Origin of the sequence: Tamlana flava, from assembly GCF_041287255.1 — a bacterium.
GTDB classification, from domain to species: domain Bacteria; phylum Bacteroidota; class Bacteroidia; order Flavobacteriales; family Flavobacteriaceae; genus Tamlana; species Tamlana flava.
The window spans coordinates 57,672-115,342 of record NZ_JBGGTX010000002.1 but is presented as its reverse complement, the minus strand read 5'-3'; the positions used below and the strand labels follow the sequence as shown (position 1 = coordinate 115,342).

Here is a 57,671-nt window from a genome sequence, read left to right as displayed (position 1 = left end):
GTTTCAGCATCATCAGAAATTGACCATTTTGGAGCACTTTTGCCATAATAAAAACGACCAAAATCCTTCATTTTTCCTTTTCTCCACTCAGGATAATCACTCCCATCATCATCTTTAAACCTTAACTTTTGGGAAAACAATTGTTGCATCACGCCTTTTTTGTATTGCTCTAAAAGGCTTTTCTTTTTATTTAATTGCTCTATTTTTTTATCAACCGATGAAAGAAACGAGGCTATTTTTTTTTGTTCTTTTAGAGCTTTAGAAAGAACAACCTTTACTCTTCTAAGACCACTTAATGGGATTTCTTTTAATGCTGAGCCATTTACTTTTTCATTAATGCTTTTTATTGATTTTTCGGATTGTAAAACCCAGTTCATGAAAGAAGGTGTAATAATTGATTCTCTTGCGCTTATGCGTGCTACACCTCTGGTCAAATTAGCCCCAACAAGCTCTTTTCCAACCAACTTAACCATGCCTATATCACCCCTGAGAGCTAACATAATTTCGTTTTCTTCTAAAATTGTTTTCTTATAAGAATTACTTACTTCTTCAGAGGTTTTAATCATGCTATAAATATCAAGTTTGGAATTTGTCAAATCCACTACCCTTACACATGGTATTCCTTTTTCGATATTTTCACCAGTTTGTACAATGCCATAAGAAATAGTTTTGTCACATAAATCTTGTAAACTAGCCTTAATCCATTCATCTTTAAACTCAGCAAACCTCAACTCTGGCACTTGTTTTTGTTCCATCATACTAAAACGGTGTTTTAATATTAAGTTGTTGGCAAAAGTCGACAATGGTGGCATCGGTTTCTACCATATTGCTTTCCAAAGCTTGTAAATCATTCGCCACTGTTTCTAAATCAATAGGTTCTTCTTCTTCAAAGGTATCTACATAGCGTGGTATGTTGAGGTTATAATCATTATCCTTAACCTCGTCCAAAGTGGCTACATAACTGTATTTATCAATGGTTTTGCGGTCTCGGTAGGTTTCAACAATGGTATCGATATGTTCATCGGTCAGTTTGTTCTTATTGCCATCCTTTTCAAATCCGTTGGAGGCATCAATAAACAAAATGTTATCGTCGTTTACTCGGCATTTGCTCAATACCATAATACAGGTGGGTATGCCCGTACCATAAAAAATATTGGCAGGCAAGCCTATAATGGCATCCAGATAGTTGAGGTCTTTTATCACATATTTCCTAATGGTTTCTTCGGCAGAACCTCTAAACAATACCCCATGGGGCAATACGCAAGCCATCGTGCCATTATCTGCCAATTGGTAAAGCATGTGCTGTACAAACGCAAAATCGGCTTTACTAGTAGGTGCTAAACGCCCGTATTGGCTAAAACGCTCATCATTTTCATTAAGTGGGTTGTCCTTTCCTTTCCATTTGGCCGAAAATGGCGGATTGGCAACCACTGCCTCAAAACGCATATCCAAGTGCTGTGGATGTTCTAAGGTGTCTTCTTGCTTTATATCAAAATGGCGGTAATGCACATCGTGCAGAATCATGTTCATTCGGGCTAGATTGTAGGTGGTTCGGTTCAATTCCTGCCCAAAAAAATCATCTACCTCTACCTCACGTGCTACACGCAATAACAACGAGCCACTACCACAGGTAGGGTCGTATACATTCTTTAATCGTTTCTTTCCCGTGGTAACTATTTTAGCCAGTATTTTAGAGACTTGTTGCGGTGTATAAAACTCTCCTGCCTTTTTGCCTGCACCACTGGCAAATTGCCCTATAAGGTACTCATAGGCATCGCCCAAAACATCGGCATCGGCATCCTCTAAAGCAAAGTCAATTTTATCCAAATGCGAAAGTACTTTGGCAATCAATGTATTTCTAGCTTCGGTACTTCTGCCCAATTTGGTACTGTTGAGGTCTAAATCTTCAAAAAGCTTGTTAAAGTCATCTTCGCTTTCCGTTCCCATGGTACTTTGCTCAATACTGTTCAGGATGCTATCCAAATCGGCTAAAATAAAATTGCTTTCATTTTCGGTATTGGCATTGCCTTTTTTGGCAACGGAGCTGAACAATTCGTTAGGTTTTAGGAAGTAACCCAACTTTAAAAGAGATTCTTCCCTTATGGCATCTAAATCATCGGTATCCGTAACTTTAAGGTAGTCCTTAATGGTTTCGGTTTCCAACAACTGATTGGCGTATAAATATTGTTTTTCTGAAAGGTATTTGTAGAAGATAAAGCCTAAAATATAATCCCGAAATTCATCGGCATCCATTTTGCCACGTAGTTCGTTGGCAATGTTCCATAATTGGGCTTCCAGTAGTTTTTTTTGTTCTTCGCTCATGGGTTGGTTTTAAGCTTCTAATCTAATAATTCTTTTAATGATTCTGGGTAAACAATCCATTTGTTACCATTGGGGTTTTGCCTAAACATTAAGCCCTTTTCAAAGCCTAAATAGGTTATTTGTTCTTTATCGGCAATATATTGATATTTCGTCATTACCGAAATAACCTCACTATAAGTTTTATCTTTTAATTTGCCCAAAGCCGTTGCCGATAGGTATTCGGTTTTGTTTTCTTTTGGAGCTGAACTTTTGGGTTTCTTAATTTCAGACGTTTTTGTAAGTGCATCAATTTCTTCTCTATAAGCTTCTGGGTCTATGATGGTTTTTAAGGCTTCAATAACGGTTGGGTCTGCACATACCCCTAAATCATCTTGGAGTCTTTCTGTAACAGGATTAATTCCAGCTATTAGCATTTGAACAATATCAATAGCCTCGTTAATATCCATTTTGGCATACGTGCTTTTTATTTGGCTCAGGTTATTTTCAAAGTTTTTTTCATGCCCATTGCTTTTTATGCCATTGGCTTTAGGCATTTTATCTTTAGCATCATGAAAGTACCACTCGCCAAAATTTGGGTTATTCAAGGATGGAATATAATGGCACTGTGGCACTAAAGAACCAAGCATATTTGCCTTATACAGTTTTTTTAAAAAGCTTCTAAATTCCTTTCCGTTATCAACATCGTTTTTAAAATAACCATGTCTTTTTAAATATGGAAAAACATCGGTTGACCTGAGGTTGGTGTTTCCAGTAATTTCAAGGAAATGCTGAATGGTTTTAGATAGTTTTAAAGCAAGTTGAATGTCTTTATTGGTTAACTTCATTATGGTTTACTTACGATTTCTTCTACTTGGATGAAGCTTATAATAATCTTCTCTTGTGTGAAATCCTTCTTCTTTATATTGATAGCTTAACTTAAATAGCTCTGGATTTTCATCCTCCAATCTTTTACGACCCAAATATTTAACCCATGCCTTTTCAAATAGATTACTTGGTGTAAGCCCTTCTTGCACAACCTCAACAAACCTTTTTTGGGCTTCAGTTAAGGGCTTTAAATCTCCATTTACCAAGCCATTAAACCAATGACCATACTTTTGAAGCACATCAATCTCTTCTTTACTGAAAATTTGAAAGGAGCAATCAACCGAAAACGCTCCCTTGGCTTTAATGTAGTCTAAATGAACTGATTTGGAACTCATTACATTTTTGCCGTTAGTGCCAAAACAGAATAGCAATAAAAGCACACAGTAAATATAAGTTAATCACAAATAAAAAAGAAACTATTTCTTACAGAAATATAACGCCCTAACCTTATTTCCCGTTTTTTAGATATTTATAAATCGTACCTTTCACACTTACCGCTCCTTATAGAAAAGCACGATTAAGTACTAGTGGCTATTATTAAGTGTTGCCTGGGTTTTTTAAATCTCCTAAAGTCAATATCTCAGTGTTTGTCTAATTGTAAAACAAAACTACCCTCACCCCGAAACGGCAAGTGCTGTTTCAATGGTATAATAACACGCACTAGTTTTTTTAGAATTTTAGAATAAAGGGGGTGCTATTTTATTCTTTAATTGATCTTAAATAACGGGATATTTTATTCACTTCTGATTTAGTAAATATTGGATCAAAAAAGTTAAAATAGTCTGTTAACTCGTAAAGTGACTTCACGGCAACATATTTAAATCTCTCTTTTGGTTTTTCATTTATCATGGCAATTACATTTCTAATTGGTATTTGTTTTGGTCCCCAATGGTGAGCATTCAAATTAAGTCTATTATACTCGAACTCACTATTAAGGGTTACAAATAGTGCGTAATTGGTTCTTTTAATTTGTTCGATTGGAGATCTGAAATCAAATCGTTCTATAGAATTCCTACTCCAATTTTTAGTTTCAATAATAAAGATACCTGCTTTACTTATTAATAAATGATCTATTTGGATACTAAATATTCTATCATTCTCTTTTCTATTATAGATTGGAGGATTAAAATTCATTGAAAAGTCATTGAATAAAAAATAATCATCTGGAAGGTTCTTTAATTCTTTCACAACTAAGTTTTCACCTATAGCACCAGCTATTAAGGGATTGAGTTTCTCTAAGACTTTTTTAGTATTTAAAATTTCTGTTATTTGTGGCTTGCTACGTTTGGAAACAACAACATCTCTGTTGTTAGTTAACTCGTCAATTAACTTAATTGTTTTATTGATTTTTTTCTTGAAGTAATTAGTTCGATTCTCAACAATTTTATCAAGTTTTTTTACTAAGGTATTTCTTCTAAATCCTATTTTTTTAACCTTTATCCAGTTGATAAATTTTGCAAACATGAAATTTGAGTTCGCCAATTTAAGACCTTCAATTTTTTCATTGAGTAATAATATTTCAGAATCAAGATTGTCAGATAAATAATTTTTTGAAGTTTCTAATTCTTTCTGAAGTGATATCAATTCCTTTTTTAAGTTTTTAATTTCATGGTTTAAGTCTATTTCGTTCTGTCTTATAATCGTCTGAATTTTAGACTCACAATTATTTAAAAAATTCTTTATATCACCTATTGAATTAATTTTGGTAATACCATTTCGATTTAATTCATGTCTGATTTTTTTAAGAGATTCTATTTGTCCAATTATCTGCGCCAAAATAATTTTAATGTCAATTAAGAAATAAACAATATGGTGCTTATTTACATTCTGTTTAGTGAACTAAAATTAAAAAAATCTTATAAATGGATGTGATTATAAATTAAATCAAACTTTGAATCATTTTTAACAATTACATTGATTGACAATATATGGAAGCATATATATGGTGGGATATGGAATCTGTAATTAAAACGGTCCATTTTTAGGGATTTTTTCTCGTTTTAAGTATTATAACACTTAATAATCAAAGTACATTCAATGTAAAAACTTGAGATTCAACTATATATTATTAATTTTATTAGACATTTACCTATGTAAAAACATGGGTAATAATTTTAAAAATGTTGGGGGTAATATACTATTTATTTGATGCTCGTTGTCGAAAGGTTGTCAAGTATGCAAAAAACAAAACCGTAAAACGTTGTTTTTTAACGAATTACGGTTTTATCAAGTACTCAAGGTGGGAATCGAACCCACACTCCCGAAAGAACTGGATTTTGAATCCAGCGCGTCTACCAATTCCGCCACTTGAGCTTATTTCGGACAGCAAAAATATATATTTTTTCGATATTACACATAAAAATACTAGTTAATATACTTTTTAGGTTAAAATAAATACATAAATTTGCACCTCGTTTAAAATAGGGCGTCGTTTTACGCTATAAAACAACAGATTAACTATGCCAATTGTAATAACTGAAGCTAAAATTTTTGCTTGTACTCAAAGTAAAGTGCTTGGTGAAAAAATTGCTAAGGCATTTGGTGCCGAATTGGGGAATGTTATTACCTCAACATATAGTGATGGTGAGTTTCAGCCATCCTATGAGGAGTCCATTCGCGGCACTCGTATTTTCATTATTGGCTCCACCAACCCTGGGCCAGAAAACTTAATGGAAATGTTGTTGATGATTGATGCGGCAAAGCGTGCATCGGCAAGGCATATAACGGCAGTTTTACCTTATTTTGGATGGGCAAGACAAGACAGAAAAGATAAGCCTAGAGTACCTATTGCGGCCAAATTGGTGGCTAAAATGTTGGAGGCGGCAGGAGCTACCCGTATTATTACAATGGATTTGCACGCTGACCAAATACAAGGGTTCTTTGAAAAGCCAGTGGATCATTTGTTTGCATCTACTATTTTTCTGCCTTATTTAAGGAGTTTGAATTTGGATAATTTAACAATTGCATCACCAGATATGGGAGGTTCAAAAAGGGCATATGCCTACTCCAAAGCTTTGGAAAGTGATGTGGTTATTTGTTATAAGCAACGTGAGAAGGCCAATATAATTTCGCACATGGAGCTTATTGGTAATGTTGAAGGAAAAAATGTGGTTCTGGTAGACGATATGGTAGACACTGCCGGAACACTCACAAAAGCTGCAGATTTAATGATGGATCGCGGAGCCTTAAGTGTAAGAGCCATTTGTACGCATCCTATTTTATCTGGTAATGCATATGACAATTTGAATAATTCAAAATTGCAAGAATTAATCGTTACAGATTCAATACCGGTAAAACCTCTTAGCGATAAAATTAAAGTTTTAAGTTGTGCAGATTTATTTGCTGAGGTTATGGAAAAAGTACATAACAACCAGTCCATAGCCTCAAAATTTGTCATGTAAACTTGACTCAACAATTAAAAAGAGTAAATTAAATTAATATAAATAACAATTATGAAATCAATTACAATCAACGGATCTCAAAGAGAAAGCGTGGGCAAAAAAGCAACAAAAGCCTTACGTAATGCTGGTCAGGTTCCTTGCGTACTATACGGAGGAGATAAGCCAGTACATTTCTCTGCACCAGAATTGGCTTTCTCTAAACTTGTATACACACCAAATGCACATACAGTTGTGATTGAGCTTGACAACGGAACAAGGTTTGACGCAGTTCTGCAAGACATTCAGTTTCATGCCGTAACAGACAACATTTTACACGTAGACTTTTATCAATTATTTGAAAACAAAGAAATTGCTTTAGATATTCCTGTTAATTTGGTAGGAAACTCTCGAGGTGTTAAAAACGGTGGTGTTTTAAGAAGAAACAACAGAAAACTACGTATTAAGGCATTACCAGTTAACTTACCAGATTTCATTGAAATCGATATTACTCCTTTAAAAATTGGTGATAAGGTTGCTGTTGGTGATTTACCGAGTGAAAATTACACATTTTTACATTCAGACAATACTGTGGTATGTCAAATTAAAACAGCTAGAACAGCTATCCTTGATGCAGATGATGAAGAAGAGGAAGTTGAAGAAGGAGCAGAAGGGGCAGAGGCAACTGAAGGAGCAGAAACTCCAGCAGCAGAGGCACCAGCAGCACAAGAATAGATACGTTAATTTAGGCTTAAGCTTAAGTTACAGTTCATTAAAAAATCTCTTGGAGTTAATACTTCAAGAGATTTTTCTTTTCATAGATGCTCTAAATCTATGCTTGATTGGGACTAAAACTAACTAAATAAAATAAGCGAAAACATTTATGGATATAATTGCAATAACTAAAATAACTAAACCTATAAAACAATATTTATTGAGAAAATTGTTTCTTCTTTCCATTTGGGGATTCATTTTTGTGGCTTTAAACTTTAAAATACTCTGCGCCTTTACAGCGCAGAGTCTTTAAAAAATCCTCTCTCAAAAGAATTAATTAATAGCTCAGTAAAGGTACGCTGAGGCAACAACAAAAAAAATAAGCACTTCTACGTATTTTTTTTGATGGGAACTTACCATATTAAAAAGCGAAAGCTCTAAATCATTACAATTTAGAGCTTCCAATAATTCTCCCTAAGAACTAATTAATAGCCTTGTAAATGTAATCAATAAAATCGATAGAAAAAATACGCACAAGTACTTATTTTGAGCACATTTATAAATATGCTTTATTTAAGTTGGCCCAAATGGAAAGCGATGTGGGCTTGTTGTCCAGATTTAGTTTGTGAACTATATTACTTCGGTGTTTATCTACGGTCCTTATAGAAATAGAAAGCTCGTTCGCTATTTCTTGACTCGTTTTGTTTACTGAAATTAGCTTCACGATTTTTAGTTCAGATTTTGTAAGCGAGTTTAAAACCTCTGGCTTTTTTTGTTGATTGCTTGAGTCAAGGTAATCGGCAATTTCTTCACTAAAGTAGGGTGTTCCATTAAGAACATGTTTTATGCAGGTTTCAATTTCTTCTATGGCAAATTCCTTTAAAATATAACCGTATACGTTGTTCGCTTTGGCTTGGTCATACAGTTCTTCTTCCTTGTCAAAAGTTATCAGGATAATCTTTGTTGGCAAACCATTTTTTTTGCATGCCTCGGCAATTTCCAATCCAGTTTTATGTGGCATTCTAATGTCAAGAATAGCTATTTCCGGTTTTAGTTTTACAATAAGACTGTATGCTGTGTTGCCATCCTGGGCACTGCCCAAAATGTTAAACCCTTTTGAAGTTAAAAAGTCGGCAAGACCCCGCAGCATAAGTGGGTGGTCGTCTGCTATTACAATAGAGGTATTCATTAAAACTTAGAGAGAGTTTTTGCCAATGGCTTATAATTTTAAATATAAGTATTTCTTTTCATAATCTATTATGGCTTTCCCTTTTTTCAAAATGTCTGCCCCAATAATGCCATCAACAGGTTTGGACTTATGTTCAGTAAGCGCCATATTAACATGTGTTAAATTGAACAAGACCAAAACAACTTTATTGTTCTTCCATTTGCCGATTTTAACCTTGTTTTTTTGCGAGGTTTTAGTTTCCATGTTAACGGCACCTGCCCCAGCAGCTTTTATTAGAGAGTCTTCGGCATTAAGTTGAAAAGTTTCAATGCCTTCAAAACCAACACACGAATTTGATGCGCCAGTATCTAATATAAACAAGCCTTTCTTGCCATTGATGCTAGCCTTAATTTCAAAATGATTTGTTTTAGTGAGGTGCAGCTTTATTTTAGTGTATCCTTTTTCAATTAGAAACTTTTGAAGTGTTTCTGCCATGTGTCATTATTTTAAAGAATAAAAATAGGGCTATTGAAAGAATTACTACCCTAAAAAAGATATAAAATAAAACTTTTGTGATTTTGATTGTAGTTGCGCATCAAAAATTACAGACTTCACTATTTTTACAGCATGATAGTTACAGATACGCACACCCATTTATACAGCGAGGCGTTTAATGAAGACAGAAAGCAAATGATTGAACGGGCTTTGGAAGCAGGAGTGTCTCGGTTTTTCATTCCGGCCATAGATTCAACTTATACCGATTCGATGCTTCAGCTTGAAAAGGATTTTCCGAAAAATGTCTTTTTAATGATGGGCTTGCACCCAACCCATGTAAAAGAGAATTATGAAGAAGAATTAATGCATGTGGAAGAAATGCTTGCAATGCGAAAATTCTATGCTGTTGGCGAAATAGGCATAGACCTGTATTGGGATAAATCTACTTTAGATATCCAGAAAAAAGCATTTAAGCACCAAATACAATTGGCGAAAAAATACGGATTGCCCATTGTAATCCATTGCCGTGAAGCTTTTGATGAAATTTTTGAGGTATTGGAAACAGAAAAAGATGAAGATTTATATGGTATTTTTCACTGTTTCACAGGAACATTGGAGCAAGCCCATCAGGCAATATCATATAATCTTAAATTAGGTATTGGCGGGGTGGCCACTTTCAAGAATGGGAAAATAGACCAGTTTTTAAACCAAATAGACCTGAAACATATCGTTCTGGAAACAGACTCTCCTTACTTGGCTCCAGTTCCCTTTAGGGGAAAAAGAAACGAAAGCGCTTATATAATAAAAGTATTGGAAAAACTAGCATCAATATATAATGTATCTTTAGAAGAGTTAGCAGCAATAACTACTGAAAATTCAAAAGAAGTTTTTAAAATATAGATATGCCCAATACGAAACCTAACATTCTTCTCATATACACTGGTGGAACCATTGGTATGGTAAAAGATTTTAAAACGGGAGCCTTAAAAGCATTCAATTTTAAAAACCTTTTAAATAATATTCCTGAACTGAATTTATTGGACTGTAATATTGAAACGGTTTCATTTGAGCACCCTATAGACTCAAGCAATATGAATCCCAAATATTGGGTGCAGACTGTCGAAATTATAGAATCGCACTACAAGGAATTTGATGGATTTGTGGTGCTTCATGGAAGCGACACTATGAGTTATTCGGCTTCGGCTTTGAGTTTTATGTTGGAAAATTTGGCAAAACCAGTCATCTTCACAGGCTCGCAATTGCCTATAGGAGATTTGCGCACCGATGCTAAAGAAAACTTGATTACATCCATTCAACTTGCCTCGTTACAGGAAAAAGGCAAACCCATAATTAAGGAAGTGTGTTTGTATTTTGAGTATAAACTGTACCGCGGGAACAGAACAACCAAATTAAATGCTGAACATTTTCAGGCATTTGCATCTTTCAACTATCCCGATTTAGCTGAATCAGGGGTGCATCTAAAAATTAACAAAGAGTATTTGTTTGAACCCAATTTAAAAAGGAAACTAAAAGTCCATAAAAATTTAGACACTAATATCGCTCTTATTAAATTGTTTCCAGGGATTTCCAATTCGGTTATAGAAAGTATATTCAATACAAATAGTTTAAAGGCCGTTATTCTTGAAACTTACGGTGCGGGAAATTGTACTACCGAAAAATGGTTTCTAGATGTTTTAAAGAAGAACATTTCAAGAGGCATTCATATTATAAACGTAACGCAATGCTCTGGCGGAAGTGTTATGATGGGGCATTACGAGACAAGCAGTGCACTAAAGTGTATTGGTGTAATTTCAGGGAAAGATATGACCTCCGAAGCAGCATTGACAAAACTTATGTTTTTATTAGGCTTAAATGCTAAAAAGGTTAAAACATTCAAAACCACATATGAAGCACCTCTAAGGGGTGAAATGTCATAAAATTAACTGTTAAAATTTGAGCAATCGAAGATTTTTTCGTTATTTGAGCCTCCAAAATTTAAGTGACTAAAAATTATAGAGAGGTGGCCGAGTGGTCGAAGGCGCACGCCTGGAAAGTGTGTATACTCCAAAAGGGTATCGAGGGTTCGAATCCCTTCCTCTCTGCTGTTATTTTTATTTTTAATTGCTTTTTTTTTATATCTTTAACACTTTAACTAATAAAATTAAGATCTAGAACATGAAAAGATTATTTTCTATCCTTGCCATCACTGGAATGATGGTATTCGGAACTGCTAATGCAACAACAATTGCAAACACAAGTACGGCTGTTACAACAACGGTATCGACGACACAAGATGAAGAAGCAGCACCTGCTGAAGAGTTGAGTTTCCATCAAGAATTAAAGAAGCGTTTTATTGAAGGAGGTCCAGGATTTATGGGCATTGTATTGTTATGTTTAATTCTGGGATTAGCAATTGCCATAGAAAGAATAATCTTTTTAAACCTTTCTACTACCAATACTAAAAAATTAACTCAAGAAGTAGAAGATGCATTATCTTCCGGAGGAGTTGAAGCTGCAAAAGAAGTTTGTAGAAATACAAAAGGGCCTATCGCGTCAATTTTCTACCAAGGATTGGATAGGACGGATGAAGGCTTAGATGCTGCTGAAAAAGCTGTTGTTGCTTATGGTGGTGTTCAAATGGGACAATTAGAAAAGAATGTATCTTGGATTTCATTATTTATCGCTCTTGCACCGATGCTTGGTTTCATGGGTACGGTAATTGGTATGATTCAGGCATTCGATAAAATTGAAGCAGCTGGAGACATGCAACCATCACTTGTAGCGGGTGGTATTAAAGTAGCACTTTTAACCACCGTATTTGGTCTTGTGGTTGCTATTATACTTCAAATTTTCTACAATTATATTATTGCTAAAATCGATAGTATTGTTAACAACATGGAAGACGCTTCTATTACGTTAATGGACCTATTGATAAGAAACAAAAAGTAATAATTTTAAAAAGAGAAAATTATGGGTTTACATAAAATTTTAAAAATAGTAGCCTTTGCTCTTGCAATTATTGGTGCGATTTTTGCGTTAATGATTATGGCAGGAGATGAGGAAAGTGCCCAAAGCATGAGTGGAAACATCTTATATGTTGCGTATGCTGTTTTAGCTATTGTGCTTGCGCTTGTTTTAATATTTGTTTTAAAAGGTCTATTTGCAGGAAATATTAAAAAGACATTAATCACTGTTGGAGCGTTTTTAGCGGTCATATTAATTTCTTACGGAATATCCTCAGGAACAGACTTAAACTTAAAACCTTTTATAGATAAAGGTGCAGATATCACTGAATCAACGTCAAAAACTGTTGGTGCGGGACTTATTGCATTTTACATCTTGGCGTTTTTGGCAATTGCTTCTATGTTATACGGTGGAGCAAAAAAAATATTTAATAAATAAATTATGGCAAAAAGAGCAGCACCAGAAGTTAATGCAGGCTCAATGGCCGACATTGCTTTCTTATTATTAATATTCTTTTTGGTTACAACCACTATTGAAACCGATTCTGGTTTAAATAGAAAGTTGCCGCCTATAGAGGAAACTGAACCGCCTATCATCAAGCAAAAAAATATTTTTACAGTTCTTTTGAATGGTAAAGATCAATTGCTTGTTGAAGACGAATTAATGGAGCTTAAGGATTTGAGAGAGGCGGCTAGAGAGTTTTTAGATAATGGAGGTGACGGGTCATGTGACTACTGTAAGGGAAAAAAGGATTCAGATTCTTCTGATAATCCTGACAAGGCCATCATTTCTTTAAAAAATGAACGTGAAACTAGTTATAAAACTTATATCGCGGTTCAAAACGAACTTGTAGCTGCATATAACGAATTAAGGAATAGAAGAGCCGAAGAACTTTACGGGAAAACGTTTACTGAAATGGAAGCAGATTACAATGATGTAAACTGGCCTGGCAACAAAACAAAGCTTAAGGATCAAATTGAACAAATAAAACTTGATTATCCTCAAAAGCTTTCAGAAGTACAATAATTAAAATTTAACATTAACTATTATGTCTAAATTTAAAAAGAAAAAAGGAGGCGAAATACCAGCGGTTAATACAGCGGCTTTACCAGATATTGTATTTATGTTATTATTCTTTTTTATGGTGGCCACGGTTATGAGGCAAAACACCTTGAAAATACAGAATAACTTACCATATGCCGATCAGGTTGAAAAGTTGGATAAAAAGGATTTGGTAATGTACATTTACGCAGGAAAGCCAAGTGCAAATTACAGACAATATGGTACTGAGGCAAGAATACAGCTTAATGATGATTTTGCCAATGTAAGTGATATTGCCGCCTTTATAGCTGAAGAGAGAGCCTCCAAGCGTGAAGAATTAGTCCCATTTTTAACTACCGCTCTAAAAGTTGATAGCGATGCTAATATGGGGTTAATTGGAGATATTAAACAAGAATTGCGTAAAGTAAATGCGCTTAAAATTAATTATACTACCAAAAAGGGTAGTGTATTAGATAACAAATAATTTTACACTCTTAATTTTATATTAAAGGCGCTTTGAATAAATCAAAGCGCCTTTTAGTTTTTAGTAAATATACTTACTTTTAAAGGCATAAAATATCCTTTTTTTAATGAAGCCATTTCTAATTGCCATATCTATCCTAGCCATCAGTAGTTGTTTTGCACAGGACGAACCAATTCAAGAATTAGATTCTCTCTATAAAGAAGACCAATTTTATGCAGGTGTAACTTATAATTTACTTGATAAACGGCCAATCGGGGTTAAGCAAAGTGGTTTTTCATTAGGGTTTCATTTAGGATTTATAAAGGATATGCCAATTAATGAAAGACGTAATCTGGCTATTGGCATTGGCCTAGGTTATTCTGCAAATTCCCATAACCAGAACTTGTTGGTCAGTAAATCGGTTAGCGGAGATTTTAACTATAGTGTTGTAGAGGGAAACAATACATATAGAAAGAACAACTTCTCTACGCACTTAATTGAACTTCCAATAGAGTTTAGATGGCGAACTTCAACACCCCAAGATTATAACTTTTGGCGTATTTACGCAGGGTTTAAATTGGGATACGCATTCATCAATACCGTCAAGCACAAAGGCGATTTGGGGGACTTTAGATATAGCGACAGAGGCGATTTTAATGACCTTCAATATGGGCCAACATTCAGTGTGGGTTACAATACATGGAACCTGCATATATATTACGTATTAAATCCAATTTTTAATGGGAATGCCCAGCTTGACAATAAACAAATAGATATGAAAGCTATTAAAATTGGATTAATGTTTTATATCCTTTAAACTAAGTCAGGCTTCTATTTTAAAGCCAATAATTTACCAAAATCAATTGGGGGATAGCTCCAATAAAAATGCCAATAATTAGTTCTTTCCCGTTATGGGCTTTTAAATGCAAACGAGAAGTTGCAATGGCTCCAATCATAATAGCCATCATGGCTAAGGCTCCATTGATGTTTATGCTAAAATGGATGCTAAGGGCCACAAAAAACATAAATACTCCACAAACCGCCATCATGTGTAAGCTAATTTTAAAATTCATGATTGCCATAAGTAAACATGTCATATTGGAGATGAGTAAGCCAATTAAAAAGAAATAGATTTCTATAGCTTGTGATGGTGTAATAATACGCTGCAATGCTATTATAATTATGACGCAATAAAGCATTAAAGGATATAAGCGTTCTCTTGGAGTTTCAAGGTGAACGGAATTGACCTTACCTAAAGTCTTTAAAAGAAAATAGGTTAGAATGGGAAGCAGAACCGTTAATATAAATATTGAAATGAGCTTGCCTTGAACAATGTCATCAGGAATAAACCTCGGTGAAATTTCAAAATAAAACCATATTGCAAAAAGGGGCATTACAAGAGGATGAAAAATATACGAGATGCTTTTTAGTAGCTTATCCATCATATTTTTTTTCGTAATCGCGCTACTGGAATGTCAAGTTGCTCTCTGTATTTTGCAACGGTTCGCCTTGCAATAGGATAGCCTTTATCCTTTAAAATTGAAGCTAAATTTTCGTCTGTTAGCGGTTTCCTTTTATTTTCTTCTTCAATAACTGTTTCGAGGATTTTCTTTATTTCTTTAGTGGAAACGTCTTCACCTTGATCATTTTTCATGGATTCTGAAAAGAATTCCTTGATTAGTTTTGTACCATAAGGCGTGTCCACATATTTGCTATTCGCAACTCTTGATACCGTAGAAACATCCATGTTTATCTCATCGGCAATATCCTTAAGAATCATTGGTTTTAAGTTACGCTCATCTCCAGTTAAAAAATACTCCTTTTGATAATGCATTATGGCACTCATGGTGACAAACAAAGTTTGTTGGCGTTGTTTAATGGCTTCAATAAACCATTTGGCTGCATCCAACTTTTGCTTGATGAATATTACGGCATCTTTTTGTGATTTCGATTTGTCTTTTGACTCTTTGTAGCCTTTAAGCATGTTGTTGTATTCTCTGGAAACATGAAGCTCTGGGGCATTTCTCCCATTGAGCGTTAATTCAAGTTCACCATCTACAATTTTTATGGCAAAATCTGGCACAACGTGTTCTACAATTCTGTTATTGCCAGCATAAGAACCACCCGGTTTTGGGTTTAAATGTTCAATTTCAGAAATGGCGTCTTTCAACTGAATTTCGGAAACATCGAACTTTTGAAGCAGTTTTTTATAGTGCTTTTTAGTGAACTGATCGAAGGCATTGTCAATGATTTCAATTGCCAAATCAGTGTCTGGACTTTTTTCTTTTCGGTGCAGTTGGATGCTCAAACACTCTTGTAAGTTTCTTGCGCCAACTCCCGCAGGATCTAATTGATGGACAATTTTTAATACTTTTTCAATTTTTTCCTCAGAGGTATAAACATTTTGGGTAAAAGCCAAATCATCCATTATATCACTTAAATCACGTCGTATGTACCCACTTTCATCAACGCTGCCGACTAAAAATTCGGCAATATCGCGTTCCTCCTCTGTTAGTCTGTACGTATTTAATTGGTTTAATAAATGCTGGGTGAATGAAGTTCCCGCTGCATAGGGCATGGTCTTTTCTTCATCATCACTGCTGTAGTTGTTGGCTTGTGTTCTATAGTCCGGAATTTCGTCATCGCTCAAGTACTCGTCAACATTTATTTCGTCAGTGCCTATGGCTTCATTATCGTCAAAGTCATCTGTAGTATTATCAAAGTCTGAATCCAAATCGTTTTGTGCTTCTTCTTTACCGCCTTCCAAAGCTGGATTTTCTTCTAATTCCTGTTTTAAACGTTGCTCAAAAGCTTGCGTTGGCAATTGTATCAATTTCATCAATTGAATTTGCTGTGGCGACAGTTTTTGCGATAATTTGAACTGTAAATGTTGTTTAAGCATGTTTTGATTTAAGGTTGTTACTCGATAATCGAGATTTAACATTCCGAAGCTAGCTTCTTAATTTTAAGTTCTTTTTAGTTTTAATCTCTCTAGAGCCAATTCTAAGGTCGTTAATCAAAGATAAAAAAAGGGATTTGTATTCCAAAGTCATGCCATGTTTGTCCTTTTATTATAATTTCTTTAGAATTCTGCATTTTGGGGAGTGCGTGGAAATGGAATTACATCCCTAATATTGCTCATTCCTGTAGCGAACATCACCAATCGTTCAAAGCCCAATCCAAACCCAGAATGAACAGCGGTTCCGTACTTTCTTAAGTCTAAATACCACCAAAGTTCTTTTTCTGGAATATTAATGGCTGCCATTTTTTGTTTTAAAACCTCCAAACGTTCTTCGCGTTGTGCACCACCAACAATTTCACCAATGCCTGGGAATAGTATGTCCATAGCTCTAACGGTTTTTCCATCGTCATTCAAGCGCATGTAAAAGGCCTTAATATTTGCAGGATAATCAAACAGAATAACAGGGCATTTAAAGTGTTTTTCCACAAGAAAACGCTCATGCTCACTCTGCAAATCCGTCCCCCATTCTTCTATTAAATATTTAAATTTCTTTTTCTTGTTGGGTTTTGAATTTCTTAAAATATCGATGGCTTCGGTATAGCTAACTCGTTTAAAATGATTGTCTGTAACAAAATTCAGCTTTTCTATTAACGTCATGCTGCTGCGCTCATCTTGCGGTTTGGTTTTGTCTTCGTCCTGCAAACGCTTATCTAAAAACTCTAAATCCTCACGGTTATTGTTCAAAATGTATTTTATAACAGACTTCATAAAGTCTTCGGCCAAATCCATATTTCCTGCAAGATCCATAAAAGCAACTTCGGGTTCTATCATCCAAAATTCTGCCAAATGGCGAGAGGTATTCGAGTTTTCTGCTCTAAACGTTGGACCAAAAGTGTACACTTTTCCCAGGGACATGGCATAGGTTTCTGCTTCCAATTGCCCAGAAACAGTTAAATTGGTTTCCTTTCCGAAGAAATCTTTGGAATAATCAATATTTCCTTCTTCGTTTATAGGCGGATTTTTCAAATCAAGATTGGTAACCTGAAACATTTCACCAGCACCTTCGGCATCGCTACCCGTAATAATTGGCGCGTGCATATAGTAAAATCCATTGTCATTAAAATATTTATGAATGGCAAACGATAACGCTGAACGTAAACGCATTACTGCACTAAACGTATTGGTTCTGGTTCGTAAATGAGCATGTTCCCTTAAGAATTCAAACGAATGTTTTTTTGGTTGAATGGGGTAGGACTCAGGGTCTGAGTCTCCTAAAACAGTGAGTTCTTTAACTTGTATTTCCACTTTTTGACCCTTACCTTGACTCTCAACCAATTCACCTTTTACATGAATGGCTGCACCTGTAGTTACTCTTTTTAAAAGATTTTCATCGTAGTTTTCAAAATCAACAACGCACTGAATATTACTCAAGGTGGAGCCGTCATTCAAAGCTATAAACCGATTGGCCCTGAAGGTTTTTACCCAACCTTTTACTTCAACTTCTGGAATAATGATATCCTGGGTCAGTAACTCTGAAACTGTTCTTGATTGCATGTGCTTAAATTTATATTGTAAATATAAAAAAAGCGTATCGGCTTACAATCTATGAAGGTTCAAAAACGACAAAAAGTTATTCGTCTTCCTCTGGGATAATATTAATTGAAGGTTCTCTGAGAACTTCCTTATTAGCAATACTGCGCTCTAAAGACAACAATAAAGAAGGCAATAGTAATAAGTTTGACAACATGGCAAAAAGTAATGTTGCTGAAACCAAAGCACCTAACGCTACCGTGCCTCCAAAACTAGAAATAGTAAATACAGAAAAACCAAAAAACAGAACAATGGAAGTATAGAACATACTCACACCAGTTTCTCGTAGAGCTCCATAAACCGACACTTTGATTTTCCAATTATTAGCCTGCAATTCTTGACGGTATTTTGCCAAAAAATGAATGGTGTCATCCACAGAAATACCAAAGGCAATACTAAACACCAATATGGTTGAAGGTTTAATAGGTACACCCAAATAGCCCATTAAGCCCGCTGTTACTAATAATGGTAAAAGGTTTGGTATAAGCGAAATAAGAATCATTCGGCCCGAACGGAACATATACGCCATAAAAAGTGAGATTAAAAAAATGGCCAAGGATAATGAAATAGCCAGATTCTTAACCAAGTATTTTGTTCCTTTTTGGAATACCAATGCTTTTCCTGTCATGGTTACATCGTATCTTTCCTCAGGTAAAACCTTGTCGATTTTAGCTTGAAGGTTTTCCTCAATACGTTCCATTTTATCGGTGCCAATATCTTTCATAAACGTTGTGATACGGGCGTACTGGCCAGTGCTGTCCACAAAGTTTTTAAGCAAATCTAAATTAGAGGATGAGTTTTTTGCGTACGATAAAATAAAGTTGTTTTCCTGTGAAGTCGGCAGTTGGTAAAATTTTGTATTTCCGTTGTAGTAGGCCTGTTTGGAATATTTTACCAAACCAACCACCGAAACAGGTTTAGACAGTTCAGGTATTTCATTAATTAAGCCTTCAAGTTCATCCATGCGCTTCAAAGTAGACAGTTTCATTACTCCTTTTTTGCGTTTGGTGTCTACCATAATTTCTAAAGGCATGATACCACTAAATTCTTCCTCAAAAAACCGAATATCATTTACAAAATCTGATTTTTGGGGCATATCCTCAATTAAACTGCCCGAAATCTTTATTTGATAAATACCAATAATGCTTACCGCCAATAGAATTACAGATGTAAAATATATGGCGATGCGCCTGTCTTTTACCATATGTTCCATCCAATTAACAAAACCACCAATCCAACGCTTGTTGAGGTGCTCCAAGTGGCGATCTTTTGGGTAGGGCAGAAACGTGTAGATAATAGGTATAATTAATAGGCAAAGCATAAAAATGGCTAAAATGCTCAAAGACGCTACAATACCAAACTCTTTTAAAAGTTTGCTTTCGGTTAAAATAAATGTTGCAAAACCTGAAGCGGTGGTTACGTTGGTCATTAATGTGGCGTTACCAATTTTCGTGATAACCCGTTGCAACGATTTTACTTTATTACCATGTAATTTAACCTCGTGTTGGTATTTATTGATCAAGAAAATACAGTTGGGAATACCAATAACAATAATTAAAGGTGGAATTAACGCTGTTAAAACGGTTATCTCATAATTCATTAAACCAATAATACCTAAGGTCCACATAACACCTATACAAACTACTATGAGAGAGATAAAAGTGGCGCGAAACGACCTAAAGAATAAGAAGAAAATCAGTGAGGTAACCAACAAAGCAACCGCAACAAACCATCCAATTTCATCCACAATAAGCTGGGCGTTCAATGTACGAATGTAAGGCATGCCAGAAACCCTAACATCCAAATTATTCTTGCTTTCAAATGCTTCAATTTTTGGCTCTAATACATTAATCACAAAATCTTTTCTGGCCGATGTATTAACAATATCCTTTTTTAAATAGATGGCCGTTCTAATGGTTTTTGTTTTCTTATTAAACAAAAAATTATCATAAAAAGGATACTGTTCAAAAAGCTCGTTCTGTAAAGTCTCAATTTGAGATATTGAGATAATGCTATCAATTATAAAGGGCTCTAATTCGAATTTTTCATTTTTAGTATCCTTTACAAGTTTTTGGAGGTCTCTTAATGAAATAACCGTTTCAACCGCCTCATTTTCTTTAAAACTGTGCGAAAGTTTGTTCCAAGCATTTAATTTTTCAACGGTAAAAAGCGTACTGTCCTTTACGCCAAGTATAACTAGATTGCCCTCTTCACCAAAAGTTTTTAAAAAGTTGTTGTAAACCATGTTTACCTCATGGTCGTCGGGCAATAAATTAGCTTCCGTATAGGTAAAACGCATGTTTTCCCACTTTTGGGCCAACATAAATGTAGCTACGATAATACCTACAAGAATGACGATTTTATTTCTTAAAATCAATCTTGCGGTGACGCTCCAAAAGTCTTTTGAAAAAAGTTTTAACATGCCTTATTTAAAGTTGCGCAAAGGTAGGAAAAAGGAGTATAATACCTCATAATGAGACGTTAAATGTAAATTTAAATGCTACATTATCGTCAATTTGGGGTAAGTGGTAAGCGCCGTAACGATAGGTAAAGCTCAAGCCAAAACCGAATAGAAGCTTGTTGAGTTCAAAGCCAGATTCGGTATACCCTTTTTTTAAAGAACCAAAGGTTACGTTTTGGTGTCTTTCGGGGTTTTTCATATCACCAATGGCGTATCGTGTAATTAACACAAGCTGAGGTTTAAACCGTGGTGATATAGTAAAAGGTTTCAAAAAATGTTTTAATTGTAGTGTGGCAAACTTATCTGAAAAGAATTCATTGAAATACATTGTTTCAAAACTGTTCAATCCCGCAACAGAGAAACGTTGTAGTATGGTTTCTTTTGTAATGTTATTGGGGTAAGCATGGTATAAATGCGTTAAAGGGGTATCGCCGTTTACAATTCCTGAAACTAGGGTAATTTCTGAAAACGCATCATCTTCATTTCCAATTTTGTAATTGGTCTTGAAATCGAATTTTGAAAAGTTGAAATTACTTCCAAAAATATCATTAAAACTTTTGGTGTACTGAAGGGTGAATCTAGGATAGCCCTCATTTATTTTTTCATTACTTTCATTGGAAGAGTCAACTTTATTAAACGGACTCCATTGAAATGCTACTTTAGCAATGCTCAAATCAAATGAAGATACTGCCTCATTGTTCAAAATGTAAGCGTAACTGTATGTAGGATCAATATTGCTAATTGAAAATTCTGTTTCAGCTATCATTTTAGGGTTAAATTCATGTTCAAACGATAACGATTTTGTAATGTGCCTATGAAAAAGGTCGATGTTAATCAATCTTGGTTCAAAAAACTGAAAAAATCTGCCGTCAGTTAAAAATTTGGTGCTGCCCGTTTCCTGTAAGTCGTCTGTGTAAGATAGATTTAGCCAGCTGTTTGTTTTTTCCGTTATACGAAAACCACCACCAATGCTATATTTAAAACGATGGTCCCTAAATCCGTAAACTACGTAGGTATTTAGTCTGTATTTTTCTGAAAAAGTCTCATTAGTAACACCGCCCAATCCCATTCTAATACCTTCATATTGATTGTATTTGATTAAATATCTTAAATCTGCGTTAAAATATTTTGTCGGAAAATAGCCGTTACCAATACTTTTTAAAAACACACTTTTTTTAACGGAATCCTGTTCGGGTTCTTTCACTTCCCTCTGAAAAGATTGGGATTGTGCCAAAGAAGCAGAAAAAAGAATAAAAAGGAAAAGAGTAAAACGTTTCAAAGTCTGCCCCAATTAAATGCTGTGTTTTTACAAAAAGAGCGACAAATTAGTCGCCCTTCTTTAAACTGTCATGATTTCTTTTTCCTTATGTTCAAAGAGTTCATCAATCTTTTTAACGTAGGAATCTGTCATTTCTTGTATGTCAATCTCGGCGTTGCCTTTAACATCCTCTGAAACATCCTCTGTTTTTTTAATGTCGTTATTGGCATCTTTTCTGGCTGACCGTATACTAACCTTGGCGTCTTCTGCTTCGGCTTTGGCTTGTTTTGCCAATGTACGTCTGCGTTCTTCTGTTAACGGTGGCACATTAATAATTATGGTTTCGCCGTTATTCATGGGGTTAAACCCAAGATTGGCATAAGATATACTACGTTCAATTTCTTGAAGCATGCTTTTTTCCCAAGGTTGAACGGTAATTGTCCGTCCATCTGGGGTGTTTACATTGGCAACTTGGTTTAAAGGGGTTTGAGCTCCATAATACTCTACCATTACACTTCCCAGCATTGCCGGGCTTGCTTTACCTGCCCTAATATTAACAAATTCCTTTTTTAAATGGGCAATGGCATTTTCCATGGCCTCTTTTGCAGTATCTAATATAAATTGTATGTCTTCGTTCATTGCAAAAACTTTTAGGTCAAACTAGGTATCCTTTTTCAAAAATTGCCCCAAATGTTAAACATTAACAACGGTTCCGATGTTTTCACCAGAAACTACTTTAAGCAGGTTTCCTTTTTTGTTCATATCAAAAACAATAATGGGCAAATTATTTTCCTGACTTAAGGTGAAAGCTGTGGTATCCATCACTTTCAAACCTTTTCTCAATACATCATCGAAGGAAAGTGTATTGAATTTTATCGCTTTTTTATCTTTTTCAGGATCTGCGTTATAAATGCCGTCAACACGCGTTCCCTTTAAAATAACATCAGCTTGTATTTCAATAGCACGTAAAACCGCAGCCGAATCTGTTGTAAAATAAGGATTTCCCGTACCACCACCAAAAATAACAACACGTCCTTTTTCCAAGTGTCTCATGGCTTTTCTTCTTATAAAGGGCTCTGCTACCTCATTAATTTTTATGGCGGTTTGCAGTCGAGTTGGGATATCTATATCTTCCAGAGCACCTTGTAAAGCCAGTCCATTTATTACGGTGGCCAACATGCCCATATAATCTCCTTGTACACGGTCCATACCTTTGCTAGCACCGGCAACACCTCTAAAAATGTTTCCGCCGCCTATTACTATGGCCACTTCTATGCCTTTATCTATTATGGTTTTTATATCTTCTGCATATTCGGCTAAGCGTTCAGGATCAATACCGTATTGACGCTTTCCCATAAGGGCTTCGCCAGATAATTTGAGGAGTATTCTTTTGTATTTCATTATGTTTAGAAAGTTTAGCAAATATAATCATTATTGTAATTTAGAAAAGTGGAATTTGGCTTTATTGGATCGATTAAATAAATCGTTGATTTTTAGAATTTAGTTTCCAGAAAGATATTGGCATTGCTTCATAGTTGATTTTGAGTGATTTAATTTTCATAGGATAATTTTTTTTTGTTTTTTTATATAGTTTTCAATGCTAATCACAATGAAAAATAAATTTTTACTTCTCTTTTTTATTCTCTCAATTTTTTCATGTAAAGATGATAAGGTTAAAGGTTTAGATACAAAATTTATAGCTTCAGAATATTACCAAGGGGTTGTTAAAATTTTAATGTTTGATTCCGAATTGGAAAAGCAAAAACCGGGCAAAGGTTATTTAAGTAGGGGTTCGGGGTTCGTGGTTACTAAAGATGGTTACGTTTTCACCAATAAACATGTGGTTGAAACCGCTGTTAAAGGATATATTGATTATGACTACTATTTAGGAAAAACTAAAAAATCTAATTTTTCGGTTTATTCGGATGAAATTGCAAATGACATCAATTTGATAAAAGTTTACAGTTCAGGTTATACAACCCCGGTAATTCAAGTTTTTAATGGTAAAAATGAAAATGACTATAAATTGTATAGAGCGGAGGTTGTCTCTATTGGAGTGGGGGCATTTGATGGTGCGTTGTTGAAAATTATAAGCGATATGGATGGTAAGCCTATTGCAAAGCCAGATTTCACCAAATTACCAATAGGAAACTCCGACAATGTTTCACAGGGAGAAAAATTGTGTGTATTTGGTTATCCTGCACAATTTCAGGGTTCTGCCGATTTGATGTTGAGAGATCTAAGCACTTTAAGCGTAGGTATAATGAGTGGCCATGATTACGTGTTTAATTCAGACTATGGCTACATAAAAACAGATGCAGAAATTCATCCAGGAAACAGTGGAGGCCCTGTTTTTGATGAGAAAAATGAGGTAATTGGAATTGCTACAGCCAAAGGGAATAAAACCGGTATCGGTCTTGTAGGCGGGATTAATGGAATGTATTATATATCTGCAATAGATATTCAGGCCCATAAAAAGCTAATTGCTTCTGGATTAACATTGCCTAGTCGGTCTTCGTCAATCAATACAACCACAGGGGCAAAACAAAAAATAAAAACGGCAAGTCAAATAAACTCGTTAATTGCATCAAGAAAATTAAAAGAAAAGAAACCCTTTTTCACAAATACAAGTTCAACTTCTTACAGTAAATCTAAAGTTTATTTTTCAAATGTTTCTGTAAAGGAAAACGACAATAAAATTCCAAGTAAGTCAAAACAATTTACTCGGTTTTCAATGGACAAAAAAAATGGTGGTGGAAAAATTTGGGTATATGTAGACAATTATCCAAATAAAATGGGTACTGAGCAAATTAAGGTTTATATTGATAAATATTCTAATACATCGGGTAAATATATAAAGTTTAAAGATGAAGTTTATAATATCAGCAAAACATCCGACTTTACCTATTTTCCATATGATTTCTATGAGGAGGGAAAATTTAAATTTTTTGTATATTCCAAAGAAGGGAAGTTTATCAATTCGGGAATAGTAGATTTGTATTTTAAATAATAAAGCTCCTCTGAATCAGAGAAGCTTTATTATTATATCCGCTATATTTTATAGCTAATTAACCTACTGTAGCGCGTTTAAAACCAGAGATTTCTACGTTACCATAAGAAGAAACATATTCTGCAACCGTTTTCTTTTCGTCTTTGATAAATTTTTGATCCAATAAACATTTTTCTTGGTCTAAAGTTGTGTTGTCAGAAATAAAACGTTCCATTTTTCCTGGTAAAATTCTATCCCAGATTTGCTCTGGTTTACCTTCAGCTTTTAATTCTGCTTTTGCAGCTTCTTCAGCTTCCGCTAAAACTTCAGGAGTTAATTGGGCCATAGAAATATATTTAGGAACGTTTTTAAGTGTTTTACCCAAACGTGCCAATTCTTCGTTATCTTTTTCTATTACAGCAATTCTAGCCTCAGTTTCTGATGCAACGAATACAGGGTCAAAATCTTTGTAAGACAAAGTGGTTGCACCCATTGAAGCTACTTGCATAGCAAGGTCTTTTACCAAAACATCAGCATTGTCAACCTTAGCAGTTAAACCTACTAAAGCAGCAATTTTGTTAATGTGAACGTATTGACCAACATAAGCAGCTTCCAATTTTTCAAAAGCAGTGATGTCTAGTTTTTCACCAATAACACCTGTTTGCTCAACTAATTTATCAGCAACAGACATTCCGCCGAAATCGGCAGCTAAAAACGCTTCTTTTGAGTCATAATTTAAAGCAAGCTCAGCCAAATCGTTGGCCAATGCCAAAAAGTTTTCGTTTTTACCAACAAAATCAGTTTCACAACCTAAAACAATGGCAACGCCTGCAGTTTCATCTGCATTTATTTTAGCAACAGCAGCACCTTCAGAAGATTCTCTGTCGGCTCTTTTTTCTGCTACTTTTTGTCCTTTTTTACGCAATACGGCGATTGCTTTGTCAAAATCACCTTCAGCCTCAACAAGTGCTTTTTTGCAGTCCATCATACCGGCTCCGGTGGCTTGTCTTAATTTGTTTACTTCAGCTGCTGTAATTTTTACTGTAGTACTCATAGTATTTTTAAATTTAAAAAAGTCGTTTAATTTATTTCAACAAAGAAAAGAATCAAACGACTTTATCATGTTTTGTTAATGTTATTTATTCTTCTTCGTCAGCAACAGCTACTTTAGCTTTTGCTTTTTTAGCTTTTGGAGCGTCATCTTCAACGTCTACAGCATCTTTTTCTGCTTTACGTTCAGCTAAACCTGATGCTATTGCAGATGCAACGTGAGATAAAATTTTATCGATTGATTTAGAAGCATCATCATTTGCAGGGATAACATAATCAACTTGACGTGGGTCTGAGTTGGTATCAACCATTGCAAAAATAGGAATGTTTAATTTTTGAGCTTCCTTAATCGCGATGTGCTCACGCTTAATATCTACAACAAATAACGCACCTGGTAAACGAGTCATGTCGCTGATAGAACCTAAGTTTTTCTCTAACTTAGCTCTTAAACGATCAACTTGTAAACGCTCTTTTTTAGATAAGGTGTTGAAGGTACCGTCTTTCTTCATTCTATCGATTGAAGCCATTTTTTTAACAGCTTTTCTAATAGTTACGAAGTTGGTTAACATACCACCTGGCCATCTTTCAGTGATGTAAGGCATGTTAATTTCACCAGCTTTTTCAGCAACAATATCTTTTGCTTGTTTTTTTGTTGCAACGAATAAAACTTTACGGCCTGAAGCTGCAATTTTAGCAAGAGCTGCTCCGGCCTCTTCAATTTTAGCCGCTGTTTTATATAGGTTAATGATATGGATGCCGTTACGCTCCATATATACGTAAGGAGCCATGTTTGGGTCCCACTTACGTGTAAGGTGTCCGAAGTGTACACCTGCTTCAAGTAATTCTTTTACTTCTACTGCCATGTTTGTAATAGTTTACGTTCTGTTGAATTAGCAATGATTAAGTGGTCATTTTTTAAAATTTGCCTTAACCATTTAGATGCTAAACTAAACCTGCTTTTTAAGGCTAGGTACAACAATAACTGTGTTAAATAATTTGTTTTGATATTAACGTTTAGAGAATTGGAATTTCTTACGAGCTTTCTTCTGACCGAATTTTTTACGCTCCACCATTCTTGGGTCTCTTGTTAATAAGCCTTCTGGTTTAAGGATACCTCTGTTTTCAGCATCTGCCTCGCACAAAGCACGAGAAATTGCCAAACGAACAGCTTCTGCCTGACCAGTAATACCACCTCCATATACATTTACTGTAATATCAAAGTTGCTTTCATTGTTAGTCATGGCCAATGGTTGCTTTACTTTGTACTGTAATGTAGCCGTAGTAAAGTAATTAGCCAAGTCCTTTTTGTTAATCGTAATGTTACCGTTTCCTTGGGCAACATAAGCACGAGCAACAGCCGTCTTTCTACGGCCGATTTTGTGAATTACTTCCATTAATTAAATTCGTTTAAATTGATTGCTTTTGGTTTCTGTGCTGCATGAGCATGTTCTGAACCAACAACAACTGTTAGATTACGGAATAAATCTGCACCTAATTTGTTTTTAGGCAGCATTCCTTTAACTGATTTTTCTACTACTCTTGCTGGGTCTTTTCCAAACAATTCGGTAGCAGTTAAACTTCTTTGACCTCCTGGATATCCGGTGTGACGTAAGTAAACCTTATCGTTCCATTTGTTACCAGATAAACTGATTTTTTCTGCATTGATAACAATTACGTTATCGCCACAATCAACATGAGGTGTGAAGTTTGGCTTGTGCTTGCCTCTTAAAAGTTTTGCAACCTTTGAAGCTAAACGACCAAGCGCCTGACCTTCAGCATCAACCAAAACCCACTCCTTGTTAACAGTAGCTTTGTTTGCTGAAATCGTTTTGTAGCTTAATGTGTCCACACTAATTGATTTTTTAATTATTAAACATTCCTCTCTCAAAAAGAGTTTGCAAATTTACGATTATATATTTGATTACCAAATAGTATATAGGGTTTTTTAAAGCCTATTTTAAATGTTGGAAACAGCTTGTTTTTAAAAGGTTTTAAAGGATTTTAATCGAATAATAATTTGGGTGAATTTTTTGGGATAAAAAAAACTAATGTTAATCGGTCTTTCTGTTCATCGTCATAAGACTTTTAATATTACGAAATCCTTTTGGCTCGAGGTTCCAAATCGGTTAATTCCGCAATTTTTATGGGTTCTCTAGATTCTATGCTTTTTCGTGCCGCAATGCCTATTAAAACGGACATAACGCCATCTCTTATCCCAGCAGCTCTGTCGTATTCATCAGCAATATTGGGTGTTTTAAATATCTTGTCATGTAAACGTTTATCACCACCACCATGGCCGCCACGCTCAAAAGCTACATTCTCAACGTCATAATCTTTCCAAAGTTTGTGCACAATAATGGGCTCATATTTCTCTTCCTCTTTTGAAGTTTGGTCCATTTCTTTGGCATGCATTTCTGCCTGATTTACCGTTTCATTTTTTTGGTAAGGAATGTCCAACCAAGCTTCGATTCTTCCCTCGGTGCCATTGAAGGCAACTCTCCAACCTTCAAAAGGAGAATATGTGGTAAGTGAATAATTTAATGTAACGTTATTTTTGTATTTAACCTGCGCCGACATTTTATCGTATATATTGATTTCTTTTCTGAACAAACAATTGTCCCTTATATAACCATCGTGTTTTTCGTTATCGACATAAAGTTTCATTAAGCGCTCATTTTTTGTAATATCCCAGTAAAAATCACAGTCATTTTTATGGTTACATGTTCTGCAATTATCACCTCTAAACGGTCCATTTTCCCCATAGTATTCTAAATCGCCATAGGCAAAGACCTCACTTGGGTCTGAATCAATCCACCAATTCAATAAATCAAAATGGTGCGTTGCTTTGTGCACCCAAAGTGTTCCGCCGGAATCTCTTAATCCGTGCCATCTTCTAAAATAAGAAGCACCGTGATAAGTATTTAAATACCAATGAAAATCTACCGAGGTAATTTTTCCAATGGAATTGTTCCTCAGTAATTCTTTTATTTTGGTATTGTACGGGCTCCATCGGTAATTAAAGCCAACGATTAGATTTTTGTTCGACCTTCTTTCCGCATCAAGTATGGCTTGGCATTTAGTTTCATCTGTTGTCAGCGGTTTTTCAGTCAAAACATCACAACCCATATCCAATCCTTTAATTATAAATTCGTGATGGGTTGAGTCTTTTGTTGTAACAATAACCAAATCTGGTTTGGTTTCTGAAATCATTTTTTCAAAATCAACGAAGGTTGGGCAATTAACCCCCATGTATGATTTGGCATATTTCAATCGGCCCGGATTAATATCGCATAGCCCAACAAACTCAAGAATATCTGAAAATTCATCGACCAATCTTTTGCCCCAAAAACTGGTTCCACGTATGCCCGTGCCAACCAAAACGACTTTTAGTTTTTCTTTGTTAGAACTGAAACTAAATGCGGATATAGGCATGGCTATTCCTGCTGCAAGAAGGCTGATTGAAGTTAAGAACTTTCGTCTGGATGTTTTCATAATTTAATGGCTTTATAGTTTGTTTAGGTTCACTAAATATAGTTGAAATTCATCAATAGTTGAAATAGGCATATGGAAATATCAAAATCTTATCCTGTTTAGTGAAGATGCCTATGTGGATTAACCTACGCTAGTTCTTCGATTGTTGGCGGATTATATTTTAGGAGTCTTAAAGCATTTAAAACAACTAATATTGTTGACCCTTCATGACCCACAACAGCTGGCCCCAGGGATATAGCCCCAATAATGGTTAACGGAACCAGAAGAGCTACCATACCAAGACTAATAATTAGGTTTTGTTTGATAATACGTTTAGCGTATCTACCTAAACCAATAGAAAAGGGTAAATTGTCTAGTTTGTCAGCCAATAATGCAATGTCAGCAGTTTCTAGGGCAACATCAGAACCTGCAGCCCCCATGGCAATGCCAACGCTACTTTTTACCATGGCAGGCGCATCGTTAACACCATCGCCAACCATGGCAACATTGCCTAATTCGGTTTTTAAATGTTCTATGGCTTTAACTTTTTCCTCGGGGAGCAAACTGCCCATTGGGTCAGTAATGCCAATTTTTTTAGCAATGGCATCTGCCACTTTTTGATGGTCTCCAGTAAGCATTACCATCTTTTTTATGCCCATTTTTTTCAGAGTTTGAAGTGTTGAAGCTGCTTCAGAACGAGCAACATCCATAACTGAAATTATTCCTAAATAATTATTGTCTTGATGAATAATCATTGTGGTATGGCCTCGAGATTCTAGTTCTTGCATCCGTACGTTGATTTCTAAGGGAACATCTTTTTGTGTTAATTCTTCAAAAAGCCTTCGATTACCAATATGCACATTGCTTCCATTCCATTGAGCTCTAATGCCACGAGCGGTTAATGATGTTAAGTGTTCTGCGGGTGGAATCGTTAGGTTCTTGCCTAATTCTTTTTCGCCACCTTCAACAATAGATACAGCTAAAGGGTGATCACTTAATTTTTCAACAGCTATTGCCGTTATTAATAATTCTTCTTTGGTGTTAGTGCCAAAAGGAATGGCATGCGTGAGTGTTGGCTTGCCTCTGGTAAGTGTCCCTGTTTTATCGAATGCTATAGCACGTATGCCAGCTAAGTCTTCTAACGGTCGCCCCCCTTTTATTAAAACCCCTTGTTTGGCGCCTCTGGCAATACCCGCTAAAACTGCGCTGGGTGTAGAAATTGCCAATGCACAAGGTGATGCCGCTATTAAAACAGACATGGCTCTGTAAAAACTTTGTTTAAAAGTTTCGTCAATAACTAAAAACGCAAAGCAGAGTGAAAAGACTACTGCCAATATAATGGGCACGTAATTTTTTTCAAATTTATCGGTAAGGTGTTGTGTTGGCGATTTTTGGGCTTCAGCTTCTTTAACTAAATTGATTAAACTTGCTAATGTGCTGTCTTTAGATTGCTTTAGAACTTTTACTTCTAAAGCTCCTGCTCCGTTAATGGTTCCTGCAAACACACGATTTTCGGCAGCCAATTTTGAAACATCGATTTCGTTTTCCCAATTGCTAGACGGATATTTTTCTACAGGCATGCTTTCGCCTGTTATGGGAGCTTGATTAACAGTGCTTTTTCCTTTACTTATTACACCATCGGCTGCAATTTTAGAGTTAGGTTTTATGATGATAATGTCGCCAATTTTTAATTGTTCGATAGAAACCTCTTCAACAGTGGCATTTCTTTTAACGAGTGCCATGGGTGGTGTTAAATTGGAAAGTGCAGCAATAGACTTTCTTGCTCGATTCATAGCATAGTGTTCTAATGCATGCCCTAAACTAAACAAAAAAAGCAGCAAAGTGCCTTCGCCCCATTTTCCTAATATGGCAGCGCCAAATGCGGCAAACAGCATTAAAAAATCTATTTGAACTTTCCCTTTTAGGATATCTTTACCAGCAGTGATTAATGTAAAATAAGCACCGAAAATACCGCCGATGATATATAATGTAGTTGGGACGATTTCAGGAGTATTTAAAAGAAATGAAAAAATAATGCCTGATAGCCAAAAGCTTCCACTGGTTATTGCAAAATAAAGTTCTGTATTTTCACCAAACCAATCAACTACTATGTTGGAATGTTTGTTCATTACAATTTTGGGCTTAAAAAGGCTGTATTGATATGACTAATTTTCTCCGAATCGTTTCATGTTAATTCTTAAATTTTTGGAGAAAGTCAACATTTTCAGCACAATAAAAATAGGCTTTTTTTGATTAAGAAACATTCTATTTAACCACTGAAAAGGCTGTCAAAACGTATTGTTTTTATGTGTAATTGATGGTATATTTAACACTAACCGATTAATTTTTAAGTATTTTTGCAAATTATGCAAGAGTTACAACTTTCAGATTGGTTGCCTACCACAAACAAAGAGGTTAAAATTCGCGGATGGGAATATCTAGATGTTATCCTGTTCAGCGGAGATGCCTATGTAGACCACCCCACGTTTGGCCCTGCGGTTATTGGGCGTTTACTTGAAAGTTTTGGCTTACGGGTGGCAATCGTTCCGCAGCCCAATGTAAATGACAACCTTCAGGATTTTGTAAAGCTTGGCAAGCCTAGATTGTTTTTTGGTGTAACCGGTGGCTGTATGGACCCTATGGTGAGTAACTACAACGCCAATAAAAAGCGTCGTGATAAGGATGCATACACGCCAAATGGCGATATTGGTTTCAGACCAGATTATGCTACTACAGTTTACAGTAATATTTTAAAGGAAAAATGGCCCGATGTTCCTGTTTTGATTGGTGGTATTGAGGCCTCCCTGCGTCGTGTAACTCATTACGATTATTGGAGCGATAAGTTGATGCCCACTATTTTAGAGACATCAAAGGCTGATATGTTGGTTTATGGAATGGGCGAACAGCCATTACGAGAGGTTGTTCGATTACTGGAAAAAGGGGTGCCTTTTGAGAGTATAAACACGGTCAATCAAACCGCATTGCTTATTAATAATGACTCGGATATTCCAAAAAATAAAAATTGGGAAGATGTTGAAATAGCCTCACACGAAGTCTGCTTAAAAGATAAAAGGGCCTACGCCTCTAATTTTAAAATTATTGAGCAAGAGTCAAATAAGTTGTATGCCCGACGAATTTTTCAGAAAGTAGGTGATAAGATGCTGATGATAAATCCGCCATATCCAACTATGACTGAAGAAGAAATTGATGCTTCTTTTGATTTGCCTTACACGCGTTTGCCGCACCCAAAATACGATAAGCGTGGACCGGTTCCAGCTTTTGAAATGATTAAGTTTTCCATCAATATTCATCGAGGGTGTTTTGGGGGCTGCAGTTTCTGTACTATTTCGGCGCACCAAGGAAAATTTATTGCCTCTCGAAGTCAAGAATCCATTTTGAAGGAGGTGGATAAAGTTACCAATATGCCAGATTTTAAGGGTTATTTGTCTGATATTGGAGGCCCCAGTGCGAATATGTATAAAATGAAAGGAAAAATACAATCTATTTGTGATAAGTGTGTGGCGCCAAGTTGTATTTCACCAGTTATTTGTAGCAATTTAGATACATCCCATAAACCGTTAACGGAACTGTATAAAGCTGTTGACAGTCATCCAAAAGTGAAAAAGTCGTTCATTGGAAGTGGCATACGTCATGATATGTTGGTGCCAGAATTCAATAAAAATGCTGATGCAAAAGAATTGGATGATTACACAGAAGAGGTGATGACCAAACACGTTTCCGGAAGATTGAAAGTTGCTCCTGAGCATACCAGTGATCCGGTATTGAAACTTATGCGCAAACCTTCGTTCAGTTATTTCCATAAGTTTAAAGATCGGTTTGATAAAGTTAACCTTAAGCACAAGCTCAATCTGCAACTTATCCCATATTTTATATCCAATCATCCAGCATGTGAAGTTGAAGATATGGCCAATCTTGCGGCTGAAACGAAAGACATGGGCTTTCAATTGGAGCAAGTTCAGGGATTTACACCAACGCCCATGACGGTGGCTACGGTAATTTATTACAGTGGTTATCACCCATATACTTTACAGGAAGTAAAAACACCAAAAACCAAAAAGGAAAAGGACGAACAGCACCGATTTTTCTTTTGGTATAAAGAAGAAAACAAAGCTTGGATTAAAAACACCTTAAACAAACTTGGAAGACAAGATTTACTTAAAGTTCTTTTGCCTGAAAAAGCTGAAAAATGGCGTAAAAACAAACCTGGTAAACCTAAGCATACGTTTAACGATGCCGTTCCTTTTAATCAAAGGAAGAATAAGGTGAAATATCGAAAGAAGAGGAAGTGATTTACTCTCACTCAAGGAGAATGTTTTTAATGCGCCTCCAACCAATTGTTACCAACACCTAAATCAACATCTAAAGGCACATCCAATTTATAGGCATTTTCCATTTCTGTTTTCACCAGTGTTTTGATGGTTTCCAATTCTGGCTTGTATACATCAAATACCAATTCGTCATGTACTTGCAAAAGCATTTTGCTTTTGTAATGGCCTGCTTCAAGCTTTGCAAAAATGTTTATCATGGCAATTTTAATGATGTCGGCCGCGCTACCTTGTATCGGTGCATTTACGGCATTGCGCTCTGCGGCACCACGCACCACGGCATTCCTGGAATTAATGTCTTTTAAATAGCGACGTCTCCCCAATACGGTTTGTACGTAACCATGGTCGCGCGCAAAATCCACTTGCTCACTAATGAAGTTTTTTAATTTGGGATAGGTGGTGTAATAGGTGTCGATTAACTCCTTGGCTTCACTTCTAGATAAATCGGTTTGGTTGCTCAATCCGAAAGCTGAAACACCGTAAATAATACCAAAATTCACCGTTTTTGCATTGCTTCGTTGCTCGCGAGTAACTTCTTCAATAGGCACATTAAATACTTTTGAGGCCGTTGAAGCATGAATGTCTTCGCCGTGTTTGAAAGCTTCAATCATAGTTTCTTCTTTACTCAATGCGGCGATAATACGAAGTTCTATTTGGCTGTAATCAGCAGCTAATAAAATGTAATCTTCATTTCTGGGGATAAACGCTTTTCTTACTTGTCGCCCGCGTTCGGTACGAATTGGAATGTTCTGTAAATTGGGGTTGTTACTACTCAAACGTCCAGTAGCGGCAACCGTTTGCATATAATCTGTGTGTACTCTTCTCGTTGATGGTTCAACCTGCAATGGCAAGGCATCAACATATGTGCTTTTTAATTTTGATAGGCCTCTAAAATCCAATATTTGTTGGATAATTTTATGGTCTTTGGCCAAATAGCTTAAAATATCTTCTGAAGTGGCGTATTGACCTGTTTTAGTCTTTTTGGGCTTGTCTACCAGTTTCATTTTGTCAAACAAAATTTCGCCCAATTGTTTTGGCGATGCAATATTGAATTCTTCACCAGCAGCTTCATAAATACTTTTCTCAAGGGTGTCAATATCGTTTTCAAGCTGTTCGGACAAAGAGTTTAAAAAGTCTTTATCCAAATTAATGCCTTCCAATTCCATGGCTGCCAAAACTCGAAGCAAAGGGATTTCAATGTCATCAAACAGTTTTTGGGTATTGGCCTCGCCCAATTCGTTTTGAAAATGCTCTTTAAGTTGAAGTGTAATATCGGCATCCTCAACAGCATATTCCGTTTGCTTTTCTAAAGGAACCTCGCGCATCGAAAGTTGGTTTTTACCTTTTTTTCCGATTAATTCTTCAATTGAAATAGGTGTATAATTGAGATATGTTTCCGATAGCACATCCATATTATGGCGCATATCAGGATTGATAAGGTAATGTGCCAACATGGTATCAAAAAGCTTGCCCCTAACTTGAACATTGTATTTGGCCAAAACCTTTATATCATACTTTAAGTTTTGTCCAATTTTTTGAATGTTTTCATTTTCAAAAAACGGACGAAGTTCTTCAATTAACGTTTGGGCTTCGTCTCTATTTTCAGGAAAAGGTAAATAGAAACCTTTATTAGCTTCCCATGAAAATGCAATGCCAACCAACTCTGCCGTTATGGGGTTAATGCCCGTAGTTTCGGTGTCAAAGCAAACCGAATTTTGGCTCATTAAGTTTTTAATGAACAATTTCGTGGCCATACCTGTTGCCACACTTTGGTAAAAATGTGAGGTGGTTTCGGCTGTTTTTCTTGTGTAAGATGTCGTGGTAGAAATATTATCTTCAACATCACCGTCAGCACCAAATAATGAAAATTGCCCTGCACCGGCCGATGCTTTTTCTTTTGGAGTTTGGGACTTTTCGACAGTATTTGAAGCCGTCTTTTGATTTGAATTGCTTTCCAATTCTGCTGAAGGTTCTTCACCATCAGAAAATGTTTTTATGAAATTTTCAGTGAGCCTTCTGAATTCTAGATTCTGAAAAATTTCCTTTACTTTTTCAATGTCGGGATGGTTGAGTTCAAAATCTTCAGCATGAAATTCAACAGGCACATCCAGCATGATTTTTGCCAATTTTTTAGATAATCTTCCCAATTCAGCATTTTCCTCAACCTTCTCTTTCATTTTGCCTTTAAGCTTATCGGTATTTGCTAAAAGCCCTTCCATGCTGCCAAACTCCTTGATAAACTTTTTCGCTGTTTTTTCACCAACACCTGGTAATCCTGGTATGTTATCACTGGAATCACCCATCATCCCTAATAAATCAATAACTTGTTCCGGAGTTTCCACCTCAAATTTTTTCTTTACCTCGGGAATGCCCCAAGTTTCGTAACCACCACCAAACGATTTTGGTCGATACATAAAAATATTGTCGGTTACCAATTGTGCAAAATCCTTATCGGGCGTTACCATATAGGTTTTGTAGCCTTCATTTTCCGCTTGACGGGATAGCGTTCCAATAATGTCATCAGCCTCATAACCACTTTTTTCGATAATGGGAATGTGCATCGCTTTTAAAATCTCGTGGATGTATGGCACTGCGGTTTTTATGCCTTCGGGTGTTTCATCTCGGTTGGCCTTGTATTCCTCAAACATTTCAAGACGGTCGGCACTTCCCCCTTTGTCAAAACAAACTGCCAAATGGTCTGGGCGCTCTCGTTTTATAACATCCAAAAGCGAGTTCATAAACCCCATAATAGCCGAGGTATCTTCACCTTTCGAATTTATTCTTGGGTTTTTTATAAAAGCATAATAGCCACGAAAAATAAGGGCGTAGGCATCTACTAAAAAGAGACGTTTTTGGTCTGACATTGGTTTAATTTTGAAAGAAAACCAAAGCTACGAAAAGTTATGCGTAAAATTGAATTTATAATGGTTTGGGTTTGTGTGATGTTTATAACACATCGGTTAAACTCTTAACAATTAGTTAAATAAAACCCTTAATGCGTTATTCATTTATAATACTGTTATCTTTGGGTAAAAAAGAACGATGCTACGCTGGGCTTTACTTTTACTGTTTTACGCCGCAATAACTTTTTATGGCTTTCTGGCCCTTAGAACGGTGACCAAAAATATTTGGTTGCATTACCTGTTTATTTTAATTGCTTTGGTAATTGCGGGCAATTTTATCATTCAATTTGCGGTATATACCGAGGGGCGCGTTTTAACTCCTGCCAAAAGTTATGCCTTTGGATTTTTGTTGGCCTTTATTTCATTGGGGCTTGTATTAATTCCGCTTCTTTTAGTAGAAGATATTGGAAGGGTAATCTATGGGCTTTATGACAAATTTCTTGCTAAAAATGATTCGTTTTATTTGCCATCGCGACGAAAGTTTATCAGCCAAATTGCACTTGGCCTTGCCGCCATTCCGTTCTCATCTATACTTTACGGCATGTATCGGGGCAAGTATCAATTTAGGGTTTTAAATTATACACTTCATTTTGAAGATTTGCCAGAAGCTTTTGATGGATATAAAATCACGCAAATTAGTGATGTGCATTCAGGTAGTTTTGATAACCGCGAGAAAATTGAATATGGTATTAATCTTATAAATGAGCAAGCTTCGGATGCTATTTTGTTCACAGGGGATATGGTAAACAATAAGTCTTCCGAAATGTTGCCTTGGACAGACTTGTTTGGTTCGTTAAAGGCAAAAGATGGTGTTTTTTCTATTTTGGGAAACCATGATTATGGCGATTATGTCGATTGGTCATCTTCGGAAGAAAAAAAGCGGAATTTTGAAGACCTGATTCAATTGCAAAAAGACATGGGTTACGACTTGCTTTTAAATGAAAGCAGATTCATTGAAAAGGATGGGCAGCGCATTGCTATTGTTGGCGTTGAAAATTGGGGTAGCGGCGGATTTAAACAGGCAGGTGATTTGAAAAAGGCATCAGAGAATATAGACCCAAACGATTTTAAAATATTAATGAGCCACGACCCAACGCATTGGCAGCAAAAAGTTATAGATGATGATTACCATTATCATTTAACGCTAAGCGGTCATACCCATGGTATGCAGTTTGGTATTGAAATTCCCGGATGGGTTAAGTGGAGCCCCGCAAAATGGCGCTATAAATATTGGGCAGGTGTTTATAAAGAAAAGGGCCAATACATTAATGTAAACCGGGGTTTTGGGTTTTTAGGTTATCCAGGGCGTGTTGGTATATGGCCTGAAATAACAGTTATAGAGCTTAAAAAGGGTACAAGTGATGCATAATTCGTGAGAAATGCTATATTTGTATAAGTGCATATGATTAATAAACAATAAAGTATGTCAAAATTTGGGGAGCTAATAGACGTATCAATTCCAGTTTTGTTAGATTTTTATACAGAGTGGGATGACCAAACCGGGGCAATGCATTTAATTTTAAGAGATGTAGCTGCCGCTTTAGGAGATAAAGCAAAGGTTATTAAAATTGATGTTGAAAAAAATCAGGAACTTGCCGAAGCCCTGCGCGTTAAAACTTTACCAACCCTTATTATCTACAAAGACGGCGAGATGAAATGGCGCCAAAGCGGCGAGCAAGATGCCAACACCTTAATTGGCATTGTAAAGGAGTATCTTTAAAAAAAAGAGTTAAAATCTTAGGTTAAACTTCTTCTAAGGTTTTAAACCGATATCCTTTTTCGCTAAAATAATTCAATACTTTGGGCAATGCATATTGCATGTTTTTCGAAGCCTTAATGCTGTCATGAAAAACTATAATACTGCCATTAACGGTTTTGTCAATAACATTGTTTAAACAAGTTTCGGGCATTACACTTTTATCCCAATCAAAAGAAAGGACGTCCCACATAATTATCTTATAGCCCACTTCAATAAGTTTTTTGCCTTGTTTAGGGGTAATTTGGCCATAAGGAGGACGGAATAAATTGACAATTGGTGATTGGTGCAATTCTATAATTTTTTGAGCCTTATCTACCTCTGTCAGATAATCTTCAGTCTTGGTTTTCCACCCTTTTACATGGTTGAAAGTATGATTGCCGATTACATGACCTGCTTTAAGAATATTTTGAAATATTTCAGGGTGTTTTTCAACATTGTTTCCAATACAAAAAAAGGTAGCCTTGGCGTTGTATTGTTTTAGTGTATTTAAGGCCCAGTTTGTTATTTCGAGTGTTGGACCATCATCAAAAGTCAAATAAATCACCTTTTCGGTTGAAGGAATATCCCAAATATAGCTAGGGAACATTTTCTTGGCGACCAAAGGTGTTTTTATGGGTGTAAAGTCCATAAATTAATCAGCAGTATCTATAGGCAAACTGGTGTCTTGGGGTATATCAGGGTCAAAAGGTTCTTTTTCGGGTTCATCACCTCCATAAAAATGCTTAAACGACCTTAAATAATTATTAAACACTTTGCCCTCAATTTCAGCAAATTCTTCATCATGTTTCACTATCACATCTACTAGGGCTTTATAGCGGCTAATATCCGTATAAATCTCCTCAAATAAACGTTCTTGACTATCGGTTTTTAAGCTGCTATAATAAGCTAGGTTTTCTTGGTATTTTTTGGCTACTTCTTTAAAAAGTGATCTGGCTTTTTCTTTGTTTCCTACTTCATAATATGCGCTGATATAAGGCTCAAGTAATGTGTAAAAACCAAAATAATCAACAGGCATGTTTTCCATAGCGATATCGGCAATTTCCTCCGCCTTATCTAGCTTATTCTCGTTTATAAGTTGCTGAATTAAGCGCGCCAAATTACCACGATAGGTTATTGAGTTTTTACGTGTTTCTGGGTCGTGATAAATATCTGGGCTGCCGCTATTGCCCCAATCCCAATTTTTAACCTTTTCATACATTAATTCGCTATCAACACGTCCCATGTCAAAAGGGTTGGCACGGTCTACAGGTGTTTTTATTGGCACTAATTTATAACAAAGCCCATCTAGTTGCAGATAATCTTTCATCCAAATATAATCGTCATCACCAAAGCTCCCACCGGTAAAATAAATAGGGCGTTTCCATTCGTTGTTCGCTATAACGTCTAGCATCAGTAGTCTGTTTTTATATAGAGCCCCTCCTGTAATCGTAATGTCAATATATGGCACTATTTTATCCGCATCTGCTGGTTTTACAATTCCAGACCCCAAAACATTTTCTTTATTAACTGGAATGCGCAAATGTGGAGTAGGCAGATAGCTGGCATTCAAATCTTGCGAACGTATCTGCGAAATATCGATTCCTCTCTGTTGTAAAACGAATTTATATTTTGTTTTTGGGTTATCGCTAGCCACAAAATCCAAAAACCGTTCAACAGTTAAGGTGTCTGGAATAACTTGTTGGATAACAATATAATCGTTGGTGCCGTATTGATATAAATCGTGCGTAAGTTGGGATGGTATAGGGTCGCTTTCATAAGCCTTGCGCTTCATTTGATCAATGTACCAATCGGTTTGGAACAAACTAGTATTTACAACACGTACATCGGTGCGGTAGCCTTCAATCTCTTGGGCATACCAAAGCGCAAACGTATCGTTATCGCCAATGGTAAACAAAATGGCATTTTGGGCGCACGAGTCGAGATACATATGTGCCATAGATTTTGCCGTATATTTCTCCGATCTATCATGGTCGTCCCAGTTGTTTGCAGCCATGATGCCCGGAACTAAAATAAGGCAAACAAAAGTAATTAGTGCAGCTGCCAATTTTTTTGGGATGTAAGTTTTTAAAGTGTCATAAAGGCCATAAACCCCAAAGCCTATCCAAAGGGCAAATACATAAAATGAACCCACAACGGAATAATCGCGTTCCCTCGGTTCAAAAGGTCGGACATTGGTATAAACCTGAATGGCAACACCAGTAAAGAGGAAAAAAACTAACATGACCCAAAACAATTTTTTGTCTTTATTAAACAAAAAGAAAAAACCAAGCAGGCCTAGAATTAAAGGCAATAAATAGTAAGTATTTCTTGCTTTGTTATTTTTTATATCACTTGGTAAATTGTCTTGAGAATATCCCAAATGCCATTCATCCAAAGGTTTTATGCCTGATATCCAATTGCCGTGGTTATCATATTTCCCTTGAATATCATCTTGTCTTCCGGCAAAATTCCACATAAAATAGCGCCAATACATATAACCCAATTGGTATTCAAATAAATACTTAATGTTGCTGGCCAATGATGGTTTTTCAATATCAATGTATTCTTTAAATTGCTTTAAGAAGTTGTGGTAATCTTCATAATCTATATTTCCGTTGTTAACATCCTTTCTAAAATTATTTATTGAAGAACGCAGTTCGTTTTCCATTTGGTACTCAGGCTTCAATTTAAAATCTAAAAAGCCAGAGAACATCATATAATTTTCGGCATGTTCAGTACTCCACATACGAGGAAGGAAGGAGGCATGCTTGGAGTTGTAATTCTGTTTTGCGTTTTTGTAGTCGTTCACAATAACGTACTCCCCTTTTTTCTCATCTTTTTCGTACTTAGGTTTGTCGTCTATGTATGGATTTTTTTCATCTAAATATGCATATTGATCGGTAAACTGTGGCCCATAGAATAGGTGTGTTTCTGGGTATTGTTCCAAATTGTAATAGGCCAAAAGTTCTCTGGCACTTGATGGATTATTTTCATTTATGACTACATTGGCATTGGCACGAATGGGAAGCATTAACCATGTAGAAAACCCTATAATTATAAAGGTGATGCAAAGAATGCCCGTATTGAGATGAACATAGCCTTTTTTGCGGGTGAATCGCAACCCATAGTTAATTAAAGCAACCAATACAATCCCAGCAATTATCGATCCAGAATTGAAAGGGAGACCAATGGTGTTCACGAAGAATATTTCGGTAGCACTAAAGATTTTAAGAATATTGGGGGCCAATAATTTAAAAACGAACAGTAATATGCCAACAGAAACTACATTGGCAATAATGAAATTTTTGACCGTAATGGTTTTGTAATTTTTAAAGTAATAGATAAGCCCAATGGCAGGAATAGTGAGCAAGCCCATAAAGTGGACTCCAAACGAAAGCCCAATTACAAATGCGATTAAAATAAGCCATCGGTTACCTCGAGGTTTATCCATATCCTGTTCCCAACGCAACCCAAGCCAAAATAAAGCAGACATAATTAAAGTGGCCATGGCGTAAACCTCCGTCTCTACCGCATTAAACCAAAACGAATCTGTAAATGCAAAAGCCAAACTGCCAACCAAACTGCTGCCCAAAATAGCCATTGATTTACTTTGAGATATATCGCTATTTCCAACAACTATTTTCTTAAGAAGTAAGGTAATAGTCCAAAACATAAAAAGGATGGTGAAGGCACTTGCAACGGCACTCATCATGTTCATCATCCAACCAACGAGTTCATTATTTCCAAAGGTAAATATGGAGAAAAATGCACCCAACATTTGAAAAAGAGGAGCCCCAGGTGGGTGGCCAACCTGCAATTTGGAGGAGGTTAAAATATATTCGCCGGCATCCCAAAAGCTTACCGTGGGTTCAACTGTTAAACTGTATGTGATAAGCGCAATTAAAAAAGAGAACCAACCCAAGAGTGTGTTCCATTTTTTAAAATTGAAATGTGCCATATATGTCTGTGTTTATTTGCTTTGGCGAATTTAACAATAATTACTTAACCGCAAATGTTTTTAAGTAAACGTTAAGTTTTTACGATTATTTTTTGATAAAAATGCTTGTACAAATAAAACTTTGTACTAAATTTGCACCCTCAATTGCACAATGGCCTATGGTGTAACTGGCAACACGTCTGGTTTTGGTCCAGAAGAGTCTAGGTTCGAGCCCTAGTAGGCCAACGAGTAATTTTAAAGTCCTTGTTTTTCAAGGACTTTTTTAATCCCTTTTTTTGAAAAATTCATTTGAAATAGATATTTTTCTTAGATAAGTGCTGCCTTCACCGCTTCTATTGTGTTTTTCGAATTTCCAATGAAAATCTTGTCTTTAACGATAATGACAGGGCGGCTTAAAAAGGTGTAATGATGAAGAATATAGTGTTTAAAGTCGCGTTCAGTTAAATTTTGGTTTTTAAGGTCCATTTCTTTGTACAGCTTAGAACGTTTGCTGAAAAGAGCCTCATAACTACCCGCCAAATCTTTCATTTGCTCTAATTGTTGTACCGTTATTTCTTCATTTTTTATGTCTTGAAGAATGAATTCCGATGATAAATTCAGCTCTTTTAATATCCTTATACAGGTGCTGCAGGTCTTTAAGTAATATACTTTTTTCATTTGACTTAGTTGTTTCTAAAAAAACAAATTAAGTTATATTTATCCAAAAATTTAAACATTATGGACTTTACATTTAAAGTTTTGAACAATACACGAGGAATTTTTAGCAAAATAATTGAAAATTCTTCCTTGGAAGATTTAAACAAAATACCCGAAGGTTTTAACAACAATATTATTTGGAATATAGGGCACATTGTGGTGACAGAGCAGTTACTGGCTTGTAAATTATCTGGATTGGACATGATGGTTTCGGACGATTTAGTGAATAAATACAGAAAAGATTCTAAACCAGAGGACAATGTCAACCAAGCTGAGGTTGATGAAATTAAGGGCTTATTATTTTCTACCATAAAAAAAACCGAGGAAGATTATAAAAAAGGTGTTTTTAAAGACTATAATGTTTATACGGTTTCAACTACAGGAAACACATTGCACAATGTTGATGAGGCATTGCAATTTGTGCTTGTCCATGAAGGTATACATTATGGGTATGTTTTGGCGCTTTTAAAAGTCATTAAAAACTAAAAAGGGTTCTGCTTCTTCAAAAGGAATAGCAAACTCTATAATTCCGGTTGAATAGGGTGCAATTTCATAGGTGTTATAAAGCAAAACAATACCGCTTTCTGAATATGCCATGTTAGCAGGTAGTTGGAAGGTGTCTGATTCAAAAACAATACGTTCTTTTCCTGAAATGCTTTTATCGAAATGGGTTTTGGCCAAGGTTTTAAATCCTTCTAAATTATTGATTAATTTGCCGCTTGATATTTTTTGTCCAGTCGTACTTTCAAAATTTAAAAACGAAATATTCAAAAGTCCGTGTGCACCACCCGTGTTGACATAAGAGGTAATGGCTATGCTTATTATTTCAGGTGACTGATATATTACTTCGCCATCAATTTGGGCTTCCCATATCAGGTTAGTTTCAGGAAAGTCGTTCTTAAAAGATTCGTATTCATCATTGAAAGCTTTAACACTTTCCTCAATCGGTTTTAATTCAATCATATCTGAATTGCCAATGTGCAGAGCAGCTGATACCGTTTTTGATATTTCAGAATTTATATGGTTGGCTATTGTTTTGTTTCCCTTAGCCTCAGGAATATTTATCTCAACAATGTTATTGTTTTCTAGGGGTATGTTAATTTCAGAAAATGATGTTTTTGTCTCATCGTTACAAGCGACAAAGGCCATAAATAGAAAAAAAAACAGGTAGGAGTTTTTGCCAAACATGATTAATTTATTAACTACCCTTAAAGGTAATTATTGCATTTAAATATGCCGAATTAAAATGAATTATTTAGTCCATAAATAATGTTTGCTTAATGGAATTTGAGTTATGTTATAAAAACAGTGAGAAAGTAAAAAAAAAGAGGGATTAATCTAAATAATAGATGTATCCAAAATTAAGCCAAATAAGCCAATCGTTGTATTTGTTGTAATCTCTAAACTGGTGATTAAATCCATCAATCCAATCACTAAAGTAATACTGCCATCTTAAATCCAACATTAAATCTGAAAGCTTGGTAAGTTTATACCGAAACCCTACACTAGTTACTACAGACCATGCATTGCGTTGACTTAAATTAATGGGATATTCCCTTTGTTGGCCACTAGGGATAGGAGGGAGATAAGAATCATCTTTATACCAAAAAGAATAGATATTATCTGGATTGTAAATATTGCCATTACCATATGTTGTCGTTGCTTTAGGCGATGATGTGGTGTAATGGGCACCTAAACTTACAAATGGTGCAATTCGATAGGCAAATGCTTGGAAAGAGCGAATACTTAAAGGAAAATATTCCAGTTGCATCCCAATATCAAAATTTTCGGCGACACCAGAATGTGCTCTGAGTTTATCGGCATCAGGGCTAACCTTATCTGCCTGTACCCAAAATCCATGATGGTCTAATCTGGTTCTGTTCCAAGAAACTTCACTTCTTAATTTAAAATGGTCGTTAAAATAGGTGTCTGTTGTGTAACAGTTACAATCGGCACTGTAAGCAAAACTTATATAATGAATAATTCCGATACCAATTCCAGAATTCCCTAAGTTGGTAACTTCTTCAAATCTACCACCATAATCTGAACGAAACTCTACAGGACCTGCTATAACACCCAATTCATGAGAAAAACCTAGTTGGGCAAAAGCCGCTTGAACGCTAACAAACAATAAAAGCCCATAAGCTAAAGATTTGAAGTTAAGCATAAAAAAGGTGTGTTTTTTTGAGGGCGTTACTCAAACAAATATATAAAAACTAGGTAAACAAACAAATATTAGTGAATTTGGTAAAATCAATCAAAATTATTTATTGCGAAATTCAAAAAAAATAGCTTGTTTTTTTGAAGATATAGTATATTTGTGGCAATAAACTATATATTCAATAAATATTAAGCAATAATTGTATGTATGAAAAGCATCATTAAAGAATTTTTGGATCAGGTAAGGGAAAGAAATGGACACGAACCTGAGTTTTTACAAGCAGTGGAAGAAGTGGCTGAAACCGTAATTCCTTACATTGTAAAACATGATATATATTATGGAAAAAATATTTTGCTCAGAATGGTTGAACCCGAGAGATTGATTTCGTTTCGGGTATGTTGGGTGGACGATAAGGGTGAAATACAGGTAAACCGGGGTTATAGAATTCAAATGAATTCAGCAATTGGGCCCTACAAAGGAGGTTTACGCTTTCACCCTTCGGTAAATGCAAGTATTTTAAAATTTTTGGCTTTCGAGCAGGTATTTAAAAATAGTCTGACAACCCTTCCAATGGGTGGAGGTAAAGGAGGTAGTGATTTTGACCCCAAAGGTAAGAGTGATAATGAAATCATGAGATTTTGTCATGCCTTTATGAGTGAATTGTTCAGGCATATTGGCCCAAATACAGATATTCCCGCGGGTGATATAGGTGTTGGCTCTAGAGAAATTGGCTTTTTATTTGGGAAGTATAAAAAACTAAGAAATGAGTTTACAGGAGTGCTAACCGGAAAAGGGATGTCTTGGGGAGGTTCTTTAATTAGGCCAGAAGCCACGGGGTATGGTACGGTCTATTTTGCCAAAAAAATGCTTGAGACAAAAAACCGAAATTTTGAAGGAAAGGAAGTCGTGGTGTCGGGTTCTGGTAACGTGGCTCAATATGCCGCAGAAAAGGTTATTCAATTAGGCGGAAAGGTTTTAACGCTTTCAGATTCTGACGGCTATATTTACGATTTTGAGGGTATTGACAAGGAAAAATTGGCATTTATAATGCAATTGAAAAACGTAAAAAGAGGAAGGATTAAAGAATATGTCGATGAATACCCTAATGCCGAATATCACCATGGTAAAACACCATGGGATGTAAAATGTGACATTGCCTTACCGTGCGCTACCCAAAATGAACTTAATGAAAATGACGCCAAAACACTTTTACAAAATGGTTGCATTTGCGTTAGTGAAGGCGCCAATATGCCGTCAACTAAGGAGGCCATAGCGGCATTCCATAAAGCGAAAATATTGTTTGCCCCAGGTAAAGCGTCAAATGCCGGAGGCGTAGCAACTTCTGGACTGGAAATGACACAAAATTCACTAAGATATAAATGGACAAGAGAAGAAGTTGATAAAAAGCTACAGGACATCATGGCCGACATTCACCAGTCTTGTATTGAATACGGAACAGATGATGATGGATATGTTGATTATGTAAGAGGTGCTAATATTGCAGGATTTGTAAAAGTAGCCGATGCTATGCTAGCTCAGGGAATAGTTTAAAATTTCAAAATTAATTTAAGCAAAAGGCTTCCTAAAAAGGAAGCCTTTTGCTTTTTAATTATATTATTTTAAAGTAAAACTCGTTAGTTATAAATATATTTGAATTTTCAAAAAATCTATGTTTAAAAAAATTGTAGTTTTAGTTGTCTTACTTTTACCATTGGTGCAATTTTCCCAAGACTTTTCCGCGCTTTGGCAAGGCCATTTTTCATATAGGGAAATTAAGGATGTTACTCAGGGCAACGGTAAAATTTTTGCTGCAGCAGAGAATGCCATATTTAGTTTAGATACTGAAACTAATGAAATGACTGAAATAACCACCGTTAATGGGCTGTCCGGTGAAACTATTTCGGCAGTTTACTACAGTGAAATTTATCAATTATTGGTCGTTGGTTATGTAAATGGTCTGATTGAAATCGTTTTTGATAATGATGAAAATGTTTTAACCGTAGTTGATATCATTGGTAAGCCTACAATCCCTTCCACCAACAAAAAAATTAATCATTTTAATGCATATCAAAATGCTCTATATATCTCAACTAATTTTGGCATTTCGGTGTTTGATTTGGAACGTTTAGAATTCGGTGATACTTACTTTATTGGCAGTGGAGGCACACAAGTTCAAGTGACACAAACAGCCATTTTAGGTGATTATATTTATGCTTCATGCCGTGGAGGTAATGGAATAAAAAAAGCATTGGTTTCTAGCCCTAATTTAATTGATTTTCAAAATTGGCAATCAATCAATACTGGTGATTGGCTTTCTATTGAAGCCCAACAAGACAGACTTTACGCAATAAATACAAATAGAAAAATATACCAAATTATAAATGATTCATTTAACGAAATGTTTACTTATTCTCGCATTCCTCAAGATTTAAGAGTTTATGATGGAAACTTAATAGTTACAACGCTAAATGAGGTATTTGTTTATGATTCCAATTTCAATATTTTATCACAAGTTGTAATAGATCCTACTTTTACTACTAATTATAGCTGTGCAACAATAAATTCTGAAAACATCTTTATTGGCACCAATGATTTTGGAATTTTAAGAACATCTATTACGGACTCTGCCACCCTTGAAGAAGTTCACCCCCAAGGGCCTCTTTTAAATACGCCTTTTTCACTCCAAACAGAACCAAATGGTTTATGGGTTAGCTTTGGAGAATACGATTTTTTTTACAACCCTTATCCCTTAAACAGAAGAGGCATAAGCCATTTTAAAGATGGTGGGTGGATAAACACTGAATATGACGAAATTTTCGAGGCCAAATGTTTAAACAAAATTGCCGTCAATCCCTTTAGCAATAATCAAGTATTTATCAGTTCTTTTTTTAGCGGATTATTAGAAGTTAACGACAATGTCCCAACCATTTTGTATGACGTATCGAATAGTGGTTTGGAATCTTTAGTTGATCCTAACAACCCAAGCTCTATAGATATTAGAGTAGGTGCTTCAGCTTTTGATAATAATGGAATTTTATGGTTAACAATGGGACTTGTTGAAAATCAATTAAAATCATATAATCCATCGAACAACCAATGGAAATCCTATGCTTTAGATGGGATTATACCAAATGCAAATAGCAATAATGGATTTAGTGATATCGTTATAGACAACAATCAAATCAAATGGGTTTCTAGTTACAATTACGGAGTAATAGCTTTTAATGAAAAAAATGGCAGCAAAACAATGAAGGCTATTTATCAGGACGATGAAAATATGCCAACCAAGTATGCAAGTGCTTTGGCCATGGATAAAAGGAACCAGTTATGGATTGGAACTGTAGTTGGTTTACGAGTTTTGTACAACACCTCCAATTTTTTTGATGATAACAATCCCAGCGTAGACGAAATCATTATAGAGGAAGATGGTATTGCAAAAGAATTATTATTCCAACAATATATCACAGATATTAAGGTTGATGGCTCGAATAACAAGTGGATAGGAACAGTTGATTCTGGGCTGTTTTATTTTTCACCAAATGGTCAAAAGACCATATATCACTTTACAAAAGATAATTCTCCTTTGCCATCAAATAGCATCAGAGACATTTCTTTGGACGAAGTTAATGGTATTGTATATATTGCCACAACTAAAGGCTTAGTGTCATTTCGTTCGGGAGGGTCAAGCCCTTTTGAAGATTTGGAAAGTGCCTATGCATATCCAAACCCCGTTAGGCCCGGATTTAATATTGTTGATGAAAAGGTAAAGATTAAGGACATATCGGAAAACGTTAATATCAAAATCACGGATATTGAAGGTAATCTGGTTGCCGAAGCACAGTCAAGCACTAATCAAAGATATTCTGGTTATAATTTAGAGATTGATGGTGGTACGGCCTATTGGAATGGAAAGAACCTAGCCAACAATGTTGTGGCTTCTGGGGTGTATTTAATAATGCTTTCCGATTTGGAAAGCTACGAAACTAAAGTTTTAAAATTAATGGTGGTACGCTAATGCTTATTACTACAAACGCCATTGTTCTTTCAAAATTAAGATATAAGGATAACGACCTCATTGTAAAATGTTACTCCCAACAGCTTGGGGTGGTGAGTTTTCTGTTATGTGGTGTCTTAAAAAGTAAAAAGGGAAATGCCAAAGTGGCTTATTTTCAACTACTTTCCCAATTGCAACTCGTACTGATTCATAAAAATACGAGGTCGTTACAGGCCATTAAGGAAGCTAAACCAAATTTCATTTACAATAGTTTACATACCCATGTTTTAAAAAGTGCTATTGTAATGTTTATAGCGGAAGTGTTGTCGAGCACACTTCAGGAAGAGGAACCGAATGAAACACTTTATAGTTTTTTGGAAAGCACACTTTTATGGTTGGACTCTCAAGCCGAGTATTCAAAATTTCATTTGTTGTTCCTTCTGAAACTCACAAAATATTTGGGTTTTTATCCTGAAATGAGCGATGTGGACTATCCTTTATTTAATCTATACGAAGGAAGATTCGAGCAAAAGGCAAGTAATAAATACAGTATTAGTGGCGAAAATTTAACACTGCTAAAAACTTTATTGGGCACAACATTTGATGCTTTACCTGATATAAAAATCAATGCCAAACAAAGACAAGCGTTTTTAAGTATAATATTGTTATATTATGAACTACATTTAGGAAGCTTTAAGGTTCCCAAGTCGCTGCAGGTATTTAATCAAGTTTTTAGCTAAACATGAAGTCTCATTATTTACTTTTCTTTTTTTTACATATATATATTTCTTTTCAAGGCCAAAACATTAAAGTGCTTAATAGTGTGACCAAAGAACCCATTTTTGGTGTTGCTATTTATAATATCGATAAATCTAAAAGCGTGATAACCAATTTTAGAGGTGAAGCCGAACTCGACGTTTTTTCAGATGATGAAACCATTTATTTTAAGCATTTATCTCATGTTTTAAAAAAACTGACCAAGAAACAAATAGGGAAATCTAACCGTGTGTTTTTGGTATCAAATACCCAAGGATTGGAGGAAATAGTTATTTCGGCTTCAAAATTCAAACAGAACAAAAAGGACATCCCTCAAAAAATAGTACGAGAAAGCGCAGAACATGTTGCATTTTCAAATCCCCAAACCAGCGCCGATTTATTGGAAAATACTGGCCAGGTCTACATTCAAAAGAGTCAGTTGGGTGGAGGCAGCCCTATGATACGTGGGTTTTCTACTAATAGATTATTAATCACTGTTGATGGCGTTCGCATGAACAATGCCATTTTTAGAGGAGGAAATTTGCAAAATGTTATTTCTGTAGATCCGTTTTCTGTTGAGCACACCGAGGTCACTTTGGGCTCTGGCTCCGTTATTTACGGAAGTGATGCCATAGGCGGGGTTATGAGCTTTTATACGCAAAAGCCTAAACCTTCGTATACCGATTCGCTGTTGTTCCAATCAAATGCTTTGGTGAGGTACAGTTCTGCGAATGATGAAAAAACAGGGCATTTTGATTTTAATCTAGGTTGCAAAAAATGGGCTTTTATTACCAATACCAGTTATTCAAGTTTTGGTGATTTAAAAATGGGAAGACATGGGCCCGACGAGTATTTACGACCAGAATTTGTGATTGAAACCAGTGAGGGCGATGTCATTATTCAAAATAGTAATCCTTTAATTCAAAAATATACTGGGTATAATCAGCTGAACTTGATGCAAAAAGTACGGTACGAACCCTATGAGAATTTAAGTTTTGATTTGGGTTTGTTCTATTCCACAACTTCAGATGTGCCCAGATATGACCGATTGATTCGATACCGAAACAGTGAGTTACGCTCTGCAGAATGGAATTATGGCCCACAAAACTGGTTTATGGGCAATTTGCAGATTACCAAACTGAGCAGTAGTTCGAATTTATACGACAAGATAAAAGCTACCATGGCTTATCAAAATTTTCAGGAAAGTAGGATGGATAGAAATTTTCGGTCATCAACTAGGAACATTCGTAATGAAGCTGTTAATGCCTATTCCATCAGTTTGGATTTTGAAAAAACATTAAGCCTTAAAACGCAATTTTTTTACGGTGCCGAGTATATTTATAACAAGGTAAATTCAAACGGGCAAGAAGAAAATATTGATACTAACACCATAATGCCAACAGTTTCACGATACCCAAATGGAGCAACTTGGCAAGCTGCTGCTATTTATTCCAGTATTAAATATAAGCCCAATCCAAAATTTGTCTTTCAATCAGGATTGCGGTTCAATCATGTGGTTTCTAGTGCAGATTTCACAGAAAACAATATGTATTTAGATTTGCCTTTCATATCCTCAAAAAGTACGGCAGGTTCACTTAATGGAACTGCAGGTATAAGTTGGTCGCCAAACAGTAATATACAATGGAAACTGAATGCATCATCGGCCTTTAGGGCACCAAATATAGATGATGTTGGTAAAGTATTTGATTCTGAGCCAGGCTCAGTTGTGGTGCCAAACGAAAATTTAAGACCTGAATATGCCTATGGCGGGGAAGTTGGTTTAAAATTGAATTTTGATGATAAATTGGTGCTAGACATGAGCACCTATTACACCTATTTAGATAACGCTTTGGTGCGACGGGACTATACATTAAATGGCGCAACGGAGATTAAATATGATGGTGAATTAAGCAATGTACAGGCTATTCAAAATGCATCAAAAGCTTGGATACATGGTTTTGAAATAGCCTTAAAAATGCCCATAACACCCAAATTAAAATTAACCTCACAATACAGTATTATTGGGGGTACAGAAACGGCTGGAAATATAGAAGTTCCCATTAGACATGTGGCTCCAAATTTTGGAAACACACATTTAATCTGGTTGTTAAATGATGTAAAATTAGACTTATTTGCCAACTATAATGGCGATTTATCTTTCGATCAATTGGCGCCTTCCGAAATTGAGAAGGATTACATCTATGCTTTGGATGAAAACGGAAATCCATATAGCCCGTCATGGTATACGCTTAATTTTAGGACTCAATTTGAAATTAATCGCTCGGCTACTTTAACGGCGAGTTTAGAAAACATCACCGATCAACGCTATAAAACCTATTCTTCTGGGATTGCTGCACCCGGGCGCAACTTTATTTTGGCGTTAAAGTATAGTTTATGATATAAAAAAACCGCCCGCAACAGAATATTGCGAGCGGTTTTAGTTTTTAGAATTTTGTTTTAGTTATTTCTTTATAGCCTTTTTAGTAACAATGGCTCCATTGGAAAGTTCAACCTTTGCTATATAAACCGTGCTTTTTAAATTTGATAGTGTATAAGTTTCGGAAGTATTTTGCCCTTTAAGTTGATACAACTGTCTGCCAAATAAATCGTAAATATTAACCGCTTTAATTTTTAAGTTGTTGGAAGTTGTAAACCGAACATCATGGTTATATAACTCAACAATTTTTAAACTATTTGCATTTGCCAAATCAAAATCCGTAGAAAGTGCTTCCTGTTTAAACACGATTTCAAAACGGTTGTTAAATTCACCAACCTCAGAAGTAAAGGTGTAATCTGAAAGAGATAAATCGTGAACACTATTTAGCAAATTATCTTTTAAATAAACATTGTTGCTGCTTAAAAAATCACCTTCTAGTTGGGCTATAGATAATTTGTAAAGTGTTGCCACATCAATTTTGGTGCTAAAACCAAGTTTGATGACTTCATCTTCGTTAATACTGTTGATGTTTTTACCTTGGATGACGTATTTTTTATTGTTTTCCTCCATTGAAGTATATAAAACCGAGGGAGCGTCAGGAGTAATTAGCCTAGGTGCATCATAGGCTAAACCATCATTTCCATTAGTTGCGCCATTAACATAGCCAACTAATATTTGATTGAACACTCCATTATCCGAAGTTAAATTCACCCATAGTCTGTTTTCCACAAGGCTATGGGATTTCTTTTTTGAACCAGAACCTCTAAAAAATTGAGTGTTACTTATTCCATCAGCCATACGCATAGCATTAGTAAATGTGGCCGTTCCGTTGGTTACTGCCGCAATAAAAAAGCCTTGTGCAGATGGGATGAATTGGTCGGGAGTGTCAGGACCACCACCTGCTGCACCACCAACTCCAACGGTATATGTAGCATAATCGTTATTACTAAAATTTAAATCTTGGTTCCCTGGATTAGCGCTATCAGGTGGAGTAGCTTGCGACCAAAAATAAGCGACACCATCGACTACAGAGGAGTTTGCCGCATGGAAAGCCACAAAATCAATGGCAGAAGGGTATGGGTTGCCTATAAAGTTCCATTTCATTCCTGTATTTGCAACATTGTAAGTTATGTTCACATCTACATCTCCAGTATTGAATTCACCTTCAAAGGAAGCAGTACCAGAGCCACCAAAGAAAAAACGAGATTCAGTAACCGCATAACCAACACCTGGGGTCATAGTGTCTCCCGAGTAAGCAGGTTGCCAGTCATCACCATTATCATCAATGTCATTACCATCGTTGTCGACAAAGTTTGCAGCATTAAACAAAAAGCGGCGGTCTCCATCAACATCTGGGAAAACACTACCAATAGTCTCTCCCATCACAGGTGAACTCCAATAAGTGTAATAATACCAAGCGGCTTTTGTTGCTGTTTGTTTGTTTACTCTTGAAAGACCGTTGTTTGTAAATGTTCCAGCATCGTCATTTTGCACAAAATTACCTTGTGTTTGCACAATCAAACTGCCATCAACAGTAACATCGTTTTCCACTTCAACAAAAGTTCCGTTATCAACAGTTAGCGTAGCCCCTGAATTAACTGTTAAGCTGCATGCGCTAAAGCTTCCACCATTAACAGTTGTGTTGTAACTAGCATTCAATATGGCCTCGGTAGTTAAGTCTGGTCCCGTACCATTGCTCCATACTGTACCATCCCACGTTACGGTAGAAGAACAGAACGGAGATACCGTTCCGTTTATGATAATCCCTTTGTTAGAAGTTGTATTTTCTTGAATATCAAATGTCCCTAAATCTGACCCAGCTTGAAAAGCATATAACCTAAAAGTGATAGTTGCAGTTACATTTGTATATGCCGATAAATCAATGCCATTGTTGTCTTCACCTGAAGGAGAAACGACAGCATCTGTAAATATTGACACAAAACCAGAACCCGTGTTAACTTGGATATCAACCTTTGTTGGCCCATCCATAGGACTCCGATCATAAGTAATGTCCATGGTTGTTAAATCGATTTGATGACCTGCGTTTGGTGTTATGGTCCACTCCAAATAGTCATTAAGGTCTAACGTTGTAGCTGTAGTCCAACGTCTAGAATTGTATGTTAATCCCGTGTTTTCAACAATGTCCGAACTTCTACATATGCCACTTGTTGTAATATCGGAATCGCTATAAATAGTGCCACTACAGCCAGAATTGGCTAAAGAGCTAAATGAGGCGATTTCTTGGGAATGTATTAAACCAGCACATAAAAAGGCTATAATAATTAAAAATACTTTTTTCATTTAGTCAAGTTTAATTTTTAGATTTGGTAAAATAAAAATTCAGATTTGCTATTAATCGATTCTCTTTACCTTTACTCAAATGGTTAAAAAACATACGTACACTTTAGATGAAGCTAAAAAAAAGCTTGAAAACTATTGTGTATATCAAGAACGTTGTCACAAAGAAGTTAAGCAGAAACTTCAAGAAATGCACATGATTCCTGAAGCAAAAGACATAATAATAGTGCACTTAATAGAGCATAACTTTCTAAACGAAGAACGTTTTGCCAGAGCATTTGTAAAGGGGAAATTCAATATCAAGAAATGGGGAAGATGCCGTTTAACTTATGAACTCAAGAAAAAAGACATAGACAAAGTTAATATAAATAAAGGACTTACTGAAATTGAAAATGTTGATTATATCGAGGTTTTTAATGTGCTAGCCGAAAAAAAAGCTTCCACGTTAAAAGAAAGTAATGTTTTTAAGAAACGGAAGAAGTTGATCGATTATCTGTTATATAGGGGCTGGGAATCGCACTTGGTTTACGAAAAAGCCAATGAACTAGTAAAGTAAATATTGTCGATTTAATAAATAAAAAAGGCAGGTTTATAATATATGTTAAACCTGCCTTTTTACGTTTTATGTCATGCTGAATTTGTTTCAGCATCTTAAAATGACCATTTTTACAAGTTAAATGAAGCCCCTAAATTAATGGTAAACTGATTGTGCAATTTTTCAGGAGGGGTTAATGTTCCTGTTTTATATTTTGCAAACGGTACGTTTAATTCGGTATAAAGACCAAAGCCATCGCTAAAAAAGTAACGGGCACCTAAATGGCCACCAAAGTTTTTCAGTCCAAGACTCAAACCAGGGTAAACATCAAAATTTTCATCAACATTTATAACGTTTCCTAAGTTGGCGTTAAAACGGGCACGAACATCAAGACGATTATCAAAATCTGCATTTAAAGCCTCATCGGCATTGTTTTTTAAGGTATTGTCAATACCTAGCAGGTAGGTAGATGAAATACCAACAGAAATGTTTTCACCTATACCATAATCGAAACTTAAATTAAGTCCAGTACCGTTATTTTGAAAATTGGCGCCCACTTGAAATTTGTTGTCGCCACTACCAACATATGCTTGCGAACTAACTAGTGAAACACACAAAAGGGCTAACACTAAAATAAATTTATTCATGATTTGAGTTTTAAATTTAAGTGGCAAATATATTATAAGTTTTATAAAAAAGAGACAAAAACTACAAATGCTTGTGTGTATTGATGATGGCCTGTTGGTTTTTCCAGTCAATCCATTTTTGTTTTTTTATGCGCCTCATAATGTTGTCGAAATTGCGCATAATAAAAACATTGTAAACTGCTTTGCCAAAGTTTTTTGGGTTTCGCGCAATGGCGCGCAAACTCATTGAAAACCCTGGGGTAATGTAGCGCATATAGTGCCAATAACCTTCGGGCATATATAACACCTCGCCATGGCTCAGTTCTGTTTGGTAGCCGTTGGCCTGTTTTAGCATAGGCCATTTTTCAAAATCAGGGTTATTGAAATCAATATCCTCTCTGGTGATTAAGGAATGTGGAATTTTATACAGATACTTGTTCTGATTTTGGTCGAACAAAATGATTCGCTTTTTGCCCTCAAAATGAAAATGAAAAATATTGGCCAAATCAATATCGTAATGCATAAAGGTATAAGAGTCTTCACCACCAAAAAACAACATCGGGATGCTTTTAATGAGGCGCAACCCGAAATCAGGAAATTTAAAATCTTGTTGTAAAGATGGCATTTCCTTTAGGGCATTCCATAAAAAAATACGGTATTTGGTGGGCTCCCGCTTTAACAGATCAATATAATCGGTCAGCTTCATTTTAGCGTGTGGCTCGTTAAAACCATCTTTATAATAAACAGGTCTGTTGTCGTAAAGAGGTATGGTAATATCTCTGGCAACTTGCTTAATGTAGTCTAAATTCCACTTGGTGTAAGCAGGCCAATCCTCAATAAAACGCTCAATGACCACAGGTTTTTGTGGTTTAAAATAATGTTCTAAAAAATCGGCTTTGGTAATGGTTTTTACCCGCGGAATATCCAGTAAGTTCAACGACAACGCTTCAAAGTTTAGTGGGCTAAAGTTAATAAAACGTTATGAGATTTAAAATAGTCATGGTGCTACCCTAGGAGATGACACTTTACGCCACTAGTCTTAGCTTGATCCTTCTTGCCTTGCCAAAAGCTATAAGTTTACCCTGAGCGTAGCCGAAGGGCTGCAATCCTTAACGCAAAAAGATTTACTTAGCTATTTTCGCTTTTTCTTTTGCAGCTTCATTGCGCTCAATGGTGTGCTCTGGTCTACTCCATTTCGGTTTTTCCCCCAAAGCTTCATATTGTGAGTCCTGGGCTTCAACCGTTTTGGGCTGCATCTTTTTAATAAAAGGCTTTTGCGGATTTAACCCCAAAAGTTTGAACATTTCCATGTCCTCATTAACATCAGGATTTGGTGTGGTCAATAATTTATCCCCAGCAAAAATAGAATTCGCTCCTGCAAAGAAACACATGGCTTGGCCTTCTTTTGTCATTTGTGTACGGCCTGCACTTAAGCGCACTTGCGTTTCGGGCATGACAATTCTCGTGGTTGCCACCATGCGCACCATGTCCCAAATAGAAATAGGTTCTTGGTCTTCAAGGGGAGTGCCTTCAACAGCAACCAAAGCATTTATTGGTACCGATTCCGGTTGGGGATTTAATGTAGATAGCGCTACCAACATTTCGGCGCGATCTTCAACTTTTTCGCCCATACCAATAATACCACCACTACAGACGGTTACATTGGTTTTCCGAACATTATCAATGGTTTCCAAACGATCGCTAAAACCTCTGGTGGAAATAACTTCTTTATAATATTCCTCTGAAGAATCTAAATTATGGTTGTAGGCGTACAAACCTGCTTCGGCTAATCTTTTGGCTTGGTTTTCGGTAAGCATACCAAGGGTACAGCACACTTCCATGTCCAATTTATTGATGGTACGAACCATTTCCAATACTTGATCAAACTCTTCGCCGTCTTTAACATTCCGCCAAGCTGCACCCATACAAACCCGAGAACTTCCGCTGGATTTTGCGCGCAAAGCTTGGGCTTTTACCTGCTGAACGCTCATTAAATCGTTGCCATCAATATCGGTATGGTAGCGTGCTGCCTGT

49 protein-coding genes and 3 tRNA genes (2 of these 52 cut by a window edge) are annotated in these 57,671 nt (G+C 35.9%); 21 read left to right on the top strand and 31 right to left on the bottom strand.

Going from position 1 to position 57,671, the window contains the following annotated elements; all coding sequences use genetic code 11:
- From ACB104_RS05075 to ACB104_RS05050, 6 genes are all read right to left on the bottom strand, one after another.
- A protein-coding gene (locus ACB104_RS05075) for a restriction endonuclease subunit S (RefSeq protein WP_370477200.1) crosses the window boundary here: on the bottom strand, window positions 1–758 show its 5' portion. The gene continues 478 nt to the left of window position 1, outside the view; the window shows 758 of its 1,236 coding nt (coding positions 1–758); its start codon is at window positions 756–758; its stop codon lies beyond the left edge, outside the window.
- 1 nt (window position 759) lies between these two features.
- Window positions 760–2,322, bottom strand: a complete 1,563-nt coding sequence (locus ACB104_RS05070) for a type I restriction-modification system subunit M (RefSeq protein ID WP_370477199.1) — start codon at window positions 2,320–2,322, stop codon at window positions 760–762.
- 17 nt (window positions 2,323–2,339) lie between these two features.
- Window positions 2,340–3,146 carry a hypothetical protein gene (locus ACB104_RS05065; RefSeq protein ID WP_370477198.1) on the bottom strand — a complete coding sequence of 269 codons (807 nt, stop codon included), beginning with the start codon at window positions 3,144–3,146 and terminating at the stop codon, window positions 2,340–2,342.
- Between the two features lie 6 nt (window positions 3,147–3,152).
- Window positions 3,153–3,521, bottom strand: a complete 369-nt coding sequence (maoP, locus tag ACB104_RS05060; RefSeq protein WP_370477197.1) for a DUF413 domain-containing protein — start codon at window positions 3,519–3,521, stop codon at window positions 3,153–3,155.
- A gap of 364 nt (window positions 3,522–3,885) precedes the next feature.
- Window positions 3,886–4,962: an NERD domain-containing protein gene (locus ACB104_RS05055; protein WP_370477196.1), complete on the bottom strand. Its 1,077-nt coding sequence runs from the start codon at window positions 4,960–4,962 to the stop codon at window positions 3,886–3,888.
- 455 nt (window positions 4,963–5,417) lie between these two features.
- Window positions 5,418–5,499 (bottom strand) — tRNA-Leu (locus tag ACB104_RS05050).
- 146 nt (window positions 5,500–5,645) lie between these two features.
- Here ACB104_RS05050 and ACB104_RS05045 point away from each other — a divergent pair.
- Complete coding sequence (locus tag ACB104_RS05045; RefSeq protein ID WP_370477195.1) at window positions 5,646–6,587, top strand: ribose-phosphate pyrophosphokinase; 942 nt, start codon at window positions 5,646–5,648, stop codon at window positions 6,585–6,587.
- Window positions 6,588–6,638: 51 nt separating this feature from the next.
- A complete protein-coding gene (locus tag ACB104_RS05040; RefSeq protein WP_370477194.1) occupies window positions 6,639–7,298 on the top strand; it encodes a 50S ribosomal protein L25/general stress protein Ctc in 660 nt (219 codons plus the stop codon).
- A gap of 535 nt (window positions 7,299–7,833) precedes the next feature.
- On the opposite strand, the gene ACB104_RS05035 is transcribed toward ACB104_RS05040, so the two are convergent.
- Window positions 7,834–8,466 (bottom strand): response regulator, encoded by a 633-nt coding sequence (locus ACB104_RS05035; RefSeq protein WP_370477193.1) that lies wholly within the window; start codon window positions 8,464–8,466, stop codon window positions 7,834–7,836.
- Between the two features lie 30 nt (window positions 8,467–8,496).
- On the bottom strand, window positions 8,497–8,940 hold the full coding sequence (locus ACB104_RS05030; RefSeq protein ID WP_370477192.1) for a retropepsin-like aspartic protease: 444 nt from the start codon (window positions 8,938–8,940) through the stop codon (window positions 8,497–8,499).
- Window positions 8,941–9,072: 132 nt separating this feature from the next.
- Here ACB104_RS05030 and ACB104_RS05025 point away from each other — a divergent pair, with 132 nt between their 5' ends.
- The 8 genes from ACB104_RS05025 to ACB104_RS04990 all read left to right on the top strand — a co-directional run bounded on the left by ACB104_RS05025 (window position 9,073) and on the right by ACB104_RS04990 (window position 14,225).
- Window positions 9,073–9,840 carry a TatD family hydrolase gene (locus ACB104_RS05025; RefSeq protein ID WP_370477191.1) on the top strand — a complete coding sequence of 256 codons (768 nt, stop codon included), beginning with the start codon at window positions 9,073–9,075 and terminating at the stop codon, window positions 9,838–9,840.
- Between the two features lie 2 nt (window positions 9,841–9,842).
- A complete protein-coding gene (locus tag ACB104_RS05020; protein ID WP_370477190.1) occupies window positions 9,843–10,877 on the top strand; it encodes an asparaginase in 1,035 nt (344 codons plus the stop codon).
- A gap of 77 nt (window positions 10,878–10,954) precedes the next feature.
- A tRNA-Ser gene (locus ACB104_RS05015) sits at window positions 10,955–11,042 on the top strand.
- Window positions 11,043–11,115: 73 nt separating this feature from the next.
- A complete protein-coding gene (locus ACB104_RS05010) occupies window positions 11,116–11,889 on the top strand; it encodes a MotA/TolQ/ExbB proton channel family protein (protein WP_370477189.1) in 774 nt (257 codons plus the stop codon).
- 21 nt (window positions 11,890–11,910) lie between these two features.
- Window positions 11,911–12,342 carry a hypothetical protein gene (locus ACB104_RS05005; protein WP_370477188.1) on the top strand — a complete coding sequence of 144 codons (432 nt, stop codon included), beginning with the start codon at window positions 11,911–11,913 and terminating at the stop codon, window positions 12,340–12,342.
- Window positions 12,343–12,345: 3 nt separating this feature from the next.
- Entirely contained in the window at window positions 12,346–12,930 is a 585-nt protein-coding gene (locus ACB104_RS05000; RefSeq protein ID WP_370477187.1) for an ExbD/TolR family protein, read from the top strand.
- A gap of 22 nt (window positions 12,931–12,952) precedes the next feature.
- Window positions 12,953–13,429, top strand: coding sequence for an ExbD/TolR family protein (locus tag ACB104_RS04995; RefSeq protein WP_370477186.1), 477 nt, complete (start codon window positions 12,953–12,955; stop codon window positions 13,427–13,429).
- 106 nt (window positions 13,430–13,535) lie between these two features.
- Entirely contained in the window at window positions 13,536–14,225 is a 690-nt protein-coding gene (locus ACB104_RS04990) for a porin family protein (RefSeq protein WP_370477185.1), read from the top strand.
- 19 nt (window positions 14,226–14,244) lie between these two features.
- On the opposite strand, the gene ACB104_RS04985 is transcribed toward ACB104_RS04990, so the two are convergent.
- The 7 genes from ACB104_RS04985 to pyrH all read right to left on the bottom strand — a co-directional run bounded on the left by ACB104_RS04985 (window position 14,245) and on the right by pyrH (window position 23,080).
- On the bottom strand, window positions 14,245–14,850 hold the full coding sequence (locus ACB104_RS04985) for a hypothetical protein (RefSeq protein WP_370477184.1): 606 nt from the start codon (window positions 14,848–14,850) through the stop codon (window positions 14,245–14,247).
- Window positions 14,850–16,310 carry an RNA polymerase factor sigma-54 gene (gene rpoN / locus ACB104_RS04980; protein ID WP_370477183.1) on the bottom strand — a complete coding sequence of 487 codons (1,461 nt, stop codon included), beginning with the start codon at window positions 16,308–16,310 and terminating at the stop codon, window positions 14,850–14,852. Before rpoN ends, ACB104_RS04985 begins: the two co-directional genes overlap by 1 nt.
- 180 nt (window positions 16,311–16,490) lie before the next feature.
- Entirely contained in the window at window positions 16,491–17,924 is a 1,434-nt protein-coding gene (gene asnS, locus ACB104_RS04975; protein ID WP_370477182.1) for an asparagine--tRNA ligase, read from the bottom strand.
- Between the two features lie 76 nt (window positions 17,925–18,000).
- Window positions 18,001–20,382, bottom strand: a complete 2,382-nt coding sequence (locus tag ACB104_RS04970) for an efflux RND transporter permease subunit (protein WP_370477181.1) — start codon at window positions 20,380–20,382, stop codon at window positions 18,001–18,003.
- A gap of 46 nt (window positions 20,383–20,428) precedes the next feature.
- Window positions 20,429–21,700, bottom strand: a complete 1,272-nt coding sequence (locus tag ACB104_RS04965; RefSeq protein ID WP_370477180.1) for a DUF5686 family C-terminal domain-containing protein — start codon at window positions 21,698–21,700, stop codon at window positions 20,429–20,431.
- Between the two features lie 60 nt (window positions 21,701–21,760).
- Window positions 21,761–22,318: a ribosome recycling factor gene (gene frr / locus ACB104_RS04960; protein ID WP_370477179.1), complete on the bottom strand. Its 558-nt coding sequence runs from the start codon at window positions 22,316–22,318 to the stop codon at window positions 21,761–21,763.
- A 54-nt stretch (window positions 22,319–22,372) separates the two neighbouring features.
- A complete protein-coding gene (gene pyrH, locus ACB104_RS04955; protein ID WP_370477178.1) occupies window positions 22,373–23,080 on the bottom strand; it encodes a UMP kinase in 708 nt (235 codons plus the stop codon).
- Window positions 23,081–23,288: 208 nt separating this feature from the next.
- On the opposite strand from pyrH, the gene ACB104_RS04950 reads away from it, so the two are divergent.
- Entirely contained in the window at window positions 23,289–24,689 is a 1,401-nt protein-coding gene (locus tag ACB104_RS04950) for a S1C family serine protease (RefSeq protein WP_370477177.1), read from the top strand.
- Window positions 24,690–24,747: 58 nt separating this feature from the next.
- Here the strand turns inward: ACB104_RS04950 and tsf are convergent, their stop codons facing one another.
- From tsf to ACB104_RS04920, 6 genes are all read right to left on the bottom strand, one after another.
- Complete coding sequence (gene tsf, locus ACB104_RS04945; protein WP_370477176.1) at window positions 24,748–25,722, bottom strand: translation elongation factor Ts; 975 nt, start codon at window positions 25,720–25,722, stop codon at window positions 24,748–24,750.
- Window positions 25,723–25,807: 85 nt separating this feature from the next.
- Complete coding sequence (gene rpsB / locus ACB104_RS04940; RefSeq protein ID WP_370477175.1) at window positions 25,808–26,581, bottom strand: 30S ribosomal protein S2; 774 nt, start codon at window positions 26,579–26,581, stop codon at window positions 25,808–25,810.
- Window positions 26,582–26,725: 144 nt separating this feature from the next.
- Entirely contained in the window at window positions 26,726–27,112 is a 387-nt protein-coding gene (rpsI, locus tag ACB104_RS04935) for a 30S ribosomal protein S9 (protein WP_370477174.1), read from the bottom strand.
- On the bottom strand, window positions 27,112–27,567 hold the full coding sequence (gene rplM / locus ACB104_RS04930) for a 50S ribosomal protein L13 (RefSeq protein ID WP_370477173.1): 456 nt from the start codon (window positions 27,565–27,567) through the stop codon (window positions 27,112–27,114). Before rplM ends, rpsI begins: the two co-directional genes overlap by 1 nt.
- Window positions 27,568–27,809: 242 nt before the next feature.
- Window positions 27,810–29,210 (bottom strand): Gfo/Idh/MocA family oxidoreductase, encoded by a 1,401-nt coding sequence (locus tag ACB104_RS04925; protein ID WP_370477172.1) that lies wholly within the window; start codon window positions 29,208–29,210, stop codon window positions 27,810–27,812.
- Window positions 29,211–29,335: 125 nt separating this feature from the next.
- Window positions 29,336–31,318: a heavy metal translocating P-type ATPase gene (locus tag ACB104_RS04920; RefSeq protein WP_370477171.1), complete on the bottom strand. Its 1,983-nt coding sequence runs from the start codon at window positions 31,316–31,318 to the stop codon at window positions 29,336–29,338.
- A 237-nt stretch (window positions 31,319–31,555) separates the two neighbouring features.
- On the opposite strand from ACB104_RS04920, the gene ACB104_RS04915 reads away from it, so the two are divergent.
- Complete coding sequence (locus ACB104_RS04915; RefSeq protein WP_370477170.1) at window positions 31,556–33,499, top strand: YgiQ family radical SAM protein; 1,944 nt, start codon at window positions 31,556–31,558, stop codon at window positions 33,497–33,499.
- Between the two features lie 26 nt (window positions 33,500–33,525).
- Here the strand turns inward: ACB104_RS04915 and polA are convergent, their stop codons facing one another.
- Window positions 33,526–36,399, bottom strand: coding sequence for a DNA polymerase I (gene polA, locus ACB104_RS04910; protein WP_370477169.1), 2,874 nt, complete (start codon window positions 36,397–36,399; stop codon window positions 33,526–33,528).
- Between the two features lie 178 nt (window positions 36,400–36,577).
- On the opposite strand from polA, the gene ACB104_RS04905 reads away from it, so the two are divergent.
- Window positions 36,578–37,807: a metallophosphoesterase gene (locus ACB104_RS04905; RefSeq protein WP_370477168.1), complete on the top strand. Its 1,230-nt coding sequence runs from the start codon at window positions 36,578–36,580 to the stop codon at window positions 37,805–37,807.
- 54 nt (window positions 37,808–37,861) lie between these two features.
- Entirely contained in the window at window positions 37,862–38,158 is a 297-nt protein-coding gene (locus ACB104_RS04900) for a thioredoxin family protein (RefSeq protein WP_370477167.1), read from the top strand.
- Between the two features lie 22 nt (window positions 38,159–38,180).
- On the opposite strand, the gene ACB104_RS04895 is transcribed toward ACB104_RS04900, so the two are convergent.
- Window positions 38,181–38,825, bottom strand: a complete 645-nt coding sequence (locus tag ACB104_RS04895) for a polysaccharide deacetylase family protein (RefSeq protein ID WP_370477166.1) — start codon at window positions 38,823–38,825, stop codon at window positions 38,181–38,183.
- A gap of 3 nt (window positions 38,826–38,828) precedes the next feature.
- Entirely contained in the window at window positions 38,829–42,134 is a 3,306-nt protein-coding gene (locus ACB104_RS04890; RefSeq protein WP_370477165.1) for a protein O-mannosyl-transferase family, read from the bottom strand.
- Window positions 42,135–42,286: 152 nt separating this feature from the next.
- Between ACB104_RS04890 and ACB104_RS04885 the strand changes: the two genes are divergently transcribed.
- Window positions 42,287–42,359 (top strand) — tRNA-Gln (locus ACB104_RS04885).
- A gap of 81 nt (window positions 42,360–42,440) precedes the next feature.
- Here ACB104_RS04885 and ACB104_RS04880 read toward each other — a convergent pair.
- On the bottom strand, window positions 42,441–42,791 hold the full coding sequence (locus ACB104_RS04880; RefSeq protein ID WP_370477164.1) for an arsenate reductase family protein: 351 nt from the start codon (window positions 42,789–42,791) through the stop codon (window positions 42,441–42,443).
- 60 nt (window positions 42,792–42,851) lie between these two features.
- Between ACB104_RS04880 and ACB104_RS04875 the strand changes: the two genes are divergently transcribed.
- Window positions 42,852–43,316 (top strand): DinB family protein, encoded by a 465-nt coding sequence (locus ACB104_RS04875; RefSeq protein WP_370477163.1) that lies wholly within the window; start codon window positions 42,852–42,854, stop codon window positions 43,314–43,316.
- On the opposite strand, the gene ACB104_RS04870 is transcribed toward ACB104_RS04875, so the two are convergent.
- Both ACB104_RS04870 and ACB104_RS04865 read right to left on the bottom strand, forming a co-directional pair.
- On the bottom strand, window positions 43,296–44,018 hold the full coding sequence (locus tag ACB104_RS04870) for a DUF3298 and DUF4163 domain-containing protein (protein WP_370477162.1): 723 nt from the start codon (window positions 44,016–44,018) through the stop codon (window positions 43,296–43,298). The two genes, ACB104_RS04875 and ACB104_RS04870, sit on opposite strands and share 21 nt — an antisense overlap.
- Before the next feature lie 145 nt (window positions 44,019–44,163).
- Window positions 44,164–44,997 carry a THC0290_0291 family protein gene (locus ACB104_RS04865; RefSeq protein ID WP_370477161.1) on the bottom strand — a complete coding sequence of 278 codons (834 nt, stop codon included), beginning with the start codon at window positions 44,995–44,997 and terminating at the stop codon, window positions 44,164–44,166.
- Window positions 44,998–45,198: 201 nt separating this feature from the next.
- Here ACB104_RS04865 and gdhA point away from each other — a divergent pair, with 201 nt between their 5' ends.
- From gdhA to ACB104_RS04845, 4 genes are all read left to right on the top strand, one after another.
- Window positions 45,199–46,542, top strand: a complete 1,344-nt coding sequence (gene gdhA / locus ACB104_RS04860) for an NADP-specific glutamate dehydrogenase (RefSeq protein WP_370477160.1) — start codon at window positions 45,199–45,201, stop codon at window positions 46,540–46,542.
- A 118-nt stretch (window positions 46,543–46,660) separates the two neighbouring features.
- Window positions 46,661–49,006 (top strand): type IX secretion system anionic LPS delivery protein PorZ, encoded by a 2,346-nt coding sequence (gene porZ, locus ACB104_RS04855; RefSeq protein WP_370477159.1) that lies wholly within the window; start codon window positions 46,661–46,663, stop codon window positions 49,004–49,006.
- Window positions 49,006–49,725 carry a DNA repair protein RecO gene (recO, locus tag ACB104_RS04850; RefSeq protein WP_370477158.1) on the top strand — a complete coding sequence of 240 codons (720 nt, stop codon included), beginning with the start codon at window positions 49,006–49,008 and terminating at the stop codon, window positions 49,723–49,725. Before porZ ends, recO begins: the two co-directional genes overlap by 1 nt.
- A gap of 2 nt (window positions 49,726–49,727) precedes the next feature.
- The gene (locus tag ACB104_RS04845) at window positions 49,728–52,139 is read left to right on the top strand and encodes a TonB-dependent receptor (protein WP_370477157.1); all 2,412 of its coding nucleotides are present in this window, start codon (window positions 49,728–49,730) and stop codon (window positions 52,137–52,139) included.
- Window positions 52,140–52,202: 63 nt separating this feature from the next.
- Here the strand turns inward: ACB104_RS04845 and ACB104_RS04840 are convergent, their stop codons facing one another.
- Window positions 52,203–54,479, bottom strand: coding sequence for a RemA C-terminal-like gliding motility protein (locus tag ACB104_RS04840; protein ID WP_370477156.1), 2,277 nt, complete (start codon window positions 54,477–54,479; stop codon window positions 52,203–52,205).
- Window positions 54,480–54,558: 79 nt separating this feature from the next.
- Between ACB104_RS04840 and ACB104_RS04835 the strand changes: the two genes are divergently transcribed.
- A complete protein-coding gene (locus ACB104_RS04835; RefSeq protein WP_370477155.1) occupies window positions 54,559–55,032 on the top strand; it encodes a regulatory protein RecX in 474 nt (157 codons plus the stop codon).
- A 110-nt stretch (window positions 55,033–55,142) separates the two neighbouring features.
- Here the strand turns inward: ACB104_RS04835 and ACB104_RS04830 are convergent, their stop codons facing one another.
- From ACB104_RS04830 to bioB, 3 genes are all read right to left on the bottom strand, one after another.
- Window positions 55,143–55,658, bottom strand: coding sequence for a DUF6646 family protein (locus tag ACB104_RS04830; RefSeq protein WP_370477154.1), 516 nt, complete (start codon window positions 55,656–55,658; stop codon window positions 55,143–55,145).
- A gap of 61 nt (window positions 55,659–55,719) precedes the next feature.
- Window positions 55,720–56,580, bottom strand: a complete 861-nt coding sequence (locus ACB104_RS04825) for a cupin-like domain-containing protein (RefSeq protein ID WP_370477153.1) — start codon at window positions 56,578–56,580, stop codon at window positions 55,720–55,722.
- Window positions 56,581–56,761: 181 nt separating this feature from the next.
- Window positions 56,762–57,671: the 3' portion of a biotin synthase BioB gene (gene bioB / locus ACB104_RS04820; protein ID WP_370477152.1), read on the bottom strand. Its footprint extends 185 nt past the window's final position; 910 of the gene's 1,095 nt are visible here — the last part of the coding sequence; its start codon lies off the right edge, out of view — the gene reads right to left on this strand; its stop codon occupies window positions 56,762–56,764.

Coding starts and splice junctions, on each gene's coding strand:
- ACB104_RS05025 (WP_370477191.1), top strand. CDS start 9,073: ATGATAGTTACAGATACGCACACCCATTTATACAGCGAGGCGTTTAAT.
- rpsI (WP_370477174.1), bottom strand. CDS start 27,112: ATGGAAGTAATTCACAAAATCGGCCGTAGAAAGACGGCTGTTGCTCGT.
- ACB104_RS04845 (WP_370477157.1), top strand. CDS start 49,728: ATGAAGTCTCATTATTTACTTTTCTTTTTTTTACATATATATATTTCT.
- ACB104_RS04835 (WP_370477155.1), top strand. CDS start 54,559: ATGGTTAAAAAACATACGTACACTTTAGATGAAGCTAAAAAAAAGCTT.
- ACB104_RS04895 (WP_370477166.1), bottom strand. CDS start 38,825: ATGGACTTTACACCCATAAAAACACCTTTGGTCGCCAAGAAAATGTTC.
- pyrH (WP_370477178.1), bottom strand. CDS start 23,080: ATGAAATACAAAAGAATACTCCTCAAATTATCTGGCGAAGCCCTTATG.
- polA (WP_370477169.1), bottom strand. CDS start 36,399: ATGTCAGACCAAAAACGTCTCTTTTTAGTAGATGCCTACGCCCTTATT.
- ACB104_RS05065 (WP_370477198.1), bottom strand. CDS start 3,146: ATGAAGTTAACCAATAAAGACATTCAACTTGCTTTAAAACTATCTAAA.
- ACB104_RS04990 (WP_370477185.1), top strand. CDS start 13,536: ATGAAGCCATTTCTAATTGCCATATCTATCCTAGCCATCAGTAGTTGT.
- ACB104_RS04870 (WP_370477162.1), bottom strand. CDS start 44,018: ATGTTTGGCAAAAACTCCTACCTGTTTTTTTTTCTATTTATGGCCTTT.
- ACB104_RS04915 (WP_370477170.1), top strand. CDS start 31,556: ATGCAAGAGTTACAACTTTCAGATTGGTTGCCTACCACAAACAAAGAG.
- ACB104_RS04890 (WP_370477165.1), bottom strand. CDS start 42,134: ATGGCACATTTCAATTTTAAAAAATGGAACACACTCTTGGGTTGGTTC.
- ACB104_RS04995 (WP_370477186.1), top strand. CDS start 12,953: ATGTCTAAATTTAAAAAGAAAAAAGGAGGCGAAATACCAGCGGTTAAT.
- ACB104_RS04925 (WP_370477172.1), bottom strand. CDS start 29,210: ATGAAAACATCCAGACGAAAGTTCTTAACTTCAATCAGCCTTCTTGCA.
- ACB104_RS05045 (WP_370477195.1), top strand. CDS start 5,646: ATGCCAATTGTAATAACTGAAGCTAAAATTTTTGCTTGTACTCAAAGT.
- recO (WP_370477158.1), top strand. CDS start 49,006: ATGCTTATTACTACAAACGCCATTGTTCTTTCAAAATTAAGATATAAG.
- ACB104_RS04875 (WP_370477163.1), top strand. CDS start 42,852: ATGGACTTTACATTTAAAGTTTTGAACAATACACGAGGAATTTTTAGC.
- rpoN (WP_370477183.1), bottom strand. CDS start 16,310: ATGCTTAAACAACATTTACAGTTCAAATTATCGCAAAAACTGTCGCCA.
- ACB104_RS05000 (WP_370477187.1), top strand. CDS start 12,346: ATGGCAAAAAGAGCAGCACCAGAAGTTAATGCAGGCTCAATGGCCGAC.
- gdhA (WP_370477160.1), top strand. CDS start 45,199: ATGAAAAGCATCATTAAAGAATTTTTGGATCAGGTAAGGGAAAGAAAT.
- ACB104_RS04865 (WP_370477161.1), bottom strand. CDS start 44,997: ATGCTTAACTTCAAATCTTTAGCTTATGGGCTTTTATTGTTTGTTAGC.
- ACB104_RS05040 (WP_370477194.1), top strand. CDS start 6,639: ATGAAATCAATTACAATCAACGGATCTCAAAGAGAAAGCGTGGGCAAA.
- ACB104_RS05030 (WP_370477192.1), bottom strand. CDS start 8,940: ATGGCAGAAACACTTCAAAAGTTTCTAATTGAAAAAGGATACACTAAA.
- ACB104_RS04880 (WP_370477164.1), bottom strand. CDS start 42,791: ATGAAAAAAGTATATTACTTAAAGACCTGCAGCACCTGTATAAGGATA.
- ACB104_RS05035 (WP_370477193.1), bottom strand. CDS start 8,466: ATGAATACCTCTATTGTAATAGCAGACGACCACCCACTTATGCTGCGG.
- ACB104_RS05070 (WP_370477199.1), bottom strand. CDS start 2,322: ATGAGCGAAGAACAAAAAAAACTACTGGAAGCCCAATTATGGAACATT.
- ACB104_RS04970 (WP_370477181.1), bottom strand. CDS start 20,382: ATGTTAAAACTTTTTTCAAAAGACTTTTGGAGCGTCACCGCAAGATTG.
- ACB104_RS05010 (WP_370477189.1), top strand. CDS start 11,116: ATGAAAAGATTATTTTCTATCCTTGCCATCACTGGAATGATGGTATTC.
- frr (WP_370477179.1), bottom strand. CDS start 22,318: ATGAACGAAGACATACAATTTATATTAGATACTGCAAAAGAGGCCATG.
- ACB104_RS04920 (WP_370477171.1), bottom strand. CDS start 31,318: ATGAACAAACATTCCAACATAGTAGTTGATTGGTTTGGTGAAAATACA.
- ACB104_RS04985 (WP_370477184.1), bottom strand. CDS start 14,850: ATGGATAAGCTACTAAAAAGCATCTCGTATATTTTTCATCCTCTTGTA.
- ACB104_RS04830 (WP_370477154.1), bottom strand. CDS start 55,658: ATGAATAAATTTATTTTAGTGTTAGCCCTTTTGTGTGTTTCACTAGTT.
- ACB104_RS05020 (WP_370477190.1), top strand. CDS start 9,843: ATGCCCAATACGAAACCTAACATTCTTCTCATATACACTGGTGGAACC.
- ACB104_RS05005 (WP_370477188.1), top strand. CDS start 11,911: ATGGGTTTACATAAAATTTTAAAAATAGTAGCCTTTGCTCTTGCAATT.
- ACB104_RS04840 (WP_370477156.1), bottom strand. CDS start 54,479: ATGAAAAAAGTATTTTTAATTATTATAGCCTTTTTATGTGCTGGTTTA.
- rpsB (WP_370477175.1), bottom strand. CDS start 26,581: ATGGCAGTAGAAGTAAAAGAATTACTTGAAGCAGGTGTACACTTCGGA.
- tsf (WP_370477176.1), bottom strand. CDS start 25,722: ATGAGTACTACAGTAAAAATTACAGCAGCTGAAGTAAACAAATTAAGA.
- ACB104_RS04900 (WP_370477167.1), top strand. CDS start 37,862: ATGTCAAAATTTGGGGAGCTAATAGACGTATCAATTCCAGTTTTGTTA.
- ACB104_RS04950 (WP_370477177.1), top strand. CDS start 23,289: ATGAAAAATAAATTTTTACTTCTCTTTTTTATTCTCTCAATTTTTTCA.
- porZ (WP_370477159.1), top strand. CDS start 46,661: ATGTTTAAAAAAATTGTAGTTTTAGTTGTCTTACTTTTACCATTGGTG.
- maoP (WP_370477197.1), bottom strand. CDS start 3,521: ATGAGTTCCAAATCAGTTCATTTAGACTACATTAAAGCCAAGGGAGCG.
- asnS (WP_370477182.1), bottom strand. CDS start 17,924: ATGCAATCAAGAACAGTTTCAGAGTTACTGACCCAGGATATCATTATT.
- ACB104_RS04905 (WP_370477168.1), top strand. CDS start 36,578: ATGCTACGCTGGGCTTTACTTTTACTGTTTTACGCCGCAATAACTTTT.